Source organism: Mesorhizobium sp. M6A.T.Cr.TU.017.01.1.1 (assembly GCF_004023115.1).
Lineage (GTDB): Bacteria > Pseudomonadota > Alphaproteobacteria > Rhizobiales > Rhizobiaceae > Mesorhizobium > Mesorhizobium mediterraneum.
The window spans coordinates 1-46,324 of record NZ_RZTA01000043.1; the positions used below are offsets into that span (position 1 = coordinate 1).

Genomic DNA, 46,324 nt, shown 5'->3' on the forward strand with positions numbered 1-46,324 from the left:
CGGTTGGGCGGGGGCGGTGTCCTGCGCCATCAGTGGCGACAGCGACAGGGCCGATAGCCCGAAAGCCAGGCCGAGGCTGGCGAGCGACGCGCGGCGGAACAATAAGGACATACGATTAACTCCAATGGGGGATAGCTAGAGCGGGATGGCTTCAAGACCAGCCAGATTGTGGCGGAATTTGGCGCGGTCGACAGGGCGAGCGCGGCGTTGACATCGATTGAGCCCCCTCTTATCTGTCCAACGACTTTGCGTCCAGAACCGTTTTCCGGGCGCTACTTGCGTGTGTCCGCGTTTCACGTGGATTTGATGGGGCCGGCCGGTACCCGTCGCAACGACTTGGAATGCTATCGAAAGGGCCATTGAATGGTCAGTTTTGGCGGTCTCGCCCGTAAGGTTTTCGGCTCCTCCAACGATCGTCGGGTCAAATCGACCCGGCCGCGCGTCGAGGCGATCAACGCCATGGAAAACGAGATGCGGGCGCTCTCCGACGCCGAGCTGACGGCCCGCACGGAAAAATTCCGCCAGGACGTCGCCAACGGCGCCTCCCTCGATGATCTGCTGGTGCCGGCCTTCGCCACCGTGCGCGAGGCAGCGCGCCGCGTGCTCGGCATGCGCCCGTTCGACGTGCAGCTGATCGGCGGCATGGTGCTGCACAATGGCGGCATCGCCGAGATGCGCACCGGCGAGGGCAAGACGCTGGTCGCCACGCTGCCCGTCTATCTCAACGCGCTCGCTGGCAAAGGCGTCCATGTCGTCACCGTCAACGACTATCTTGCCACGCGCGACTCCGAATGGATGGGCCGTGTCTACAAATTCCTCGGCCTTACCGTCGGCGTCATCGTCCATGGCTTGTCCGACGAGGAACGCAGCGCCGCCTACGCCGCCGACGTCACCTACGCCACCAACAACGAGCTCGGCTTCGACTATCTGCGCGACAACATGAAATTCGAGCGCGCTCAGATGGTGCAGCGCGGCCACAGCTACGCGATCGTCGACGAGGTCGATTCGATCCTGGTCGACGAGGCGCGCACGCCGCTGATCATTTCCGGTCCGCTCGAGGACCGCTCGGAAATGTACAACACAATCGATGCCTTCATGCTGAAGCTCGAGCCGGCCGACTACGAGATCGACGAGAAGCAGAAGACCTCGATCTTCACCGAGGAGGGCACCGAAAAGCTCGAAAACCTTTTGCGCGACGCCGGCCTGCTCAAGGGCGAGTCGCTCTACGATGTCGAGAACGTCGCCATCGTCCATCACGTCAACAACGCGCTGAAGGCGCACCAGCTGTTCCAGAGGGACAAGGACTATATCGTGCGCAACGGCGAGATCGTCATCATCGACGAATTCACCGGCCGCATGATGCCGGGCCGCCGCTATTCGGAAGGCCTGCACCAGGCGCTCGAAGCCAAGGAGCACGTGGCGATCCAGCCAGAGAATCAGACGCTCGCCTCCGTCACCTTCCAGAACTATTTCCGCCTCTACAAGAAGCTCGCCGGCATGACCGGCACGGCGCTGACCGAGGCCGAGGAGTTCGGCAACATCTACGGCCTCGAAGTCACCGAGATCCCGACCAACCTGCCGGTCGTCCGCATTGACGAGGACGACGAGGTCTACCGGACGGTCGAGGAGAAGTACAAGGCGATCGTCAAGGAGATCAGGGAGGCGAGCGCCAAGGGCCAGCCAACGCTGGTCGGCACGACCTCCATCGAAAAATCCGAGCAACTGGCCGAGCGCCTGCGCAAGGAAGGCTTCAAAGATTTCGAGGTGCTGAACGCCCGCCACCACGAGCGCGAAGCGGCGATCGTCGCCCAGGCCGGCAAACCCGGCGTCATCACCATTGCCACCAACATGGCCGGCCGCGGCACCGACATCCAGCTCGGCGGCAATGCCGACATGCGCATCGCCGAGGAGCTTGGCGACATGCCAGCCGGTCCCGAGCGCGAAGCCAAGGAAAAGGAAATCCGCGACGACGTGCAGCGGCTGAAGGAAAAGGCGCTGGCCGCCGGCGGCCTCTACGTGCTCGCCACCGAACGCCATGAATCGCGCCGCATCGACAACCAGTTGCGCGGCCGCTCCGGCCGCCAGGGCGATCCCGGCCGGTCGAAGTTCTTCCTGTCGCTGCAGGACGATCTGATGCGCATCTTCGGCTCCGAGCGCATGGACGGCATGCTGCAGAAGCTCGGCCTCAAGGAAGACGAGGCGATCATCCACCCCTGGATCAACAAGGCGCTGGAAAAGGCGCAGAAGAAGGTCGAGGCGCGCAACTTCGACATCCGCAAGAACCTGCTGAAGTACGATGACGTCTCCAACGACCAGCGCAAGGTGGTGTTCGAGCAGCGCCTCGAGCTGATGGACGGTGAAGGCCTGTCCGAGACCATCGCCGAGATGCGCGAGGGCGTCATCGACGAGATCGTCGCCAAGGCTATTCCCGAAAACGCCTATGCCGAGCAGTGGAACGTCGCCGGCCTCAAGGCCGAGGTCGCCGAATTCCTCAATCTCGACCTGCCGATCGAGGACTGGGTCAAGGAAGAGGGCATTGCCGAGGACGACATCCGCGAACGCATCGCCCAGGCCGCCGAGAATGCCGCCAAGGAGCGCGCCGAGCGCTTCGGCCCCGATGTGATGACCTATGTCGAGCGCTCCGTCGTGCTGCAGACGCTCGATCATCTGTGGCGCGAGCACATCGTCAACCTCGACCATCTGCGCTCGGTCGTCGGCTTCCGCGGCTATGCCCAGCGCGACCCGCTGCAGGAATACAAGGGCGAGGCGTTCGAGCTGTTCCAGGCGATGCTGGGCAATCTGCGCCAGGCCGTCACCGCGCAATTGATGCGCGTCGAGCTGGTTCGCCAGGCCGCCGAAGCGCCACCGCCCGAGGCGCCCGACATGTTCGGCAGCCATATCGACGGCACCACCGGCGAGGACGATTTTAACGGCGGCGAGACCGGGCTTCTGGTTCGCCAGGAGACCCACGCCATCGTCGCCCCCGAAAACCGCGACCCGAACAACCCCGCCACCTGGGGCAAGGCCGGCCGCAACGAGGCCTGCCCGTGTGGGTCGGGGAAGAAGTACAAGCATTGCCACGGGGCGTTTGCGTAAGCCGCAGCTTTCCTTCTCCCCGTTCACGGGGAGAAGGTGCCCGAAGGGCGGATGAGGGGCGGCGCGGACGCCCGCGCTTAGCCAATCTCCCCAGCTGAGGGGGCGCTGTCTCGCCGGCACCGGAAGTACCTATTACGAATTTGTCGACCGTCAGATTCCATCAGCTGGCCTGTCGTTTCGTCGCGCTCTGCCGCGAACGGCGAATATGAAGCAGCGCTCTGGCGCCGCCCCTCATCCGCCTGCCGGCTCCTTCTCCCCGTGAACGGGGAGAAGGAGCGCCCCGCCTCCTCACCCAACCGTTTCTTAATGTGTTTTCGCTAGACGCATACGCTGAAAAGAGGCGGAAAACGGAGAGTAGTGGGTGCGCTTTTCCGCGGCGACGACAGCCGGGCGGTTCCTGCCGCAGCGCCTTGCGCTGCGTGTAAAGCCGCTGCTTGGCCGCATCGACGCCGTGCTGTTCACCGCCGACGAGCGCGGCGAGGCCGGCCGCATGTCGCTCATCGCCTTCTCTATCCGCATCGTCAGCGCCGTCATCGCCTTCGTCAGCCAGGTGCTGATGGCGCGCTGGATGGGCTCGTTCGAATACGGCATCTTCGTCCTCGTCTGGGTAACGATGGTCATCCTCGGCAATGTCGCCTGCCTCGGTTTCCATACCTCGGTCATCCGCTTCATTCCCGAATACCGCGAGCGCAACATGCTGGCCGAACTGCGCGGCATCGTGCTGACCAGCCGACTGTTCGTGCTGGTTGCCTCGACGGCGATCGCCGGCCTTGGCGCGCTCGGCGTCTGGCTGCTCTCGCCCTTCATCGAGAACTACTATGTCGTGCCGTTCATCCTCGGCCTCATCTGCATGCCGATGATCGCCATGTCCGATCTGTTGCAGGGGCTGGCGCGGGCCAACTCATGGGCGCTGTTTGCGCTGGCGCCGACCTATCTGGTGCGGCCGGTGCTGATCCTGGCGCTCATGGCGCTGATGCTTCTGGCGGGCTTTGCGCCCGACGCCAGGACCGCGATCTTCGCCTCGATCGCCGCCGCCTACGCCACCACGCTCGGTCAACTCATCGGCGTCACGGCGCGGATGGACAGGACTATCCCGGCCGGGCCGAGGAAGGTGCATTTCGCGCAGTGGTTCCTCGTGTCGCTGCCGATCTTCCTGGTCGAAGGCTTCTTCTTCCTGCTCACCAATGCCGACGTGCTGATGGTCGGCGCCTATATGAGCCCCAACGACGTCGCCGTCTATTTCGCCACGGTCAAAACGCTGGCGCTGGTGCATTTCGTCTATTTCGCGGTCAAGGCGGGCGTCGCCCAGCGCTACGCGCAAGTCTCCCATGGCGAGCCCGAAAAGCTCGCCGCCTTCGCCCGCGAAACGGTGTCGTGGACGTTCTGGCCGTCGCTGTTGATGGCGCTGATGGTGCTGGTGCTTGGCGAGCCGATGCTGAGCTTGTTCGGGCCTGAATTCAGCGCCGGCTATCCGCTGCTGTTCCTGCTGGTCTTCGGCGTCGTCGCCCGCGCTGCCGTCGGCCCCTGCGAAAGCCTGCTCACCATGAGCGGCAACCAGAACATCTGCGCCGCCGTCTACGCCATGACGCTGGCCTTCAACATCGGCCTCAATTTGGTGCTGATCCCGCTTTTCGGCCTGTGGGGCGCGGCAATGGCCACCGCCTTCGCGATGATCTTCGAGGCCGGCGCGCTGTCCTTCACGGTCTGGCGCAAGCTCGGCATCGTCATGGCCATTTTCGTAGCCGCCGAAGGAGCCGCGTGATGGCCGCTGTCCCGTTGCTTGAGGAAACCAGCGGCGGCCCGGCTGGCGCCATGGTGATCGGCCTCGCAGGGCTCGCCCGCGAAGCCGATCCCGCCCATATCGAACTCTTGGCCAACGACCGGCCCGAGCGCAAACTGGCCATTTACCCCGCCTCCGCCGGCTTCGATCTGGTCGAGGAGCTCGACTATCTCTGCACCCGCACGATCGAGCCCAACGTCTTCTTCAACCCGCGCTTCCTGGCGCCCGCCATGCCGAGGCTGGAAGACCGCGAGGTGCGGCTGGCGGTCATCCGTGACGGCGACGAATACCGCAGCCGGCTGCGCTTGCTGGTGCCGTTCTCGGTGGAGCGGCCGGCGGTGCCGCTCGGCGTGCGGGTCATGCGCACATGGTCGAGCCCGTTCGGCCCGATCGGCACGCCGCTGGTCGACCGTGACGATCCCGTCGGCGTCGTCGAGGATTTCTTCTCGATGCTGTCGCGACCGCACCTCAAGCTGCCGAAAGTCTTTGTCCTGCCCGACATCCGACTCGACGGCCCGGTGGCCAGCCTGCTGGCCACGGTCGCCGAGACGCGTGGCCTTACGCTGGTCACCACCGGCAAGGCCGAACGCCCGATGCTCGAAAGCGAGCTCGACGGCGATGATTATCTGAAGGCCTCGCTGCGCTCGCACCACTATCGCGAGTTCCGCCGCCTGAAGCGCCGCCTTGCCGATCTGGGCCAGCTGGAGCATCTCGTGGCGCGCGGACCCGACGAGATCCGCCATGCCATCGAACGTTTTTTGACGCTCGAGGCTGCCGGCTGGAAGGGCCGCGAGCGCACCGCCATGGCCATCGACCGCTACCGTGCCGCCTTTGCCCGCGAAGCCGTGCACCGGCTGGCCGAACAGGATCTGTGCCGCATCCATTCGCTGACGCTCGACGGCCGCACCATCGCTTGCCTGGTCGTCTTCGTCGAGGCCGGCGTCGCCTACACCTGGAAGACGGCCTATGACGAGACGCTCGCCGCCTATTCGCCGGGCACGCTCCTGATGATCGAGGTGACCAGGCAGCATCTCGACGATCCCAACATCATGATGACCGATTCCTGCGCCGTGCCCGACCATCCGGTGATGAGCCGGCTATGGATGGAGCGCCGGCCGATCGGCACTCTGGTCATCGGCCTGACGCCGGACGCCGACCGCCTCACCCGCCAGGCGGCGTCGCAGCTTCACCTCTACCGCGAAACCCGCAACATGGCGCGCATCCTGCGCAACCGGATGAAGAGCTTGCTGGGGCGGCGGTAGGCCTGCAGCCGCCAATCTCCAGACTTGCGATTAGCTATGAGCCACCATGCCTTCGTCATCCTAGGGCGGAGCAGGAGCGAAGCGACGTTGCGCAGACCCTGGGATGACGAAGAGGGGGTGTTTCGGCCAACCTCAAAGGTTTGCGATCTGCCCCTGAAATTCGCCGCAGAGCGGGACTGTGGACGTTCGCGGCCGATCGGCCCGAGCTGCCAAATCACTGTGCCGAGGGCCTAGCTCATGAGGGTTAATTCTCCCAACCAGCGGAAAGGATTAGCATCGGCGATAATCTGGGCCGCGCAACCAGCATCATCATGCCGCCTCGGTCTGCCGGCCAACAAAAAACTGGGAGGAATGCATGACGAAAACAACTCACTTCAGGCGTCGCAGTGTTCTCGCTTTGATCGGCCTTGTTGGCGGCTGTCTGACCGCGGCCGCAGCTCAGGCCGCCGAGCCTGACAAGGCCGAGATCGATGCCCTGAAAGAATCGCTAACCAAGTACGAAGACTACAGGGCCGCCATCCGCGACCTCTATCTGTCGACGGTCGGATGCGTTTATTACAGCGGCGAAAAAGTGGCTGGAGCTATGGATTACCCGAAGGGCGCGATGGGCATTCATTTCGTCAACGTCGGGAGCGTCAGCCCGACACCAGATCCGACGCGCCCCAATGTGCTTATCTATGAGCCGGTCGACGGCGGCTTGCGCCTGGTGGCCGTGGAATGGCTTGTACCGTTGACGCCTGACACCAAGGAGCCGCCGAAACTCTTTGGACAGACGTTCCAGGGGCCGATGGAAGGGCACTATCCGCTCATTCCGGCGGAGTTCCATCATTACGATCTTCACGCCTGGCTGTTCAAGGACAACCCGCTCGGAATGTTCAGTCCGACGAATCCCGACGTGAAATGCGAAAATTACGCGTTTCCGATGCCGGAGCAGCCGACCAAGATGGTGCCGGGGCCGATGTAAAAGCGACCTGAGCTACGGGGGTCCGACGGTGTCGGGAAAGGCCTGGGTCGGTCCGGACCAGGCGGCATCCACTCAACGGTCTAGACCATGCATCACAGGTACTTTCTCAAGGGAAAACCCGTACACTCATGCGACAGAGCAAGTGACCGGCTACGGCGAGCCAGCTTAGTGACCCGAGAAAAGGCCGCACAGTGGCTTGCGGCATTTGGCCAGTGTGGAAGCCGGCAGATACCGTTGCGCTTGGTGGTGGCTGTTTCTGAGGCTAGGAGGGGGCGGTCCCGATTTGCGGCATGGGAGGGCCACCCCTTCAGAGTTCCCTAGCCGATAAAGCGCAGCAGAGTTTTCTCCTTTCCTGCATGGACAGCAAATGGCGCTATCAGCCAGGACCTTATTGGCGGCGCCGCGTTTGGCGGTCCGTGCAGGCCGACAGGTCTAGAGCCTTCCAGGTTGAAAGCCGGAATGAGGGACTTTACATCGGCCACATCTTAGAGGATGCTGAAATACGCCATTAGCATCTGTGGGACCCTTCGACTTCTGCGCATCGTAGATCGCCTGAAAGCAACTTGTTTTCACGCGAAAGGGATAATTATGGGCGCCACTCTACTTTTGAGCGTCTGAACAAGCCGGTAACCGGACACCGCCGGCAGCTTGGCCACAACTATCGCCGTGAGGCATGGCACGCCGTCCGCCATATCCGTCGTCATCGCCGCGCTGGTCGCAGTCGCCGTGAGCACGCTCACCCAGAAGAGAACGGGAAACTCAGGACTAAACCAGGAGAGGAAAATGGGACGCACCGCAACAGAGACGTGGACACTATAAGGGAGGGAAAGGCCATGAAACGTGCAACAGGGCTAGTCGTCGCCCTAACAATGTCGACGATTCATCACTCCTACGCCCAAGACGCCTTCAACGACGGTCGGTACTGCCAACAGAACCCGGGGGCATGTCGCGCTCCTCCCCCATCATCAGGCGGCGCCAATGTTTATATCCCCTCCGTACCGAGCGGCGGGGGTGGTGGCGGCGGGCTGGACGCCGGTGAGGCAGCCCTCATCGGTGTAGGAATTGGCCTATTGGGTCAAGTAATCCAACAGGCAACTAAGAACCCACAACCGCGCCAGCCATCGCAGTCCACGCAGGGCAAATGGCGCCCGACCATGCCTCACACGCGGCCGACGACTTACGCGCCAATCCAGCCGTCAGCCGAGGAACTCAGACTCCGGCAGCTCGACGCTTTCCGCCGACATCAAGTCAAACAACAGATTGAAACCGAGAACGCCGCGAAGCTGGCGGCCGACAGCACGACATGGGGTAAGTTCAAGCAGAACGTCGGTTGGACGGATGATGACACGCGGGAAGTGCAGAAGGGCGTCGCCAAAGGGATGGCCAACAACGCCGCCAAGCGCACTTTAGGTGCTTGGATCAACGACACGTTCGGAAGCGGCACCGCCGAGACGCAGGAATTATCAGATAAGGCGGCCGACGTCATGCTGAACCTCAAGCAAGGTATCTGGGGCGCCCGTGAGCGTGTGGGCAACGTGGGAGACGCTGTCAAGAAAGATTTCCAGAAGTGGCTGGACGACGGGGTCATCAACCCGATGAAGGACATCTAGGTGAAGTAAAGTAACCCAGAAGAGGGGCGCGTTGTCACACGCGACCATAGAAGGGAGTGCATAAATGAAAAAGACTCTTTCTGCACTTGTAGGACTGGTTGCGCTTGCTGGTTGTTCAACTACCAGCGGCGGCACGGACGCCGCCTCCATCACCAGCACAATCAAGGGCTACCGCAGTTGTACCGTGAAGACCATGGCGCAGAACCTAAGCAGCCCCGAACGCGTTGACGTCGGGGCAACCGTTGACGACGCTTGCGGCGATTACATGGACAAGTTCGGCGCGGAACTCAAGAAGGCCGGCGTCAAGCCCGCACAGGTGACTTTGTACCAAGGCCAGCTACGTACAACGATCATGAAATACTCGACCGCCGCTATCACGGCAATCATGTACGAAGAATATCAGAAACAACAGAACGCAAACAAGAAACCGTCATAGGAGAGGCGACGCTACCACGCGCCGAAGCCAGCTGATGGCGTTGTCGTGACCGACAAATGACCGGACAGTGCCCCTTCACGCCTGACGGGTGCGCCTATACCGGCGAGCGTGCCAACTATGCGACAGCCTTGTGTCCATGTGCATCAGACTAACGGGCCAGGTGCGGTGGGTCGTTGGTAGCTGGGCGGAGCACCTTCATGTGTACGGTCTCAACGCCCGGCGGCGCCGGCTCACATAGAGTCTAGACCGTATATCTCAGGAAGCATCGCAAGGGTTCCTTGATTTTCCTGAGCGAAACGCGTTGGGAGGGGCCAGTCCGAATTTGCAGCAAGATCCGTCTACCAATCTTATCGCGATCATAGGGCAGCAATTCTCACCGCTACCCCTCCTCATCTTGAGCCCGTGTCCTCCTGACTGGGAAGGGAACTATGTTGCTTTCTGCCAAAATCCAGAGCGGCAACGATTGCCCGCCGCACATCTTCATGACCGTCAAATTGTTGAGGGGTGCACTCCTTGACAGCCTCCTCCAGCCGCAACGTCAGACGGGATGCTTCTTCGTGCAATGCATCCAGAGTGACGTATTGGAGAAGAGTGTCACCATCATTTCCAGGTAGCGATTTCAACTTCCCTGTCCCTGCTTCATAGTGAAGGAAATCGATACCGCCGGCCAACTTCTCACCGTTGAAGTAGCAATGTGCAATTACGTTGCGTAGCTGCTGATGACGCCGCACCCGGTTAAAGATGTCATTGTAGTCTAGTCCCTGGTACCCTACGCCAGTTTCAGTGAGATTGATCTTCTGACCAATGTGTAGGGCTTTCTGAAGCAGCAAGGCACCCCAATCATTGAGGCCAAAGACAGCTCTAAAGAGTTCGTCGATTTGAACTTCAAGTCTGGCGAAGTCCTGGAGAAATCTCCCCACATATCTCCAAGCCTTTTCCTCATCATCATCGTTGACCATCGCACACCCCTGCTGCAGCCGGAAATGAGCTTATCGCCCCAAAACGGGGTAGAGTCTATTTAGCTGTCAAACTGGAGAAGCACATTGTACGGCCTTCCAATTAGCGCACATACCTGGTCGCGGCTCACCGAATGCAACGAAAAGCTCGCAAATGCGGGATTATCGCCACGTGGCGTTTTCGCGCCTGCTAGTGGCCCCGGTTATGAGCGCGGCGGAAGACGAGCGCTACTTTATGTCGGCAAGAGTGCCGGTCCACTTGGCACGAAGGTCGGTTCAGGCTCGGATCAAACATCCAATATCGCAGCTTCAACGAGGTGGATGATTGAGCGCCATAACAAGTCTGCCTTTTGGCAGTTTGCTGAGCTGTTCGATCGCTCACGTCATTCTCTTGCATGGACAAACGTTTGCAAAATGGACCAGGGCGATGGCTCCCGCCCCCCTTCACTCACATTTTGGGGCACGGTGGCCGCCGCGCACGTTCAGGCGCTCAAGGAAGAAATCATTGTCTTCAAGCCACGCGTAACTCTCTTTGTCACGTCTGAGTTCGCCAGGGGCTCCATCCAGGCGCTGCTCGAGGGACTTGGTTATCGTTTGCTACCGAGCGGTGCCGGCGGCGAATGGACCAAACTTTGGAGTGACGGCGGGCATGGCTATGCAGTGGTCACCCGCCATCCCCAAGGTTGGTCGACGGCTGATCGCGCTGGCACGGTGAAGCTCGTAAAGGAACTTCTCGGCGGCGAATTTTAAGGCAGCACCGACCGTTTCATGATTTGCCACAGCAAACGGACAGGGAGGGGCCGGTCCCCATTTGCGGCACGGGAGGGGTATTCGTCGTCCGTCCAACGCATTGGCATGGCCACCCCCTTCCCTGTGACTGATGCGCTCCCCAATCCTATTCCGCGATTTTACCGAAGGCGAATCTATCCAGGGCGATCGCGCTTGAGACTAAGCGCGACCAATCGGACAATTTTGATGCCGCCTGCAAGTCTGAGGGCTGATCATGCCTTCGCCCAGGCGGGCGATGGCACAGGCTGGGACGCGGCCCCCGCAGGGCGGCAACGAAGCATTCTAAGGTGGATTTTCGGGTGGATGGACATCCATAAAGTTCTTGTATCATACTGGAATTAAACCGTTTTCAGCATGAAATTGGTGCCCCTAGCCGGGATCGAACCAGCACTCCTTGCGGAACTCGATTTTGAGTCGAGCGCGTCTACCAATTCCGCCATAGGGGCTCAGGCCGGGCGGCCTGGATGGGCGCGGACTATACGGTCGGAGGCCTGTTCGTCAACTGGCCAATTCCCGGCATGCGGCCTTCGCTCGACCACAGCCTTTCGATTTCGTGAAGCTGCGGCCATTGTGCGGCGCGAAAAATCTTTCTAGACAGGCGGCGCATTAAAGCGCGTCGCGTCTGGAGAGATTCATGTGGCGCGCTTTTGGTCTTTGTTTTTATGCATTGTTACCCCAAAACCGCTGAGCATTTTGGGCGACGTGCATTAGGAGTGCCAATGCTTCGCGGACTTTACGACTGGACCTTGTCGCTGGCGGCAAAGAAATCCGCCGAATGGTGGCTGGCCTTCATTGCTTTCGTCGAAAGCTCGGTGTTCCTGGTGCCGGCCGACGTGCTGTACCTGCCAATGGCGCTGTCGCGGCCCGATCGCGCCTATCGCTACGCGCTGATCGCCACCCTGGCATCCGTTCTGGGCGGCATCGCCGGCTGGTACATCGGCCACTATGCCTACGACACGGTGGCGCGGCCGATCCTCGAATTCTACGGCAAGTATGACGACTTCGAGGCGCTGCGCGTCTCGTCGGGCATCGGCTTCATCATCCTGATGCTGATCACCTCCGGCCTCGCCCATCTGCCGCCGATCAAGGTGGTGACGATCCTGTCCGGCGTGATCGGCGTCAATCTCCTGCTGTTCATCGTGCTGGCGATCGTGGCGCGCGGCGCCCGCTTCCTTTTTCTCGCCTGGCTGCTGCGCCGCTATGGCGAACCGATCCGCGAATTCATCGAAAAGCGCCTTGGCCTGATCGCGGGCGCTGCCGCCGCTGCCCTGATTTCGCTCTATATCGTCGTCAAATACGCCTTCTAGAGCAAGGATGTTCAAATTGAACCATCCTTTGCTCTGAGCGAGAATGGACGGTAGATCGATGACAGCGACCGTGAATGCCGACACTGGACGCCAGCGCACGCGGACGGCCTTGTTTCTCGCCGTCGCCATGGCCGCCACCGTCGGCTCGGCGCTGGCCTTCCAGCATCTCGGCGGCTACATCCCCTGCAAGCTCTGCCTGGAGCAACGCACCCCTTACTACATCGGCGTGCCGCTGATGCTGCTTGCAGTGCTGTCGTCGGCGCTGCGCTGGCCTACCTGGCTGACACGCGGCCTGCTGGCCGTCGGCGGCCTGCTGATGGTCTACGGCGTCTATCTCGGCGTCTATCATTCCGGCGTCGAATGGGCGTGGTGGCCGGGACCGACCGATTGTGCGGCGGCTGCCGGACCGGTGGACACCGGCGGCAAGGGCGTGCTCGACGCGCTCGACAAATTCGTGCCGCCCTCCTGCGACAAGGCGGCACTGCGCATTCTTGGCCTGTCACTGGCCGGCTGGAACGCCATCGCCAGCTTTGTCCTGGCGATCATCGCTTTCCGTAGTGCCTTCGCCCGCGACTGAGCTACTGAGCCGACGCGAGATCGTTCAAGAATTCGGCAGGCTGAGTCGTATGAAGTGATTTTCGAGAACCGGAGCGGAGCGGACATTTAAGTCCGTGAGCACCGGAAGCGCAGACAATCGCTTCAGACGGCCAGCCTCCCGAATTATCGGATGATCTCAAGGTTCCAGTTCGACATCCCAGTAGAGATAATCCATCCAGCTTTCATGCAAATGGTTGGGCGGGAACAGACGGCCATTGTTGTGCAGATCATGCACCGTCGGCTGAAACGGCTTCTGCAGCGGCCACATCTTGGCGTGCGCCGGCATCATGCCGCCCTTCCTCAGATTGCAGGGCGAGCAGGCGGCGACAACGTTCTCCCACGTCGTCGCGCCGCCACGATGGCGGGGAATGACATGGTCGAAGGTCAGATCCTCCGGCGTGCCGCAATACTGGCACTGGAATCGGTCGCGCAGGAACACGTTGAAGCGGGTGAAGGCCGGATGCCGCGATGGCTTCACATAGGCCTTCAGGCTGACGACGCTCGGCAGCTTCATCGAGAAGGTCGGCGACGACACGGCGTGCTCGTATTCGGCGACGATGTTCACCCGCTCGAGGAACACCGCCTTGATCGCATCCTGCCACGACCAGAGCGACAGAGGGTAATAGCTGAGCGGACGGTAATCCGCGTTCAGCACCAGCGCTGGAAGCCCATCCGGAGACACGGCAACCGTCACGTCATTGACCTCCTTGGCTCTACAACCGGTCGGCGCGGATACTGTAAGCCCGACATGACAGGGATGTGAAGCGGCTTGTCGATCAAACGAAGCGCCAAAACTGGATGATTTTCATGCTTTTTTGCGGATTTAGGCAGGGGGTGCAGCGTCCCTGCCCTTCAATTCGCGATAATAGGCCCAAAAAAGCCGCGATGCGACACCTCGCCACGGGCTCCATGATTCGGCGAGCTGGAGCAGCGTTTTCTCGGGCGGACGCGGGTCGATGCCGAGCGCGTGGCCGACCGCGCTCTGCAGGGCAACGTCGCGTGCCGGGAAGACGTCGGGGTGGCCGGCGGCGAACAAAAGATAGACTTCTGCCGTCCACGGGCCGATGCCCGACACTTTGGTCATGGCTGTGATCGCATCTGTGGCATCGAGCAGGCAGAGATGATCGAGGTCGAGGCCGTCGGCCACCGCCTGGGCCACGGCGATCAGGCCGCGCTGCTTTGGCCGCGACAGTCCGGCCTCGCGAAAGATGGCTTCGTCGGCGGCAAGGATGGCTTGCGGCGTCAATGGATCGACGAGTTTTGTCAGCCGCCCGAATATGGCGTCGGCGCTGGCGCGGGAAACCTGCTGCGAGACGATGATCGAGGCAAGGCTTCTGAACCCCGGCTCGGAGAGCCGAAGCGGCACCTCACCGGCCATGCCGCGCACCTTTGTGAGGCGCGGGTCGAGCAGACAAAGCGCGTCGAGCCCTTGCGAGATGTCGTCGAGCGTGGCGATGCGTTGCATGTCTGCTTGTTCCCAGCGCAAAATGGCAGATGTAATCAGGCTCAAAGTAGCAACTGGCGAAAGCGCCGCACAACCCGATTGCCGCCAAAGGATGACACTCCTGACATTCCGCTTCGCGCCGAGCCCGAATGGCGAACTGCATCTCGGCCACGCCTATTCGGCGCTGCTCAATCAGAAATTGGCGAGGGCAGCGGCCGGGCGCCTGTTGCTGCGCATCGAGGATATCGACACGACGCGCTGCACGCCGGAATTCGAGGCCGGCATTTTTCGCGATCTGAAATGGCTCGGGCTCGGCTGGGAAGAACCGGTGCGCCGTCAGTCCGAGCATTTCGCGGACTATCGGGCGGCGCTCGATCGGCTGATTCGCGAAGAGCTCGTCTACCCGGCCTTCATGAGCCGTGGCGAGATCCGCGCCTTCATTGCCGATAGCGAAAAGCGCGGCCGCGACTGGCCACGGGACCCGGACGGCGTGCCGCTCTATCCCGCCATCGACAAGGCATTGCCGACTAGGGAACGCAAGCGACGGATGGCCGAGAATGCGCCGTTCGCCTGGCGGCTGGACATCGGCGCTGCGATGGCACGCGTCGGCACGGAGCTGTCATGGCTGGAATTTTCCGATGAGAGGCTTTCCGCAACGCGCGCGGTAGACGCCCGGCCGCAGGACTGGGGCGACGTGATCGTGGCGCGCCGTGAAATCCCGACCAGCTATCATCTCGCCGTCGTCGTCGACGACGCGCTGCAAGGCATCAGCCATGTGGTGCGCGGGCAAGACCTCTATTCCGCCACCGGCGTGCAGCGCCTGCTCCAAGAGGTTCTCGGCCTGCCCCAACCAAGCTACTTCCATCATCGTCTCGTCCTCGGCCCGGACGGACGAAAGCTCTCGAAGAGTCTTGGGGATACCGGATTGGCAGCACTGCGCAGGACGGGCGCCTCGCCAGATGACATCAGGCAAATGGTTGGTTTCTCGCCGCCGGAACCTGTAACCCCGGACTGGACGCTCGGCTAGGCTGTCGCGTCGACTCTGCGGCTTGGCCGGGCCGGGATGCGCCGGCGAATACCACGCTTGCGGCCGCCATCTAGCAACAACCGAGCTCTTTTAGAGTCGGTCAGGATCATTTCATTGCTCCATAGATATGTTTTTTTGAGCTATAGACATTGTTTATTGACCAAATGATTGCATCAGGATAGAAAAATAGAACCATAGTACGAAAAATCGTATCTCAGGGTCAGAAGGAGCAAGGAATGGCGTTCGTGACTGAGGAGAAGCTGGAAGAGGTGGCAAGGGTGTTGCGGGAGGAGGTCTACGAGGCAGAATTTCGCGGAAAAGACCGGGGGCGTTTTGCGATTACGCGTGCACAGCTCAAGCAAGCCCTTGGAGTCGAAAAGCTCCATGCTGCCACGCTTGAAAAGTTGCAGGATCGGGCATTAGAGAAGGGGCTCGTCGTCATCGATCTCGACGACATATTCCCGTGCATTGAGACCCGCGTCGCTAGGACGTATAGGAAGCCCCCCCGGCAAGCGTTTGATCAGTTCTTCCCCCCGGAGGAGGAGGAGCAAATGAGCGCGGAGGACGACGATTAAGCCAAATAGGGCGGCGGGAAACTCTGTCTTCCCGCCGTATGTCCGTGTGCAAGGGTGTTGTTTTGGTGAGCATACGGCGCCCACATTTTATGCTCGGATGGTAATTTCAACGGCCTCAACCGGGACGCCGAACATCGCAGATAGCCCCTCTTTGGCCTCAGCTATCGTGAGTTTCAAAGGCTGGCCGCCTTCCTCGGAAGCAGCTCCGCTTTGGGCTGTTCCAACCTCACTCCCAGGGGTTGGTTCAGGCATTGGCTGGAATACCAGACCGTTGACATCAATTCCGAGGTCTTCGAGCGTGGTGTAGCGAACAGGATTTCTCCAGCCTTTACCCCACGTATTTGGGATGGCGACTTCCGCGTACTCGGAGAACTGGAGCAACCAGCGATCCGGATTTTCGGGTGAGGTCACGACGTCGGAGATTCGGCCAATTAGGAAGGCGGCGCCGTGCGACTCAGGCCCTTCGGCCGACCGCGTGTTGGCGTTTCGAGTACATACTGCAAAGTCATACTTTCGAGCGTGGGCTCGGTTAAGCGCCCACGAACACGTGCCTCCCACACTAAGAATATGCTCGCGACTCTTAAAAGTAAGAACGGCGATAGCTCGATTTATCTGGTGCATTGGGCGCCCCTTTGGGTTGCGTCGGCTTAGCAAGGGCTGTTTATGCCACAATGTATCGATAAACGCAACCATATTCCTTATAAAAAGTATCGATAATTTCGGGCACCTACTCCGAGAAGGGGTAAATTGCACTCCGCTTCAATTCGGATGAGCCAATGGATCAACCGTTTCGTTTTGCCTGCCGGGTTGAACCGCATTAGAGCAGTCCCGTAGTAAGCGCTTCACCGAACACGCGGCAGCCTCCCGAAAATGCACAGCATCAAGCGGTTCATCCCCGCCTCTTTCGTCGTCCTGTGGGCGACCGGCTTCATTGGCGCGCGTTACGCCATGCCATGGGCGGAACCCTTCACCTTCCTCGCCGCGCGCTTCGTTCTGGCGGCGATCCTGCTGGCCGTTCTGATGGTCGTGCTCGGCTCGAAGAGAGCGACCCGCGCCGAGGCGCTGCACGCCACCGGCGCCGGCATCCTGATGCATGGCGTCTATCTCGGCGGCGTCTTCTGGGCCATCCACAAGGGCATGCCGGCCGGGCTTTCGGCCCTGATCGTCGGGCTGCAGCCGCTGATCACGGCGGTACTCGCCGGCAGATTCCTCGGCGAAGCCATCTTGCCGCGCCATTGGGCCGGTCTCGGCATCGGCCTGATCGGTGTGGTCATCGTGCTCTGGCCGAAGCTCGGCGCACTCGGCGGCGGCGTGACGACTGAGACGCTTGCTGCCGCGCTTGTCTCGGTGCTTGGAATGAGCGCCGGCACGATCTGGCAGAAGCGCTTCGCCTCCGGCGGCGATCTCGTGGCGGCCACCAAATGGCAATATGTCGGCGGTGCATCGGTCATGGCCTTGGCTTCGCTCGCCTTCGAGACACGCACCGTCGTCATCAATGGCGAGCTGATCTTTGCCATGGCATGGCTGGTGCTGGTTCTGTCGATCGGCGCCATCTTCCTCTTGATGGTGATGATCCGCGACGGCGAGATGTCGAAAGTCGCTTCGCTGTTCTATCTGGTCCCGGCCGTCACCGCGGTCATCGCCTGGATATTGTTCGACGAGCAGTTGAGCCTGGTTCAGATCGTCGGCATGGCGATCGCGACGCTCGGCGTCGGGCTGGCAACCGCTCAGCCAACTAAGAATCAGCCAACGCGGGCGCGTGCCTCCAGATAGCGGCTGATCGCGGCATTGAGCTCACCGCCGAGGATGAAGATCGCCGAGACGATGTAGAGGAAGACGACCGCGATCATGATCGAGGCAAGGCCGGCATAGGTTGTCACATAGGACGAGAAACGGTCGAGGTAGGCGGCGAAGATGGTCGACCCGATGAGCCAGGCAATCAGCGTGAAGATGATGCCCGGTATGATCGAGACGAAGCGGCGCTTGCCCGCAGGCAGCCAGTAATGCACCGCGAACAGGCCACCGACGATGACGACGGAGGCGATGATGTAACGCCACAGCGTGATCGTGCCCATATAGGGTTTTATCCATTCGAAATTGGTCTCTGCCAGCCGCGCCAGCAAGGGCGCGAAGACCACGAGCACGCTGATCACCAGAAAACCCGCCGTGGCGATCAGCACGAAGACGATGCTCTGCACCCGGCGATAGATGATGCCGCGCGTTTCGGAGACGCGGTAGGCGCGGTTGAGCGAGGTGCGCAGCGCCTCTATGCCGTTCGAGGCGAAGAAGGCGGCGAGCAGCACGCCATATGTCAGCAGGTCGGTGCGCCGCACGGTAAGCACATTGAGCACTTCGCGCGCGATCGGCTTGGCGATCTGCTCGGGCCAGGTGTCGAAGACGAGATGCACGGCCGTGTCGGCAAAAGCCTGTGCGCCGAAAAAGCTGGCCAGTGTCGTGGCGAAAATCAGAAAAGGGAAAAGCGCCATCAGCGCCGTGATCGCCAGATGACTGGCCATCGCCCAGCCATCGTCCGCGTTGAAATGGCCGAGCGCGTCATAGAGCACGCGTTTGAGGGCTACGATCTTCCGCAACAAGAACCGCGTTCCCTTCGATTGTCTCGACGCCGCGAATATGGGAAGGGATTGCGGCAAATGGCAAGCCTAGGTCAAACCACGCTTCCTCCTGGAGAAGCGTTGCGCACCATCATCGTCACCGGTGCTTCTTCCGGGATAGGCGCCTATTGCGCCCGGGCGCTGAAGGCGGAAGGCTGGCGGGTCTTCGCGACGGCACGTCAGCCAGAGGATATCGCTGCCCTCGAAGCCGATGGCATCGAGGCCTTCTATCTGGACTACCGCGAACCCGTATCGATCGAGACGCTGGTGGCGTCGGTGCTGGAGCGGACGGGCGGACGGCTCGATGCCCTGTTCAACAACGGCGCCTACGCACAGCCCGGCGCAGTCGAGGACCTGCCGGTCGCAGCACTCAGGGAGCAATTCGAGGCGAATGTCTTCGGCTGGCATGACCTCACCCGTCGTGTCGTGCCGGTGATGCGCCGCCAGGGACATGGCCGTCTCGTCCATTGCTCCTCGATCCTCGGCTTGGCGCCGCTGCGCTTTCGCGGCGCCTATTCGGCATCCAAGCACGCGATCGAAGGGCTGATGCTGTGCATGCGTCAGGAACTCCAGGGCAGCGGCATCCATGTCTCGCTGATCGAGCCGGGGCCGGTGACATCGAAGATCGCCAGCAACGGGCTTGTATGGTTTCTCAGGAATATCGATCATGAGAATTCCGTGCACCGCCTCGCCTACGAGGCGCAGTTGCAGCGCCTGCGGGCTGGCGGCAGCACATCACGGCTGAAGCCCGGGCCGGAGGTGGTTCATGCGGCCTTGCGCCATGCGCTTCTGTCGCGGCGCCCGCGACCGCATTATGTGGTAACGGTGCCGGCCAGGATCGGCGTGATCCTCAAACGCATTCTGCCGGCAGCGATGCTCTATCGCCTGCTTGCCAAACGCGCCTGAACGCAATCGACTGGAAACTCACTATGGCAACCGTCTTCAACATCCTCGCTGTCCTCGTCATGGTCGCCGTGGTGATCGTGCTGATCCGCGGCCTCATCAACATGATGCGCGGCGGCTCCGCCATGACCTCCAACAAGCTGATGCAGACGCGCGTCTTGCTGCAGTTCGTGGCATTGGTGCTGATCATGCTGGCCGTCTGGTTCACCCGCAAATAAGGCGACCCGCGATTTCAGGAGGCTGAGCGTGGTCAAGCTCAACAAGATCTACACCCGCACCGGCGACGACGGCACCACCGGCCTTGGCACCGGCGAACGGCGGCTGAAATCCGATCTGCGCATCGACGCCTACGGCACGATCGACGAAGCCAATGCCTGCATCGGCATTGCTCGCATCCACACCGCGGCAACATATCCGGCGATCGACGCGATGCTCGGCCGCATCCAGAACGACCTTTTCGACCTCGGCGCCGATCTGGCCGTGCCGGACGACGGCAAGCCGCTCGGCTATGAGCCGCTGCGCATCACCGCAGTGCAGACCGACCGTGTCGAAAAGGACATCGACTTGCTCAACAAGGATCTGCAGCCGCTCAAATCCTTCGTGCTCAACGGCGGCACGCCGGCGGCGGCTGCCCTTCACCTCGCCCGCACGGTGGCCCGGCGGGCCGAGCGCATCATGGTGGCGTTGACGCAGGGCCCAGGCGAGCATGTCAACCGCGAGGCGATAAGATACATCAACCGCGTGTCGGACTTTCTGTTCGTCGCCGCGCGCGCGGTCAATGACAATGGAAACGCCGACGTGCTATGGGTTCCCGGCAAGAACCGCTGAATCTGCCGAGGCGGGAGGGGGTCCGATGTTCATCCCGCTTTACGACACCAACAGGCTGCGCCACATCAAGCTGCAATATGTGACGATCAGCCTGATCGCGCTCAACACGCTCATCTACTTCGCCACCGCGCTTGGCGGCGAGCAGTTTTCCAACGCTGCTGTGCTGGGCCTCGGCTTCATCCCGTCGGTCGTCCACGACAGCGTCGAGCTCGCCCCACAGTTTGTCGTGATCCCCGAGAGCCTGAGCTACGTCACCTATTCCTTCCTGCACGCCGATATTTTCCATCTCGGCGGCAACATGCTGTTCCTCTGGGTGTTCGGCGACAATGTCGAAGACGCGCTCGGCCATGTCCGCTTTCTCGTCTTCTACCTGCTTTGCGCCATCGCCGGGGCCTTCTTCCAGGGTCTGATCGCCTGGGATTCGCAGGTTCCGCTGATTGGCGCCTCTGGCGCCATCGCCGGCGTGGTCGCCGCCTATCTGATCCTCTACCCCAGGGTGAAGGTATGGGTGCTGGCCTTCGCCCGCATCCCGCTGCGCATCCCGGCCTTCATACCGCTCATCCTGTGGATCTTGTTCCAGATCGTGATGTTCGCGGCCGGCGGCGAGGATCAGGTTTCCTGGGCCTGCCATGTCGGCGGCATCATCGCCGGGGCCGTGCTGGTGCTCATCTTGCGCAACCGCGCCGTACCACTGCTTGCCGGCGCGGACGAAGAGGCAGTGGTGGTCGCCGGCCAGGTGCCTGTTGCCGCAGAGCCGACGCCAAGCGACCCGCTGCCGGCGCAGCCGGCGCCGCGCTGGGGACGGGGAAGCGCCTCCAGTCCGGACTGAACCGATTTGAGTGCGTCGCGGATGATTTGCGCGCGCCCCAGATATTGACGTGCGGGGTCGCCGCAACTACGGAAGCTTTCCCACACTAGGCGGTCGGAGACTAGAATTCCGCCCGGAATGTCGGCTTTCGACAACTCTGAAGGGGCGTACGCTGCTATAGCGCGCTCAATTTATCTTGGAAGAGGTTGCTATCGTGAAAGAGGTGACAGGCAAATGAAGATCCTTGTGCCCGTGAAGCGGGTTGTGGATGCGAATGTGAAGGTTCGTGTGAAAGCTGACGGTTCGGCGGTGGAACTCGCCAACGTCAAGATGGCGATGAACCCGTTCGACGAGATCGCGGTCGAAGAGGCGATCCGGCTGAAGGAGGCCGGCAAGGCCGAAGAGATCATCGTTGTCTCGATCGGGCCGCAGCAGGCGCAGGAGACCTTGCGCACCGCACTCGCCATGGGCGCCGACCGTGCCATTCTGGTCAAGACCGACGAGCAGACCGAGCCGCTGGGTGTCGCCAAGGTGCTGAAGGGCGTGGTCGAGGCGGAACAGCCGGGTCTCGTCATTCTCGGCAAGCAGGCGATCGACGACGATTCCAACCAGACCGGCCAGATGCTGGCCGCACTTCTCGGCTGGGCGCAAGGCACCTTCGCTTCCAAGATCGTTATCGATGGCGACAAGGCCAAGGTGACGCGCGAGGTCGATGGCGGCCTGCAGACGGTGGAGCTGAAGATGCCGGCGATCGTCACCGCCGACCTTCGCCTCAACCAGCCGCGCTACGCCTCGCTGCCCAACATCATGAAGGCCAAGAAGAAGCCGCTCGACGAGAAATCGCCCGCCGATTATGGCGCCGACGTCAAGCCGCGGCTGAAGGTGATCAAGACCGAGGAGCCGAGCGGCCGCAAGGCGGGCGTCAAGGTCAAGAGCGTCGCCGAGCTGGTCGATAAGCTGAAGAACGAAGCCGGCGTGTTGTAGGAATTCATGTGATGCCGGCCTGCAAACGGCAGGGTTCTCCGCTTCCGGTGCTCACGTACTGAAGTACGCTCCGCTCCGGTTCTCGAACCCAACCGTTTTCGACTCGGCCTGACATGAATTTGAGACGTCCCCACTGAAGTGGATCAAGGAATAGAGAGATGACAATTCTTCTGATTGCCGAACACGACAATGCGACACTTTCCGACCAGACCGCCAAGGCGCTTTCGGCAGCACTGCAGGTCGGCTCGGACGTGCATGTGCTGGTCGCCGGCAAGGGTGCCAAGCCGGCAGCGGACGCCGCCGCCAAGCTCAAGGGCGTGGGCAAGGTGCTGCTCGCCGAAGCCGACGAGCTCACCGAGCGCCTCGCCGAACCGCTGGCGGCGCTCGTCGTCAGCATAGCCGGTGCCTATGACACGATCATCGCGCCGGCGACCTCGTCGGGCAAGAATGTCGCGCCGCGCGTGGCGGCTCTGCTCGATGTCGCGCAGGTGTCCGAGATCATCGAAGTGGTGTCGTCAGACACCTTCAAGCGGCCGATCTATGCCGGCAACGCCATCCAGACGGTGCAGTCGAGCGACGCCAAGAAGGTCATCACCGTGCGCACTGCCTCCTTCCAGGCCACACCCGAGGGCGGTTCCGCCCCGGTGGAGACGGTCCAGGCGGCGGCCAATCCCGGCCTGTCGATCTTCGTCGAGAACAGGCTTTCCGAGACCGATCGTCCGGAGCTGACTTCGGCCAAGATCATCATCTCGGGCGGCCGCGCGCTGGGCTCTTCGGAGAAATTCCAGGAGGTCATCCTGCCGGTCGCCGACAAGCTCGGCGCCGCCGTCGGCGCCTCTCGTGCCGCTGTCGACGCCGGCTACGCGCCGAACGATTGGCAGGTCGGCCAGACCGGCAAGGTGGTGGCCCCCGATCTCTACATCGCCGTCGGCATCTCCGGCGCCATCCAGCACCTCGCCGGCATGAAGGATTCCAAGGTCATCGTCGCCATCAACAAGGACGAGGAAGCGCCGATCTTCCAGGTCGCCGACTACGGTCTCGTCGGCGACCTTTTCGTCATTATGCCGGAACTGCAAAAGGCGCTTTGACGCTATCTGGCAAAGCGTATTAAATAGTGAGGGGTGGGGTAGACGAAGTCACCCCGCCCTTTTAGTTTGCACCGCACAAAAAGCAGGCCGCAAAGGCCTTTTGACGGGATCGGTGTAATGAGCAAGATCGAGACGATCGGCATCATCGGCGCGGGCCAGATGGGTGGCGGCATCGCCCATGTGTCCGCGCTTGCGGGCTACAAAGTGCTGGTCTACGACATCTCACCCGACCGCATCGAAAAGGGCATCGCCACGATCAGCGGCAACATGGCCCGCCAGGTCGGCTCCGGCAAACTTGAGGAAAAGCTGCGCAATGACGCGATGGCGCGCATTTCGGCAGCGCCCACCATGGCCGACCTTGCGGGTGCCGATCTGGTGATCGAAGCGGCGACCGAGGACGAGACGGTCAAGCGCAAGATCTACGCCCAACTCTGTCCGCAGCTCAATCCCGAAGCCATCCTGGCGACGAACACCTCGTCGATCTCGATCACACGTCTCGCCGCGCAGACCGACAGGCCGGAGCGTTTCATCGGCATCCATTTCATGAATCCGGTTCCGCTGATGAAGCTGGTCGAACTGGTGCGCGGCATCGCCACCGAGGACCAGACCTTCGAAGCGGCAAAGGCCTATGTGAACCATCTCGACAAGACGATCACCGTCTCGGAGGATTTTCCGGCCTTCATCGTCAACCGCATCCTGCTGCCGATGATCAACGAGGCGATCTACACGCTCTATGAGGGGGTCGGCTCGGTCGACGCGATCGACACCGCCATGCGGCTCGGCGCCAACCATCCGATGGGACCGCTGCAGCTCGCCGATTTCATCGGCCTCGACACCTGCCTGTCGATCATGCAGGTGCTGCATGACGGCCTGTCGGATTCGAAATACCGCCCCTGCCCGCTGCTGGTGAAATATGTCGAGGCCGGCTGGCTCGGCCGCAAGACCGGGCGCGGCTTCTACGACTATCGCGGCGAGCATCCCGTTCCGACGCGCTGACCGGCGATACGAGCCAACGGACATCGCGCGCGGTCGCGCTGAGTGAAGACCGCGTCGGGCTGATCCTTGCCCGAAGCCCGATGGATTTGGCTCAAACCAGCCCGGCAGAGCGTTTCACGTCGAGCATTTTGCGGCCAACAGGAACCACTTGGCGTCGCACAAACGCAACTAAAACAAAGATAGAGCGGAATGCCGGATCAATCCAAACGCATTCCGCTTTAGAGTCAAAACTCAATCAGCGGGATGCCGCCAATAGCCGAGATGGATGGTTTCTGCCCTCCGCCTCGCCAATCGGAACGAGTAGGCAGCGCCATCTTTGGGCATTCACGATACGAACGCGAAACGCCGCATTCGTCACCCACTCCGCGCGTATCCTACGGCCGGGGCAAGAGGCGCGGTGTTCCGCAACCTCAACGGACGGACTATCGTTTGCGACCGCGAAGCCATCCGCATGCGTTCCGGTGAACTCGCCGCGTGGTGTAAATTTTCAATGTCCCATTGGCGGCCTACTTACTCCGGCAATCCGGCGTTGCGCAGGCCATCGAGCAGAGGTTTGAGCGCATCTCGGTGAGCATAAGGATTCACAGCGATCAGTTCCCGCGATGAGATGCTGGGTCTAAGTTCGCGAGCCTTCGCCAGCGCATTCGCAGCGAGAGCGGCATGGCCGAGATGGTCATGGGCGGCCGCCAGTGTGAGCCAAGCGGGGTGATCCTTTTTTGGCATGTTGTCCAAGGCCGCTACGACTTCGCCATATCTCCTCAGTTCCAACAAAATTTTGGCGCGAATTACCCAGAACCAGTGTGGTGAAAACGGGGTTCTCTTCAGCGCGTCGTCGATTGAAGCCAGAGCCTCCTCCGGCCGGCCGGCGTATCGCAACCAATTCGCTCGGTCCGCGCGAATTTGCGCATCGGCCGGATTGAGAGCGACGGCGCGGTCGAAATGGACGCCGGCCCGTTCGTATTCGCGGAGCCACACCATGACCATGCCGTTGGCGTGGTGGACCGTCGGATCGTTGCTGTCCAACTCCATGGCTCTTTGTGCGGCAAGTGACGCTTCGTGCAGCGTTCGTGGATCGGTGTCGAACCAGTAGCGGCCGAGGAGAGCGATCGCCAGCCAGGCGTGAGCGTGCGCAAAATCGGGATCGATCGCCGTCGCGCGGGAAAAAAGCGGAACGGCCTCCTTCTCCATGTTGGCGTCGGCCAGCTCCCGGCCCTGCAGGAAAAAGTCATAGGCCGTCCAGTTCGACGTTGGCCGCTTGCGCACCTGAAGAGCAGCAGCGGCCACCATTCGCCCCTCGAGCGTCGTCACGATTGCTGCCACGACTTCGTCCTGCACAGCAAAAATGTCGTGGCATTCGCGATCATACCGCTCCGCCCAGACGTGGTTGCCTGTCCTTGCGTCGATCAACTGTGCAGTAATGCGAATCCGCTCGCCCGCCTTCCGCACACTACCTTCGATGACGTAGTTCGCGCCCAGATCGCGGGCGGCCTGCATTGGGTTGATGCCCATCCTGGCAAGATGGAACGAAGCGTGACGCGCCGCGACGGTAAGATTTCTGAACCGCGACAATTCGGTGGTGATGTCCTCCGTGATGCCGTCCGAAAGGTATTGTTGACTGGGATCGCCGCTCAGATTGTCGAATGGCAAAACGGCAATGGAGGGCTTGGCAGCAGACGTCGTTGCGGCCCGCCCGCCCACTTGACCAGTACTCGTTTCCACACGGTAAACCCGCACCGGTCTGACGATATTCTTGAGCTCCACCTCGCCCATGTCCTCGAAGGCAGCGTTGCCTTTGCCTCGCAATTCCTCATGAACCTTGGCCGAGACGCAGACCCCGCCTGGCTCTGCCAAGGCTTCGAGGCGAGCCGCAACGTTCACACCGTCGCCATAGATGTCCGAGCCCTCACCGATCACGTCGCCCAGATTGATGCCGATACGCAGCAATATGCGGCGGTGCTCGGTGACGGATTGGTTGGCCTCCGCCATTTTGGCCTGTAGTTCGACTGCAGCCTCGACCGCGTTCACCGCGCTGGTGAACTCCATCAGCACGCCGTCGCCCATAAGCTTGACGATCCGCCCGCCGCGATCGCGAACGATCGGCTCCAGGATTGCCTTGCGCCGCTCCTTCAGTGCCGCCAGCGTACCCGCCTCATCCGCCTCCATCATTCGGCTGTAGCCGACCACGTCGGCCACAGCGATGGCGGCAAGACGGCGCTTGACGCGTTCATCAGCCATTAAGTGATCGCCTCACTGGTTGGATCGATGGTATTTGCGCCGCACGGAAGAGTCCATCGTGGCCAGCAACGAGAACGGCTACCTGGGGTGGAATGATGGTCTCCTACCCCTTTCGGGACATTGAGCCTTCAACAGTCAATGACTGCTTCGGGTCAGGGCTTGCCGTAGAAGTTCTCCGAGCGAAAGGGCCGCAACGGGGTCGAACGAGGTCGTTCAGAAATGAAATGAGTTTTGACGTTAGAGCATCACGGTCTCCGCTCGCGGGCCGTCGCTACCAGCGTACGAAAAGCCGCCCGCCGAGCGCGCCGAGCGCGGCGAGGACGGCAATCGCCATCGTGTACCAGGTGGCGACGAAGAGCGGCGAGTCGTCGAAGCAGTGTGCGGCATAGAAAGTTGCCGCCAGCCCACCGGCGAGCAGGCCCGCCACCGTTCCCGCAATCACCGGCCGCGTCGGCGCGCCATAGCGCAGCACCGCTATGAAGACGGCAAGCGGACCGATGCCGATCAGCGGAATGGACGTCAGGCAGATAACCATATTGCTGCCGACCAACCGCGCGCCCCAGTCGGCCGCAGGCACGGAAAGAAGCTCCAGAACCACCGCAATGATCACCAGCAGCGGTGCGGCAACCATCCAGGCTGCCGCCCTGCTTGTCGATGCACTGGGTGTCGACAGGGCCCGGATCAAGGCGAAGGCGCTGACGGCCAGAGCGGTCGTGAAGACAAACTTGGCGAGGAAGCGCATCGTGTGCATGGCGGTCGCGATGTCGGCACGCGGACCGATCGTCAGCCAGAAAACTATAGCCGCAATCACCGCCGCCGCGCCGGCGGCCAGCCACCAGGCCGAGCCAAGCGGCATCGCCGTGCTGCGGGCATCGGCGTCGAGCGCCTTGATGAGATCGTCGGTCCTCATGTCATTCCCGCTTGAACTGTTTGGCCCGCTCGAATTGTTTGGCCCCGAAACGTTTGGCAATGGCGGCAAGCCCGCGATGCAGCGACACGCGCACCGCCGTCTCGCTGATGCCGAACTTCGCCGCCGTCTCGCCAACGGAACGGCCTTCGACCGATATGGCCGATACCACGGAACGTTGCGCCGGCGGCAGTCCGTCCAGGGCCCGATTGATGTCGCGCTCGCTGACCGTCTCGGCCTCCGGCTCGGCGAAGGTCTCGGCGATCTCGTCGATCTCGATCTCGACACGCCGCCCGCGCCGCCGGAAGGCGTCGATCAGCTTGAAGCGCGCAATGGCGTAGACCCAGGGCAGCACAGCCAAATCCTGGCGCCAGGTATGCCGTTTCACATGAATGGCCAGCAAGGTTTCCTGCACGACGTCCTCGGGATCGACCCCGCCGTGGACGATCTTGCGCCTGACAAAGCCGCGAACGAGAGCAGCCGTCCGGTGCAGAAAGTCGGCGTAAGCCCTTTCATCTCCCGCGATCGCGGCCCGCATCAGCCGGGAAAGCTCGGCCTCGTCCTTGCCGGTCACAAGAGTTCACTCCCCGATATTCGCGCCTCGGCGCTGATCTGTTACGTGGCCGGCGAAATAATGTCCAAGCCAAACTATGGGAGTATCACGAAGATTTGCAGACGGCTCAGTGCCTCGAGCCGAGCACCGCGTCCCGGACAAACCTCAAACCTTTTCGGACGACCAACTTCCTGCGCCTTTTCCGGTACTCGCGCCGCAGCACCGCAAGAACTTCGAAATGCGTTCTATCGAGTTCCGCAGTCGATGACGGGTCGCGCGCATGCGGCAGCGCCAAAAGAGCATCGGCATGCATGTTGGCGTAGGGCATTGAATCATATTTGTCGAAAGGTGTTGGCGGATAACTCAGGACGGTGGGGTTGGTGTTGATCTCGAAGACCTGAATGCGGCCATCGACGATCGTGTAGTCGACCCGACCATATGTAATCGAGGCCTTTTCGAAAATCGCCATCAGATCCGGCGCATGGGGATTGTCCCTTACATAGTCCAGGTGCTGTTTTCTTGTAGCTTGCAGAATGCCCCTTCCAGGGTCCTTGATGAACCATTCTTCGTTGGCAAAACAATGCTGTGCGTAGGTCCGATCGCCGACGCGATAGGCCGCGTATTTTCGGTACAGGCCATCGGGGCCGGCCTTCGATCCGAATTCGACCACCATTGGTCGGACGAACTTCATGTCAGGCAGGGCGGCGAGAGCATTGTCCAGCTCGCGACGCGCTTGCAATAGCCGTGGCGCCTTGTAAGCGGCGCCTGTCTCGTCGCGTAGAAAAACGGGATAGCGTATATCGTCGGGCAGAGCATCTGGCCGGTGGACCTGGAAAGTGTTGATGCGATCCGCAAATAGTTTGCGCAGCAGGTCGAAACGCTGAAAACTCTCGCGCGGATGATTGAGCTGAACGACGTGAGGTTGTTGCAGCTCCATCTTGCGGCCGAGCTCCGAGGCCGCATCGATTTCAACCTCGCTCAGTCGGTCCATGTCGGACCAGATTACCGTTCCCGCAGAAAGCGACCCTAGAAGAGTTGCCTGTTCGTAGGGAACCAGGCGAAAAAAGTTCTGCATATCTTTTCGATAATAGAGAAGAAAGCTCGCCTGGGTGTAGGTATGCAGGCGATGGCAAACATAAAAAATCATCGGAAAATCCGCCGTTGCGGGGTCGCGCATGCACGACTAGCAAATAGAGATTATGCATTCTATACGACATTGGCGGGCTGCTCTTCATGACAACGAAAAACATCCGATTTCATCCCCTCGACAAAGAAGACGTGCCGCGGATGGCCGAGATGGAGAATGCCGCATGGGGACCGCTTGGTGCCGGAGCGGACACTATCCGTCGTCGACTTTCCCTAGGGCATACGATGATCGCGGCGTCCGTTGATAATCTCGTCGCGGGCGCAATCTGCTTCGTAGAGACCAATCAGGATCCACACGACACTGCAAAGTTTCCAAAGACCTTCTCCGCCTATTCTTCGATGGCCCGAAGTGAGCCTGCGCTTTCGCTCTACGTCTATAACCTCGGTGTGCGTCCGGAATTCAGAGGAACGGATATCGCGCGTCGTCTGCTTTCCGAATTGATCGAGCACGGACGCCGGGTCGGTGCACGCTGGTTGGTGGGAGACGGACGCTGTCCGTCCTACGCAGGCGCGCAGCACGACACTCCCGACAAGGTGCTTCCGGATGAGAGGTTTCGCGCGACCATCGACGACTGGCACCGTACCGGCGTGACGCCTCCGGTGAAATCCATAATCCGGGATCCGCTGCTGCGATTCTACCGACGGGTACTGAACTGCGAATTTCTGCATCTGGCGCCTGGATTTCTGCCGGAGGATGCAAGCTCCGGGGGCTATCGCGTTATCTTTGCGGTGGATGTCACCCAATGATATCAGCCAAGCTTTTCAACCCTTTCGCTCTCGGCAACGATCGGTTTCCAGAATTCGCGCGGCGCCGGGCGACCGGGGGAGCAGCTTGGGGCGAAGCACCTTACCCCGAAGTGGGCCAAGCGTATTACGTGTTCAGCCATGCCCTGGTTTCGAAGGCGCTGAAACACCCGTCGCTTTTGCAAGCGCCGCCCGGCGCTTACCAGGCGACCCGGCAAAAGATCACCGCTAATTACGCGCTCGATCTGCTGACGAAATCCATGATGTTGTCGGATCCTCCGCAACATCTACAACTTCGCCGCCCGCTCGCGGGAGCGCTGACGCCATCCCTGAGTGCGCGTCTCTTCGACAGCCTCTTGTCCACAGCATTACATTTGACGCAAAAGGCCACGGAAAAACCAGACTTCGACGCAGTGCGCGATCTGGCCGTCCCTTTGTCGTTCTCAACTTTGGAGAACATCCTCGGCATTGATATCGATAACCCGTGGTCGATGGGAGAGGATGCACAATGCATGGCCAAAGCACTGGAGATGAGACCTGAAGGCGTGGACCCCGACGCCAATGATGCCTGCCGCCGGCTGGAACTCTGGGTGTCGTCCGCGATCGACAAGGGTGCGATACGGCCAAACGGCATGGCCGCGCAGATGCTAGCAGAGGTCGAAGCCGGCCGCTGGCACCGCGACGACGCCGTTGCCAACATCGTGTTTCTCCTTTTTGCCGGACAGGCGACGGTTGTCGACACGTTCGGCAACGCGCTTGTTGCGCTTGAATGCTTCCCCGACCAGCGGAAACTTCTTGAAGACGGACGCGTAAGCTGGCTGTCCGCAGCGGAAGAACTGCTTCGCTATTGCGCTCCGGTTCACTATGCCGGAGCACGGATCGCTGCGAACGACTTCGATTTTGACGGTGTCGCCATCCGTGCCGGACAGGCTGTCGTCCCAGTGCTTGCCAGCGCCAATCGCGATGCGGCGGTTTTTCCGGCAGGCGACCAGCTGGACCTGAACGCCGCCGTCTCCGCTACCCTCACCTTCGGCACTGGCTTGCATGTCTGTCTCGGGCAGCATGTCGCCCGGCTGGAGCTAGCCGCCCTGCTGGAGGCACTGTTCACAAAGGCTGGAGGCTGGCGCCTGGACCTTCCCAGGGTTGTCAGACGACCCTCGGTGCTGCTTTACGGCCTGCAAACCGCTCCCCTGGTTTTGCCTTTCGCGTAGAAAACGCCACGGAACACGACCAGCTCCCGGCGACGCTTTGCTGCGGCCAGAGGAGACACACGTGCCTGCTCACACAAAATTGTCCGTCCGGCGCGGCTTTCGCGTTTCGATACTTGATTAACGCAGTGGCCAATGTTGACTACACCGGTCAGGAATTGATAGGTGCAGCCTTGCTAAATCAAGACCATCGAGATCGAGAGGGATGACGTCCATGAAATATGCTCTTTCCGCCCTTGCCGGTGCCACAGCACTTGCAATCAGCCTGATCACCGGCCCGGCGATGGCCCAGGACGGCGGCATCGTCGTCTACAATGCCCAGCATGAGAGCCTGACTAATGCCTGGGTGGAAGGTTTCACCAAGGAAACCGGCATCAAGGTCACCGTTCGCCACGGCGGCGACAGCGATTTCTCCAACCAGATCGTCGCCGAAGGCGCCGCCTCGCCGGCGGACGTGTTCCTGACCGAGAATTCGCCGGCTATGGCCTTGGTCGAGGCATCAGGCCTGTTCGCGCCGGTCGATGCCGACACGCTGGCGCAGATTCCGCAGGAGTATCAGCCGGCCAGCGGCAACTGGGTGGGCGTCGCCGCGCGCAGCACCGTCTTTGTTTACGACAAGACCAAGCTGAGCGCCGAGCAGTTGCCCAAGTCGCTGCTTGATCTCGCCGATCCAAGCTGGAAGGGACGCTGGGCCGCTTCGCCCTCCGGTGCCGATTTCCAGGCGATCGTCAGCGCGCTTTTGCAGCTCAAGGGTGAGGCCGCAACGGCCGACTGGCTGAAGGCGATGAAGGAAAACTTCACCGCCTACAAGGGCAACAGCACGGTGATGAAGGCGGTCAATGCCGGCGAGGTCGAAGGCGGCGTGATCTATCACTATTACTACTACGGCGACCAGGCCAAGACCGGTGAAAACAGCAAGAACATCGGGCTCCACTATTTCAAGAACCAGGATCCGGGCGCGTTCGTCTCGGTTTCCGGCGGTGGCGTGCTGGCCTCCAGCAAGCACCCGAAGGAAGCCCAGGCATTCCTGAAATGGGTGACCGGCAAGGGTGGTCAGGAGGTGCTGAAGACCGGCAATTCCTTCGAATACGCGGTCGGCAAGGGTGCGGAGTCCAATCCGGCGCTGGTGCCGCTAGCCGATCTGCAGGCGCCGAAGGTCGACGCGACGACACTGAACTCCAAGAAGGTGACCGATCTGATGACGGCAGCCGGCTTGCTTTAGTCGGCGTTCGTCCTAAAAGGGCAACCGACTGCGCTCCTGCGGGACTTCGCTTTCCGCAGGAGCGCTCTGTTTTTCGAGATGGCATTCGTCCATGACGACAGACTGCGTTTTTGGCCGCGTTTGCGACCCTTCGATCGTTTCCGCCACCGGGCGGCAGCGGCGCGGCGTCTGAGCTGATGCAGTCTGCGGCCGATCTTGCACGTTCAGGCTCGCCGACCGGCATGGTGGCTGGGCAATGGACGCGCCGGCGGCCCGTATCCTGGATTTCGCTCGCCGCCATCCTGGTCTCACTTTTCTCCCTGCTGCCGCTCGCCTTTATCATCTGGATTGCCGTGCAGACCGGCTGGGAAACCGTATCGGCATTGGTCTTCCGGCCACGCGTCGGCGAGCTCCTGGTCAACACCCTTCTTTTGGTGGTGCTGGCCGTGCCGATCTGCATCGTGCTCTCGGTGGCGCTGGCCTGGCTGACCGAACGCAGCGATCTTCCCGGGGCCCGCCTGTGGGCCTGGCTGTCGGTGGCGCCGCTCGCCATCCCCGCCTTCGTCCACTCCTATGCCTGGATCACCCTGGTCCCGGGACTGCACGGCCTGTGGGCCGGCGTCCTGGTTTCCGTCGTCGCCTATTTCCCGTTCCTCTATCTGCCGGTGGCGGCAGCTTTGCGCCGGCTCGATCCTGCCCTCGAAGATGCTGCGGCAGCCGTCGGCCTCGGGCCGTGGCGCGTGTTCCGGCGGGTGGTCTTGCCGCAGCTCAGGCTCGCCATCTGCGGCGGCTCGCTGCTGGTCGGCCTGCATCTCCTGGCCGAATACGGCCTCTACGTGTTCATCCGCTTCGACACCTTCACCACGGCAATCGTCGACCAGTTCCAGTCGACCTTCAATGGACCGGCCGCCAACATGCTGGCGGCGGTGCTGGTGACATGCTGTTTCGTGCTGCTCGGGATCGAAGTGCTCGTGCGCGGCGAGGAGCGCTATGCCCGCGTCGGCTCGGGCGCAGCGCGTCCCCTGCAACGCACAAGGCTCGGCCGCGCCACGATCCCGTGCCTGCTGCTGCCGGTCGTCACCGCACTGCTGGCGCTGGGCGTACCGTTCGTCACCATCGGCCGCTGGCTTGTGGCCGGCGGTGCCGATGTCTGGCGCCTCGACGAGATCGGCCTGGCGCTCGGCCAGACCCTGTTCCTGGCGCTCGCCGGCGCCCTGCTCGCTACCGTCGCCGCCATGCCAATGGCCTGGATCTCGATCCGCGCGCCCGGACCGCTGCAGCGTCTTCTGGAAGGCTGCAACTACATCGTTGGATCGCTGCCCGGCGTCGTCGTGGCGCTGGCGCTGGTCACCATCACGGTGCGCATCGCTTTGCCGCTCTACCAGACCCTGTTCACGATCCTCGTTGCCTATGCGCTGATGTTCCTGCCGCGCGCCCTGATCAGCCTGCGGGCATCGATCGCGCAGGCGCCGGTCGAGCTCGAACGCGCCGCCGCAAGTCTCGGCCGATCACCGCTCAAGGCGCTATGGTCGACGACGATCCGCCTGTCGGCGCCGGGTGCCGCGGCGGGCATGGCGCTGGTGGCGCTCGGCATCATGAACGAATTGACCGCCACGCAGATGCTGGCGCCCAACGGCACCCGCACGCTGGCGATGGCGTTCTGGGCCCACAGCGGCGAGATCGACTATGCATCCGCCGCACCCTACGCTCTCATCATGGTGGCGATGTCGCTGCCCCTGACCTGGCTGCTCTATGTCCAGTCGAAGCGGATGGCCGGACGATGAGCTTCCTCGAACTCACCAATGTGCACAAGCACTACGGCCCGGTGGCCGCACTGGCCGGCGTCGATCTCAGCGTGGCCAGTGGCAGCCGCACGGCGATCGTCGGGCCGTCCGGCTGCGGCAAGACGACCTTGCTGCGGCTGATCGCCGGCTTCGAGCCGCCGGACCAGGGCCGCATCGTGCTCGACGGCGAGGTACTGGCCAATGGCGGCGCCGCCGTGCCCGCATATCGGCGAAGCATTGGCGTGGTGGCGCAGGACGGCGCCCTGTTCCCGCATCTGACCATCGCCGCCAATATCGGTTTCGGCATGGGACGCCACGAGGACAAGCGCACCGAGCGCATCGTCGAGCTCGCCTATATCGTCGGGCTCGACAAGGCGATCCTGAAGCGTCGGCCGCACGAGCTCTCCGGCGGCCAGCAGCAGCGTGTGGCGCTAGCCCGCGCCATGGCCATGAAGCCTCGGCTGATGCTGCTCGACGAGCCGTTCTCGGCGCTCGACACGGGTCTGCGCGCCTCGATGCGCAAGGCTGTGGCCGAGCTTCTGGAGGCCGCCGGCATCACCACGATCCTGGTCACGCACGACCAGGCCGAGGCGCTGTCCTTTGCCAGCCAGGTCGCGGTGATGCGCGACGGCAAGTTCTCGCAAATCGGCACGCCGCGCGAGCTCTATCTCAAGCCGAAAGACAGGATGGTTGCCGAATTCCTCGGCGATGCCATCATCCTGCCGGCCAAGATATCAGATGGCTTCGCCAGCTCGCCGCTCGGCCGCATCGCCGTCGACAGCACCGAGCGGCGCGATATCGTCCGCATCATGCTGCGGCCGGAACAGGTGCTGCTGAAACGGACGTCGCGTGAAGGCATGTCGGGCACGCCGGATATGCTGTTCGGCGAGGTGACCGAGTCCGAATTCGCCGGCTCGATGTGCACCATCGCGGTGCGGCTCTTGAACAGCCCCGATCCGCCGGACGCCGCCGCAATCGGCAACACGCCGTTGATCCTGCGCAAGCCCGGCATGGACACGCCTGCCGTTGGCGAGATCGTCCTGCTGACTGTTTCCGGCAAGGCGCATGTGTTCGCCTGAATGGGCGCCCGGCCCGCGCCCTAGCGCTATCCGGCAGCAAACTCCGACGGTTCTGGCCGAAACAGCGGCGGCATCGTCCCCCTCCCTTTGCTTGCCCGCCATTCGGAGCGGGCGGCAACGAGCTTGCGGGCGATTGCGAATCAGTGTGCGGGACCGGCACGGACGCCTTGAAGACATCGAGGCGGCTTCCGGTTTGCGACGAGAAAAAGTGCATCTCTTCAGGCGAAAACATGAGCCCGACCGCCGTGCCGGGTGCCAGATGGACGGCCTCCGATGTCATCGCGCAAAAGGATGCCCCGTCGAGGGGCGCCTAGTCCGACTTGGCGAGTGCCGTCTCGACCAGCCGCCTCGCATCCGGCCCTGACCATTCGGCCGGGCCGTTCATATGGGCGATCAGGCAGCCGTCGCCGTCAATCAGCATGGTCACCGGCAGGCCGAGAGCCAGGCCGCGCGTCTTGAGATCGTTGAACAGCGCCATTGTCGAATCGCGGTAGTAGCCGAGCGCCTCGACGCCGGTTTCCTCGAGGAACTTTTTCGGCTTGGCGTCGTCGCCGGCATCGACGTTGACCGCGATGACTTCGAAGGCGTCGCTGCCCATTTCTTGCTGCAGCGCGTCGAGCGCCGGCATTTCGGCTCGGCAGGGCGCGCACCATGTCGCCCATAGATTGAGCAGCACCGTCTTGCCGGCATGGTCGGCGAGCGTCATCGGCTTGCCGCCGGGGTCGTTGAAGGCGAGGTTTTTCAGCGATTGCGGCGGATCGGCCGGCAAAAGTGCGGCAACCTGGCCGGTAGCAGCCGCCGCGACCGTCTTGGCACGATCGGCCTTGGCAGTGCAGGCGACATCGTCCTTGCTGTCGCCAACGGCAACTTGAGCGGGCGCGTTGTTGCCAGAACCGCTCTCGCTGACATATACCGCGACCGCGCCGGCCAGCACGCCCGCCACCAAAGCGGCGAGGATGAGGCGCGGGGCCGGGAAAAATTTATTGCCGTCTGCCATTTTCTAAAAACTGCTCCGGAGCACGGGTTATAGCGATGAGCGACAAGAAGGCCAGCAACCAGATGTGGGGCGGACGTTTTGCCTCGGGTCCGGCCGCGATCATGGAAGCGATCAATGCGTCGATCTCGTTCGACCGCAAACTCTACGCGCAGGACATCAGAGGCTCGATCGCCCATAGCGAGATGCTGGCGCAAACGGGCATTATTTCGGCGGCCGATCAAGAAAAAATCGCCCACGGGCTGAACACGATCCTGGCAGAGATCGAGGCGGGAAAGTTCGAGTTCTCGACCAGGCTGGAAGACATCCACATGAATGTCGAGGCTCGCCTTGCCGAGCTGATCGGCGCGGCTGCCGGCCGCCTGCACACCGCTCGCTCTCGCAACGACCAGGTGGCGGTCGATCTCAGGCTATGGGTCAAGGACGAGTGCTTTCGCGTCGCCGAGGCGCTGAAGGGCCTGATCACGGCGTTCCTGGAACGGGCCGAGGAGCATGCGGCAACGGTGATGCCGGGTTTTACCCATATGCAGGCGGCGCAGCCGGTGACCTTCGGCCACCATTGCATGGCCTATGTCGAGATGTTTTCGCGCGACCTGTCGCGTGTTCGTGACGCCATCGAGCGGATGGACGAAAGCCCGCTCGGTGCTGCCGCCCTTGCCGGCACCAGCTTTCCGATCGACCGGCACCAAACGGCCAAGGCGCTCGGCTTCCGCGAGCCGATGCGCAATTCCCTGGACAGCGTTTCGGACCGCGATTTCGCGCTGGAATTCTTAGGGCTGGCGGCAATCTGCGCGACGCATCTGTCGCGGCTGGCCGAAGAGATCATCATCTGGTCGACGCCGCAATTCGGCTTCGTCAGGCTGTCGGACTCATTCTCCACCGGCTCCTCGATCATGCCGCAGAAGAAGAACCCCGACGCCGCCGAGTTGGTGCGCGGCAAGACCGGCCGCGTCACCGGCCATCTGGTCGGCCTGCTGACTGTCATGAAGGGCATGCCGCTGACCTACGGCAAGGACATGCAGGAGGACAAGGAATCCGTGTTCGACGCCGCCGAGACGCTCGACCTGATGCTGGCGGCAATGACCGGCATGGTGCGCGACATGACGGTGAACGCTGCCACCATGAAAAAGGCGGCGGGTGCCGGCTATTCGACCGCGACCGACCTTGCCGACTGGCTGGTGCGCACGCTCGGCCTGCCGTTCCGCGAGGCGCACCATGTCACCGGCCGCGCGGTGGCGCTGGCCGAAGAGAAGAAGATCGGGCTCGACAGGCTGCCGCTGGAAGACTTGCAGTCCATTCACCCAGGCATCACCGCGGACGTGTTTTCGGTGCTTGCCGTGCAGAATTCGGTGAAGAGCCGCACGAGCTTCGGCGGCACCGCGCCGTCGGAAGTGAGGAAGCAGATTCGGTACTGGAAAAAGCGCATCGCCAAGGCGTGATGCTCGTGCGGCGAATCCGAAATTCGCATCACGTGGGAGCAACGCGGCGAGCGAATTTCGGATTCAAAAGCCGCACGAGTTAATTAACGAATTCTAGTGTGGTTTTGGATTTGAAGTTCCTTAACGCGAATGCCATCAATGACAGGAACTTCAAATCCACCACACTAGGTGCAATGCCAGCAAAACTCAGCTAAAAGCGGCGGGCAAAAGTTTCGGACGGATGGCACGGATGACCGCAAGCAGGATTTTGGTGACGCTGACGCTGCTGGCGGCGATGGCAGCTGCTACGGCCTGCGGCCGAAAGTCCGGGCTCGACACGCCCTATGAGGCGGCCGTGCAGGCTCGCAAGGACGCCGAAAAGGCCAAGCAGCCCGTGCCGCCCGAGCCGGAAAAACCGGTCGAGGACAAGAAGTTCATCCTCGACCCGCTGCTCTAGCGTGATCCCGAAAAGTTGCAGACTTTTCGGACAAGATCACGCGAAAAAACAAGATCTAGAGCCGATGAGATCGGCCGATCTCATTGTGCTCCAACTTCCGGAACCACTCTTGTGAACCATTTCGACTACCGCGACGGCGTGCTGCATGCCGAGGACGTGGCGATACCAGATATCGCTGCAAGCGTCGGCACGCCGTTCTATTGCTATTCGACGGCGACGCTGACCAGGCATTTCCGCGTGTTTGCGCAGGCCTTTGCCGGGCTCGACGCGCTGGTCTGCTATGCCATGAAGGCGAATTCCAACCAGGCGGTGCTAAAGATCCTGGCAAAACTCGGCGCCGGCGCCGACGTGGTCTCGGAAGGCGAACTGCGCCGCGCGCTAGCCGCCGGCATTCCGGCCAACAAGATCCTGTTTTCGGGCGTCGGCAAGACCGCGCGCGAAATGGATTTTGCGCTCTCGGCCGGCATTCTGTGTTTCAATGTCGAATCCGAGCCGGAGCTTGAATTGCTGTCGGCCCGCGCCACGGCACTGGGGAAGGTGGCGTCGGTCTCGCTGCGCATCAACCCGGATGTGGATGCCAAGACCCACAAGAAGATCTCCACGGGCAAGGCCGAGAACAAGTTTGGCATTCCTTGGCAGAAGGCGCGCCAGGTCTATGCCCGCGCAGCCGAACTGCCTGGCATCAAGGTCACCGGCATCGACACCCATATCGGCAGCCAGATCACCGAGTTGCAGCCCTTCGACGATGCCTTCGCGCTGCTGGTGGAGCTGGTCGGCGTGCTGCGCGCCGACGGGCACGCCATCGAGCATATCGATCTCGGCGGCGGCCTCGGCATTCCCTACCGCGTCGACAACAGCCCGCCTCCCTTGCCGGACGCTTACGCCCAGATCGTCAAGAAGCACGTCACGAAGCTGGGATTGAAGGTGATGTTCGAGCCGGGCCGGCTGATATCAGGCAATGCCGGCATCCTTGTCTCGCAAGTGATCTTCCTGAAGGAGGGCGACGCCAAGAATTTCCTGGTTGTCGACGCCGCGATGAACGATCTGATCCGGCCAACGCTTTACGACGCCTTCCATGACATCAAGCCGGTGGTGCAGCAGCCGCCTGCGGCACCGCGCATGACGGTCGACGTCGTCGGCCCGGTCTGCGAGACCGGCGATTATCTCGGCCTCGACCGCGACCTGCCCCGGTTGAAGGCCGGCGACCTGATCGCCATCGCCACCGCCGGCGCCTATGGCGCGGTGCAGGCCGGCACCTACAACACCAGGCCGCTGGTGCCCGAAGTCCTGGTCGACGGCGACCGTTTCCATGTCGTGCGCCCGCGCCAGACCTATGACGAGCTGATCGGGCTGGATTCGCTGCCAGATTGGCTGGAATAGAGGCTGTAGCGACGCTACAGCCGGTGCTGAACCAACGCCCTGGTCTCGGCGATCCTGCCCTCGTCGCGGCGATAGAATGTCCACTGCTTGATGCGTTTGCTGCTGAGAAGGCCGGCCTGGATGAGCACCCGCATATGCTCGCTGAGCGTCGCCTGGGTGATCCCCAGCTTTTCGGCGATCAGCAGCGCGCAGACGCCGTCCTCGACCAGATCGCCATCCGCTTGGCGTGGAAAATGCGCGCGCGGGTCCTTCAGCCAATCGAGGATTTGCAGCCTGCGCTCGTTGGCGATCGCCTTGAAGACATCGACCTCTTGCATTTAGCCATTTTGCTAAGTTACTGAGTGATGTCAACCCTTGGGAGCAGGCCATGCTAAACGCCAATATGATCACGCGCGAACGCATCGCCGCAATGGAACCGCGCATCCGGCCATTCGTGCGCCATACGCCGGTGCTGCGCGTCGACATGGCCGATTTCGGCCGTCCACCTCTTAGCCTCGACCTGAAGCTCGAATGCCTGCAGCATTCCGGCTCGTTCAAGGCTCGCGGCGCGTTCACCAATCTTCTCGAGCGGCCGATTCCCAAGGCTGGCGTCGTCGCCGCATCGGGCGGCAATCATGGTGCCGCGGTCGCCTATGCCGCCATGCGGCTCGGCCACAAGGCGACCATCTTCGTTCCCGAAGTGAGCCCTTCAGCCAAGCTGGAACGCATCCGCGACTACGGCGCCGAGCTGGTCGTCGGCGGCGCGCGCTATGCCGAGGCGCTGGCCGCCAGTGAAGACTTTGCCGAAAGGTCCGGCGCGCTGCAGATCCACGCCTTCAACCAGGAGGAAACGCTGGTCGGTCAAGGCACGCTTGGCCTCGAGATCGAGGCCGACCTGCCCGAGCTCGACACGCTGCTGGTCGCCGTCGGTGGTGGCGGCCTGATCGGCGGCATTGCCGCCTGGTTTGCCGGCCGCATCAGGATCATCGCGGTCGAGCCCGAAGGTGCGCCGACGCTTTATCGCGCCTTCGAGGCCGGCCGGCCCGTCGACGCGCCGGCGGAAGGCATCGCTGCCGACTCGCTGGCGCCCAAGCGCGTCGGCGAAATGATGTTTCCAATCGCCGAGGCTTTCGTCGAGCGTTCCATACTGGTCAGCGACGACGAGATCATCGCCGCGCAGGCGGCGCTTTGGGACCGGGTGCGAATCATCTCCGAGCCGGGCGGCGCTGCGGCTTTCGCGGCGGTCCTGTCCGGCCGCTACGCGCCGGCTGCAGGCGAGCGTGTCGCCGTGCTGGTCTGCGGTGCAAACGCCAATCCGGCTAAATTCTGACGATAACAGGGGCAGTCCTGTTCACGTTTTAGGGAACTGCCTCGCCTTCGCCGTGTTTCTTGGTATGTTTGGAGCGACGAGCATCTAAGACTTTGAGTCCTTCGCATCCGATTTTCGGGCCGGTGCGATAGATTTGTGAGGTTCGGGTTATCCCGCCCGAATCAGGAAGGGCCGATGACGCAACGACCCACCTTCACTGGCGATCGCAGCCTGGCCGGGCGCCTTGCTCTGAGCCGGCTGGCGACGCGGGTCTCGATGACGGTCGAGCGTGGCTGGCCGTTGCTGCTTCCGCTGGTCATCGTCGCAAGCCTGTTCCTCAGCATCTCGTGGCTCGGCCTCTTCCATCTGCTGCCCGATATGGCGCGCATCGGTCTCGTGGCGGCGTTCGGCATCGCAGCCCTTGCCGCGCTCTATCCCTTGCGTTTCTTCCGGGTGCCGACCAGCGCCGAGATCGATCGGCGCATCGAGGCGGCCAACCAGTTGCTGCACAGCCCGGTGCTGGTGCAGACCGACCGGCCGAGCGGCAGGGAAAGCATTTTTTCGCAAGCGCTGTGGCGCGAGCACCAGAAACGCATGGCCGAAAAACTCGGCGACCTCGGTGGCGACCTGCCACGCACCCGGGTTCCGGAGCGCGACCCGTGGGGGCTGCGCGCCGTGGCGGCGCTTTTGTTGGTCACCGCCTTTGCCTTCTCCTTCGGACCGTCGGGCGGTCGCATAGCAGACGGGTTCAGTGCCCACGCGGCGCGCGACACTGTCCCGCCGCGCATCGACGCCTGGGTGACGCCGCCGGCCTACACCGGCAGGCCGCCGGTCTTCCTCACCTCCCCAGCCCTCGCCAACCCTGCCCTCGCCGACAATGGCAATCAGGCGCCGCCCGCCTTCACCGTTCCGGAAGGCAGCGATGTTTCGCTGCGCGTCACTGGCGGGTCGGGCGAGGAAACGCTGAGCTATGCCGACGCCGACGGCAACGCCCGCACCATCGAGCCGACCGGACAACAGGTCGACAAGGCCAAGCCGGCGGCGGCAACGCCCTCCACGGTGCGCCAGTTCACCGGAAAGCTGACGGCCAACGGCACGTTGACGCTAAACTCGGGCAATGACGAACTCGGCAACTGGGCCTTCGCGGTGATCCCGGACAAGCCGCCGCAGATCCGCTTCGTCGGCGAGCCCAAACGCGCCGTCAATGGCTCCTTCGAGCTCAACTACCAGATCGACGACGACTATGGCGCGGCCTCCGCCAAGGCGGATTTCGTATTGGCCGACCCGCCGGCGCCGAATGCGCATCCGCTCTATGGCCCGCCCGAAATGCCGCTGTCGCTGCCGCGCCGCGGCGCCAAGGGGAATGCCGCCAAGACCACGAAGGACCTGACCGAGCATGTCTGGGCCGGCGGCAACATCAACCTCACGCTTGTCGCCACCGACGATGCCGGACATACGGCAACCAGCGAACCCAAGACGCTGGTGATGCCGGAGCGGCCTTTCTCCAATCCGCTTGCGAGGGCCGTGATCGAGCAGCGCCGCGTGCTGGCGCTTGACGCCAACGCCAAGGGCCGCGTGCTCGACCTGATGGACGCGATCACGCTCAGGCCCGAAGACACGTTCGACAACATGGCGCACTACCTCGCCATCATGAGCGCGCGCACGCGGTTGAAGATCGCAGACAGCGACGACCAGTTGCGCGATGAGGTCGCATATCTCTGGGAGATCGCGCTCGGCATCGAGGAAGGCAATCTTTCGGAGGCCGAGAGGCGGCTGCGCCAGGCGCAGCAGGCGCTGCAGGACGCGATCAAGAACGGCGCCAGCGACGAGGAAATCGACAAGGCGATGAAGGAACTGCGCGAGGCGATGAACCAGTTCCTGCAGGAATTCGCCCAGCGTGCGCAGCAGAATCCGAACGCGCCGCAGATGCAGCAGAACGGCCAGGAACTGCGCCAGAGCGACATCGAACGCATGATGGACCAGATCGAAAACCTGGCGAAGTCAGGCGATCGCGACAGCGCGCAGCAATTGCTTTCGCAACTGCAGGACATGATGAACAATCTGCAGGCCGGACGTCAGCAGCAAGGCGGCCAGCAGAACAGCGAGATGCGCCAGCAGATGGACAAGCTCGGCGAGATCATGCGGCGCCAGCAGGAGATGATGAACGAGACCTTCCGCATGGACCAGATGCAGCGCGGCCAGCAACAGCGCGGGCAGAACCGCGACGAACAGCTCGGCGAGAACGGCGAGCAGGGCCAAATGGGCGAACAGGGCGAGCCCGGCCCAGGTGAAGACCGCGATCCGCTCGGCCGGCCGAAGCCGATGACGCCGGAGGAATTCGCCGACGCGCTGAAGCAGTTGCAGGAAGGTCAGGGCAAGCTGCAGGGCGACCTCGACCAGCTGAGGAAAGGTCTTGAGGGTATGGGGCTCGAGCCCAATGAAGGATTTGGCGACGCCGGCAAATCCATGGGCAGTGCCGAACAGGCGCTTGGCGACAGCGATGGCGACCAGGCCGTCGGCCACCAGGGCCGCGCGCTGGAAGCGCTGCGCAAGGGCGCCAAGGACATGATGAAGCAACTGCAGGCCATGCAGGGCGACGAGGGCGAAGGCGAGCGGGGCGGCCGCCAGCAGAACGCCGACCGCGATCCGCTCGGCCGGCCACGCTCCACCGAGGGGCCTGATGATGGAAGTTCGGTGAGAGTGCCGGACGAGATCGACGTGCAGCGCGCGCGCCAGATCCTCGAAGCGATCCGCAAGCGGCTCGGCAACGCGCTCAGCCCCGACATCGAGCGCAGCTACCTGGAGCGGCTGCTGGAGCTGAAGTAAACCTCTTCTATCGCCTCAAGCATCGAACCATTGAGACTACCATGGTGAAACTCGGCGCCGTCACTCCGATCCTGCGCATCTTCGACATCGCCAAGGCGCATGAATTCTATGTCGGCTTCCTCGGTTTCGAAGTGCAGTTCGAGCACCGCTTCGACGACAACGCTCCCCTCTATATGGGAATTTCGCGCGATGGTTGCGTGCTGCATCTGAGCGAACATCACGGCGACGGCGCGCCGGGCGCTCATATCCGCGTCGAAGCGGGCGACATCGCGGCGCTGCACCGCGAACTGATAGCGAAGAAGTACCGTTTTGCCTGGCCGGGAGTGGAAGAGACACCTTGGCAGACAAGGGAGGTCACCGTCGGCGATCCGTTCGGCAATCGGCTGACCTTCTACGAAAACGTCGCATAGCGGCTGCCAGGCTTTAGCGATTGGTGAACGCCTCGCGGATCGCCTCTTGCATGCCGTCGATCGCCTCGCCGGAAGCATTCGGATTGCGCCGCAAAACCACGTTCGAGGAATCGATGTCGCCGAACCCGTCGGCGGCCGTAAGTTCGCGGCAGCCGGCAGGGATGTTGCTGCGCGAGATCGGCGCAATCGCCAGCCCGGACGTGACGGCGAGCCGTAGTCCGCCATTGGTATCGCTGGTATAGGCGACACGATAGGCTAGACCGCGCTGTTCCAGCGACTTTATCGCGAAATCCTTGCACCAGCCGGCACGGTTGTAGAGCGCGATCGGCACCGGCCGCTCCTCATGCATGTGGTGAAGCTCCGACGTCACCCATACGGTCGGATCATGCATCAGCACCTCGCCGCCGAAGAGATCCTGCCACTCGAACACCACCGCCAGATCGAGCTCGCCGGCCGCGAGCGCCGCGATCTGCGCGCCGGAATGCGCGTAGCGGACGGTGACTTCGACCTGAGGATGGCGCTTGGCAAAGGCGCCGAGCGCGCGCGACAGGATGGCGTGGCCATATTCCTCCGGGATGCCGATGCGCACCGGCCCACCAAGCGGCGCCGCGACCATCGATGCCGCCGTCTCGTCGAGCAGCGATATGATCCGGCGGGCGTTGACGATGAGTTCGCCGCCGCGGCGGGTCAGCGCCACACCACGCGAGCCGCGCTCGAACAGGCTGTCGCCGACCACACCTTCGAGCCTCTTCATCTGCATCGAAACCGCCGACTGGGTACGGCCGGCCTGCTCCGCTGCCTTGGTGAAATTGCCGGTATCGGCAACCGCGACGAAGGTGCGCAGCAGATCGCTGTCGAGCGTGGACTTCATTTGTTCGCCATAAGAAAATCTGATTGCTGGCATCATTCCAATTCGTTTGCAACATGTCAAACGTCGGATGATAGTTGCTTCACCCATTGGATATGCGGCTGCGAAATCGGCCGCGGACCAATACAGAGTCCTCACTCGTACCCGCTGCCCGAAACGGTGGCGGGTTCTTTTTGCCCAAACCGCAGGCCCGGCTTTCGGGCCGCACATGCAAGGAGCCCGTTGAACGACATGCAGAACCGGATCGTTCTCGGCATGGCAAGTCTTTGCCTCGGCGTTCTGGTGTTCTCGCTCCAGGATCCGCTGATCAAGGCCGTATCGGGCACATACCCGGTGACCGAAGTGATGGCGATCCGCTCGATCGTCGCCCTGCCCATTCTTCTCGTGCTCGTTCATGTCGATGTCGGGCTCAGCGCGATCTTTTCGAAGCGTTTTCGCATGCTGACGATGCGCGCCTTGATCCTGTTCACCTCCTACACGGTCTACTACCTGGCAATCGCCGCCCTGCCGCTTGCCGACGCGGTGGCGCTCTATTTCATGGCACCGCTGTTCATCATGGCGCTTGCCGGCCCTTATCTCGGCGAACGGGTGGCATGGCAGACGCTGGTCACCGTCATGGTCGGGATGCTGGGCGTGCTGGTGATGCTGCGGCCCGGCGCCGGGCTGTTCGACTGGGCGGCGCTGCTGTCGCTGGCCTCAGCGGTGCTGTACGGCTTTTCGCAGCTGATGGCCCGCAAGATCGGCGACACCGAATCGTCCACGGTCATGGCGTTCTATCAGAATGGCGTCTACCTCTTGGGCGCTGCACTGGTCGCCGGGCTGTTCTGGCTGGCAGGAATAGCTCACGCCACGCATCCAAGCCTCGAATTCCTGGTCAGGCCATGGATCTGGCCGACGCCAATCGATTTCCTCAAGATGGCAACCTGCGGCTTCGTCGCCTCGGCCGGGATGATCCTGTTGTCGCAAGCCTACAGGCTGGCGCCCGCCAACAGCGTCGCCACCTTCGAGTATACCGGCATCATCTGGTCGCCGCTGTGGGGTTTCCTGTTCTTTGCCGAAGTGCCGCGATCGACCACCGTCGTCGGCGCTGCGCTCATCATCGGCGCCGGTCTGTTCGCGCTCGATGCCAGCCGGCGCCGAAGCAGCGCGCCGGCAATCGCGGCGACCTGCGATCCGGCCTGACCGCGGTCAGGCCTTAGGCTCTAGGCAAAGCAGGCGAGCGCCTGTTCGACACGCGCGCGGATTTCGGCCAGCGTGAACGGTTTCTGCACAACGTCCACAATGACGCCATTCAATTCCTCGGCGCGCTCGCGCTGATCGGCATAGCCGGTCATCAGCAAGATCTTCATCGCCGGGAAAAGCGACGCCGCCGCCTTGGCCATCGCGATGCCGTCCATCTCCGGCATGCGGATATCGGAGACGACAAGATCGTAGCCGCCACGTGCCGCGCGGATCAGGGCAAGCCCTTGCGCGCCGTCGGCGGCGATGTCGATCATATGCCCGGCGCGTTCGAGCGCACGAGCGGCGAGAGTGCGGACGGATTCATCGTCCTCGACGATCAGGAGCTTTGCCATGGCGGAATGTTTGGCGGGGAAAAGTTGACTTTTCCTGAACCGCAAACAGCATCGAAGAAAAATCTAGGCGTCGCCCTTGACGATGCCGACGAAGGGCAGCTCGCGAAAGGCGTGGGCGACATCCATGCCGTAGCCGACGACGAAATAGTCGGGGCAGTCGAAACCGACATAGTCGGCGTTGAGCGCGGTC

Annotated in this window: 44 protein-coding genes, 1 tRNA gene and 1 pseudogene; 31 read left to right on the top strand and 15 right to left on the bottom strand. The window is 62.3% G+C overall.

Annotated elements, in window-relative coordinates; translation table 11 throughout:
- Window positions 1–363: 363 nt before the first annotated feature.
- The 6 genes from secA to EOB36_RS15900 all read left to right on the top strand — a co-directional run bounded on the left by secA (window position 364) and on the right by EOB36_RS15900 (window position 9,148).
- Complete coding sequence (gene secA / locus EOB36_RS15875) at window positions 364–3,096, top strand: preprotein translocase subunit SecA (RefSeq protein ID WP_128285201.1); 2,733 nt, start codon at window positions 364–366, stop codon at window positions 3,094–3,096.
- 361 nt (window positions 3,097–3,457) lie between these two features.
- Window positions 3,458–4,858: a lipopolysaccharide biosynthesis protein gene (locus EOB36_RS15880; RefSeq protein ID WP_128285202.1), complete on the top strand. Its 1,401-nt coding sequence runs from the start codon at window positions 3,458–3,460 to the stop codon at window positions 4,856–4,858.
- Complete coding sequence (locus tag EOB36_RS15885) at window positions 4,858–6,138, top strand: GNAT family N-acetyltransferase (protein WP_128285203.1); 1,281 nt, start codon at window positions 4,858–4,860, stop codon at window positions 6,136–6,138. The genes EOB36_RS15880 and EOB36_RS15885 overlap by 1 nt, the downstream gene beginning before the upstream one ends.
- Before the next feature lie 355 nt (window positions 6,139–6,493).
- Window positions 6,494–7,102, top strand: a complete 609-nt coding sequence (locus tag EOB36_RS15890; RefSeq protein WP_128285204.1) for a hypothetical protein — start codon at window positions 6,494–6,496, stop codon at window positions 7,100–7,102.
- Window positions 7,103–7,935: 833 nt separating this feature from the next.
- Window positions 7,936–8,712 carry a hypothetical protein gene (locus EOB36_RS15895; RefSeq protein ID WP_128285205.1) on the top strand — a complete coding sequence of 259 codons (777 nt, stop codon included), beginning with the start codon at window positions 7,936–7,938 and terminating at the stop codon, window positions 8,710–8,712.
- A 64-nt stretch (window positions 8,713–8,776) separates the two neighbouring features.
- Window positions 8,777–9,148, top strand: coding sequence for a lipoprotein (locus tag EOB36_RS15900; protein ID WP_127288570.1), 372 nt, complete (start codon window positions 8,777–8,779; stop codon window positions 9,146–9,148).
- Between the two features lie 389 nt (window positions 9,149–9,537).
- On the opposite strand, the gene EOB36_RS15905 is transcribed toward EOB36_RS15900, so the two are convergent.
- Complete coding sequence (locus tag EOB36_RS15905; RefSeq protein WP_128285206.1) at window positions 9,538–10,107, bottom strand: hypothetical protein; 570 nt, start codon at window positions 10,105–10,107, stop codon at window positions 9,538–9,540.
- An 84-nt stretch (window positions 10,108–10,191) separates the two neighbouring features.
- On the opposite strand from EOB36_RS15905, the gene EOB36_RS15910 reads away from it, so the two are divergent.
- On the top strand, window positions 10,192–10,854 hold the full coding sequence (locus EOB36_RS15910; protein ID WP_127288568.1) for a hypothetical protein: 663 nt from the start codon (window positions 10,192–10,194) through the stop codon (window positions 10,852–10,854).
- 400 nt (window positions 10,855–11,254) lie between these two features.
- Here EOB36_RS15910 and EOB36_RS15915 read toward each other — a convergent pair.
- A tRNA-Leu gene (locus EOB36_RS15915) sits at window positions 11,255–11,339 on the bottom strand.
- A 273-nt stretch (window positions 11,340–11,612) separates the two neighbouring features.
- On the opposite strand from EOB36_RS15915, the gene EOB36_RS15920 reads away from it, so the two are divergent.
- Together EOB36_RS15920 and EOB36_RS15925 are read left to right on the top strand one after the other, a co-directional pair.
- The gene (locus tag EOB36_RS15920) at window positions 11,613–12,200 is read left to right on the top strand and encodes a YqaA family protein (protein WP_095485998.1); all 588 of its coding nucleotides are present in this window, start codon (window positions 11,613–11,615) and stop codon (window positions 12,198–12,200) included.
- A 58-nt stretch (window positions 12,201–12,258) separates the two neighbouring features.
- Window positions 12,259–12,777 (top strand): disulfide bond formation protein B, encoded by a 519-nt coding sequence (locus EOB36_RS15925; RefSeq protein ID WP_128285207.1) that lies wholly within the window; start codon window positions 12,259–12,261, stop codon window positions 12,775–12,777.
- Between the two features lie 156 nt (window positions 12,778–12,933).
- On the opposite strand, the gene EOB36_RS15930 is transcribed toward EOB36_RS15925, so the two are convergent.
- Both EOB36_RS15930 and EOB36_RS15935 read right to left on the bottom strand, forming a co-directional pair.
- Window positions 12,934–13,491, bottom strand: coding sequence for an HNH endonuclease (locus EOB36_RS15930; protein ID WP_095485996.1), 558 nt, complete (start codon window positions 13,489–13,491; stop codon window positions 12,934–12,936).
- Between the two features lie 129 nt (window positions 13,492–13,620).
- Window positions 13,621–14,262: a DNA-3-methyladenine glycosylase gene (locus EOB36_RS15935; protein WP_128285208.1), complete on the bottom strand. Its 642-nt coding sequence runs from the start codon at window positions 14,260–14,262 to the stop codon at window positions 13,621–13,623.
- A gap of 91 nt (window positions 14,263–14,353) precedes the next feature.
- Here EOB36_RS15935 and gluQRS point away from each other — a divergent pair, with 91 nt between their 5' ends.
- Both gluQRS and EOB36_RS15945 read left to right on the top strand, forming a co-directional pair.
- Window positions 14,354–15,268: a tRNA glutamyl-Q(34) synthetase GluQRS gene (gene gluQRS, locus EOB36_RS15940; RefSeq protein WP_128285209.1), complete on the top strand. Its 915-nt coding sequence runs from the start codon at window positions 14,354–14,356 to the stop codon at window positions 15,266–15,268.
- A 236-nt stretch (window positions 15,269–15,504) separates the two neighbouring features.
- A complete protein-coding gene (locus EOB36_RS15945; protein WP_128285210.1) occupies window positions 15,505–15,843 on the top strand; it encodes a hypothetical protein in 339 nt (112 codons plus the stop codon).
- 87 nt (window positions 15,844–15,930) lie between these two features.
- On the opposite strand, the gene EOB36_RS34680 is transcribed toward EOB36_RS15945, so the two are convergent.
- The gene (locus EOB36_RS34680; RefSeq protein WP_206637171.1) at window positions 15,931–16,224 is read right to left on the bottom strand and encodes a hypothetical protein; all 294 of its coding nucleotides are present in this window, start codon (window positions 16,222–16,224) and stop codon (window positions 15,931–15,933) included.
- Between the two features lie 489 nt (window positions 16,225–16,713).
- Here EOB36_RS34680 and EOB36_RS15955 point away from each other — a divergent pair, with 489 nt between their 5' ends.
- A complete protein-coding gene (locus EOB36_RS15955; RefSeq protein WP_128285212.1) occupies window positions 16,714–17,616 on the top strand; it encodes a DMT family transporter in 903 nt (300 codons plus the stop codon).
- Here EOB36_RS15955 and EOB36_RS15960 read toward each other — a convergent pair.
- Complete coding sequence (locus EOB36_RS15960; RefSeq protein ID WP_095485993.1) at window positions 17,586–18,437, bottom strand: YihY/virulence factor BrkB family protein; 852 nt, start codon at window positions 18,435–18,437, stop codon at window positions 17,586–17,588. The genes EOB36_RS15955 and EOB36_RS15960 overlap by 31 nt on opposite strands.
- A gap of 57 nt (window positions 18,438–18,494) precedes the next feature.
- Between EOB36_RS15960 and EOB36_RS15965 the strand changes: the two genes are divergently transcribed.
- From EOB36_RS15965 to EOB36_RS15995, 7 genes are all read left to right on the top strand, one after another.
- Window positions 18,495–19,361, top strand: a complete 867-nt coding sequence (locus tag EOB36_RS15965; RefSeq protein WP_128285213.1) for an SDR family oxidoreductase — start codon at window positions 18,495–18,497, stop codon at window positions 19,359–19,361.
- Between the two features lie 23 nt (window positions 19,362–19,384).
- Window positions 19,385–19,576 (top strand): twin transmembrane helix small protein, encoded by a 192-nt coding sequence (locus EOB36_RS15970; protein WP_095485991.1) that lies wholly within the window; start codon window positions 19,385–19,387, stop codon window positions 19,574–19,576.
- 28 nt (window positions 19,577–19,604) lie between these two features.
- Window positions 19,605–20,186: a cob(I)yrinic acid a,c-diamide adenosyltransferase gene (locus EOB36_RS15975; protein WP_128243841.1), complete on the top strand. Its 582-nt coding sequence runs from the start codon at window positions 19,605–19,607 to the stop codon at window positions 20,184–20,186.
- Window positions 20,187–20,211: 25 nt separating this feature from the next.
- Entirely contained in the window at window positions 20,212–21,015 is an 804-nt protein-coding gene (locus EOB36_RS15980) for a rhomboid family intramembrane serine protease (protein WP_128243840.1), read from the top strand.
- A 213-nt stretch (window positions 21,016–21,228) separates the two neighbouring features.
- Window positions 21,229–21,978: an electron transfer flavoprotein subunit beta/FixA family protein gene (locus EOB36_RS15985; protein ID WP_095485988.1), complete on the top strand. Its 750-nt coding sequence runs from the start codon at window positions 21,229–21,231 to the stop codon at window positions 21,976–21,978.
- Window positions 21,979–22,136: 158 nt separating this feature from the next.
- Window positions 22,137–23,066: an electron transfer flavoprotein subunit alpha/FixB family protein gene (locus tag EOB36_RS15990; protein ID WP_095485987.1), complete on the top strand. Its 930-nt coding sequence runs from the start codon at window positions 22,137–22,139 to the stop codon at window positions 23,064–23,066.
- Between the two features lie 117 nt (window positions 23,067–23,183).
- Window positions 23,184–24,062, top strand: coding sequence for a 3-hydroxybutyryl-CoA dehydrogenase (locus tag EOB36_RS15995; protein ID WP_095485986.1), 879 nt, complete (start codon window positions 23,184–23,186; stop codon window positions 24,060–24,062).
- A gap of 510 nt (window positions 24,063–24,572) precedes the next feature.
- Here the strand turns inward: EOB36_RS15995 and EOB36_RS16000 are convergent.
- The 4 genes from EOB36_RS16000 to EOB36_RS16015 all read right to left on the bottom strand — a co-directional run bounded on the left by EOB36_RS16000 (window position 24,573) and on the right by EOB36_RS16015 (window position 28,934).
- Window positions 24,573–26,297 (bottom strand): adenylate/guanylate cyclase domain-containing protein, encoded by a 1,725-nt coding sequence (locus tag EOB36_RS16000; protein ID WP_128285214.1) that lies wholly within the window; start codon window positions 26,295–26,297, stop codon window positions 24,573–24,575.
- Between the two features lie 271 nt (window positions 26,298–26,568).
- Window positions 26,569–27,207 (bottom strand): NrsF family protein, encoded by a 639-nt coding sequence (locus tag EOB36_RS16005; RefSeq protein ID WP_128285215.1) that lies wholly within the window; start codon window positions 27,205–27,207, stop codon window positions 26,569–26,571.
- 1 nt (window position 27,208) lies between these two features.
- Window positions 27,209–27,778, bottom strand: coding sequence for a sigma-70 family RNA polymerase sigma factor (locus EOB36_RS16010; RefSeq protein ID WP_128285216.1), 570 nt, complete (start codon window positions 27,776–27,778; stop codon window positions 27,209–27,211).
- A 106-nt stretch (window positions 27,779–27,884) separates the two neighbouring features.
- Window positions 27,885–28,934, bottom strand: a complete 1,050-nt coding sequence (locus EOB36_RS16015) for a hypothetical protein (RefSeq protein ID WP_164897533.1) — start codon at window positions 28,932–28,934, stop codon at window positions 27,885–27,887.
- Between the two features lie 56 nt (window positions 28,935–28,990).
- Between EOB36_RS16015 and EOB36_RS16020 the strand changes: the two genes are divergently transcribed.
- The 5 genes from EOB36_RS16020 to EOB36_RS16040 all read left to right on the top strand — a co-directional run bounded on the left by EOB36_RS16020 (window position 28,991) and on the right by EOB36_RS16040 (window position 34,919).
- Entirely contained in the window at window positions 28,991–29,650 is a 660-nt protein-coding gene (locus EOB36_RS16020) for a GNAT family N-acetyltransferase (RefSeq protein ID WP_128285217.1), read from the top strand.
- Entirely contained in the window at window positions 29,647–30,858 is a 1,212-nt protein-coding gene (locus EOB36_RS16025; RefSeq protein WP_128285218.1) for a cytochrome P450, read from the top strand. Before EOB36_RS16020 ends, EOB36_RS16025 begins: the two co-directional genes overlap by 4 nt.
- 211 nt (window positions 30,859–31,069) lie before the next feature.
- A complete protein-coding gene (locus EOB36_RS16030; protein ID WP_128243835.1) occupies window positions 31,070–32,077 on the top strand; it encodes an iron ABC transporter substrate-binding protein in 1,008 nt (335 codons plus the stop codon).
- Between the two features lie 176 nt (window positions 32,078–32,253).
- Complete coding sequence (locus EOB36_RS16035) at window positions 32,254–33,840, top strand: iron ABC transporter permease (RefSeq protein WP_164897534.1); 1,587 nt, start codon at window positions 32,254–32,256, stop codon at window positions 33,838–33,840.
- Window positions 33,837–34,919, top strand: coding sequence for an ABC transporter ATP-binding protein (locus EOB36_RS16040; protein ID WP_127288553.1), 1,083 nt, complete (start codon window positions 33,837–33,839; stop codon window positions 34,917–34,919). Before EOB36_RS16035 ends, EOB36_RS16040 begins: the two co-directional genes overlap by 4 nt.
- A 310-nt stretch (window positions 34,920–35,229) precedes the next feature.
- Here EOB36_RS16040 and EOB36_RS16050 read toward each other — a convergent pair whose 3' ends face one another.
- The gene (locus EOB36_RS16050; RefSeq protein ID WP_128285220.1) at window positions 35,230–35,916 is read right to left on the bottom strand and encodes a TlpA disulfide reductase family protein; all 687 of its coding nucleotides are present in this window, start codon (window positions 35,914–35,916) and stop codon (window positions 35,230–35,232) included.
- Between the two features lie 35 nt (window positions 35,917–35,951).
- On the opposite strand from EOB36_RS16050, the gene argH reads away from it, so the two are divergent.
- From argH to lysA, 3 genes are all read left to right on the top strand, one after another.
- Window positions 35,952–37,352, top strand: coding sequence for an argininosuccinate lyase (gene argH / locus EOB36_RS16055; protein ID WP_127288551.1), 1,401 nt, complete (start codon window positions 35,952–35,954; stop codon window positions 37,350–37,352).
- 229 nt (window positions 37,353–37,581) lie between these two features.
- Window positions 37,582–37,788 (top strand): hypothetical protein, encoded by a 207-nt coding sequence (locus tag EOB36_RS16060; protein ID WP_126104750.1) that lies wholly within the window; start codon window positions 37,582–37,584, stop codon window positions 37,786–37,788.
- 111 nt (window positions 37,789–37,899) lie between these two features.
- Window positions 37,900–39,168: a diaminopimelate decarboxylase gene (lysA, locus tag EOB36_RS16065; protein WP_128285221.1), complete on the top strand. Its 1,269-nt coding sequence runs from the start codon at window positions 37,900–37,902 to the stop codon at window positions 39,166–39,168.
- Between the two features lie 14 nt (window positions 39,169–39,182).
- On the opposite strand, the gene EOB36_RS16070 is transcribed toward lysA, so the two are convergent.
- Complete coding sequence (locus EOB36_RS16070) at window positions 39,183–39,485, bottom strand: metalloregulator ArsR/SmtB family transcription factor (RefSeq protein ID WP_128285222.1); 303 nt, start codon at window positions 39,483–39,485, stop codon at window positions 39,183–39,185.
- A gap of 50 nt (window positions 39,486–39,535) precedes the next feature.
- On the opposite strand from EOB36_RS16070, the gene EOB36_RS16075 reads away from it, so the two are divergent.
- The 3 genes from EOB36_RS16075 (at window position 39,536) to EOB36_RS16085 (ending at window position 43,692) form a co-directional block, all read left to right on the top strand.
- On the top strand, window positions 39,536–40,477 hold the full coding sequence (locus EOB36_RS16075) for a threonine/serine dehydratase (protein ID WP_128285223.1): 942 nt from the start codon (window positions 39,536–39,538) through the stop codon (window positions 40,475–40,477).
- Window positions 40,478–40,651: 174 nt separating this feature from the next.
- The gene (locus tag EOB36_RS16080; RefSeq protein ID WP_128285224.1) at window positions 40,652–43,282 is read left to right on the top strand and encodes a TIGR02302 family protein; all 2,631 of its coding nucleotides are present in this window, start codon (window positions 40,652–40,654) and stop codon (window positions 43,280–43,282) included.
- 41 nt (window positions 43,283–43,323) lie between these two features.
- Window positions 43,324–43,692, top strand: a complete 369-nt coding sequence (locus tag EOB36_RS16085; RefSeq protein WP_128285225.1) for a glyoxalase superfamily protein — start codon at window positions 43,324–43,326, stop codon at window positions 43,690–43,692.
- A 13-nt stretch (window positions 43,693–43,705) separates the two neighbouring features.
- On the opposite strand, the gene EOB36_RS16090 is transcribed toward EOB36_RS16085, so the two are convergent.
- Entirely contained in the window at window positions 43,706–44,563 is an 858-nt protein-coding gene (locus EOB36_RS16090; RefSeq protein ID WP_095485968.1) for a LysR substrate-binding domain-containing protein, read from the bottom strand.
- Between the two features lie 228 nt (window positions 44,564–44,791).
- On the opposite strand from EOB36_RS16090, the gene EOB36_RS16095 reads away from it, so the two are divergent.
- Window positions 44,792–45,742 (top strand): DMT family transporter, encoded by a 951-nt coding sequence (locus tag EOB36_RS16095; RefSeq protein ID WP_095485967.1) that lies wholly within the window; start codon window positions 44,792–44,794, stop codon window positions 45,740–45,742.
- Between the two features lie 20 nt (window positions 45,743–45,762).
- Here EOB36_RS16095 and EOB36_RS16100 read toward each other — a convergent pair whose 3' ends face one another.
- Window positions 45,763–46,134, bottom strand: a complete 372-nt coding sequence (locus EOB36_RS16100; RefSeq protein ID WP_095485966.1) for a response regulator — start codon at window positions 46,132–46,134, stop codon at window positions 45,763–45,765.
- 63 nt (window positions 46,135–46,197) lie between these two features.
- Window positions 46,198–46,324: pseudogene (locus tag EOB36_RS35175) on the bottom strand (hypoxanthine phosphoribosyltransferase); the annotation flags it as partial.

What these genes read in the sequence shown, in the direction of transcription:
- secA (WP_128285201.1), top strand. Translation starts at nt 364, where the DNA reads ATGGTCAGTTTTGGCGGTCTCGCCCGTAAGGTTTTCGGCTCCTCCAAC.
- EOB36_RS15885 (WP_128285203.1), top strand. Translation starts at nt 4,858, where the DNA reads ATGGCCGCTGTCCCGTTGCTTGAGGAAACCAGCGGCGGCCCGGCTGGC.
- EOB36_RS15890 (WP_128285204.1), top strand. Translation starts at nt 6,494, where the DNA reads ATGACGAAAACAACTCACTTCAGGCGTCGCAGTGTTCTCGCTTTGATC.
- EOB36_RS15895 (WP_128285205.1), top strand. Translation starts at nt 7,936, where the DNA reads ATGAAACGTGCAACAGGGCTAGTCGTCGCCCTAACAATGTCGACGATT.
- EOB36_RS15900 (WP_127288570.1), top strand. Translation starts at nt 8,777, where the DNA reads ATGAAAAAGACTCTTTCTGCACTTGTAGGACTGGTTGCGCTTGCTGGT.
- EOB36_RS15905 (WP_128285206.1), bottom strand. Translation starts at nt 10,107, where the DNA reads ATGGTCAACGATGATGATGAGGAAAAGGCTTGGAGATATGTGGGGAGA.
- EOB36_RS15920 (WP_095485998.1), top strand. Translation starts at nt 11,613, where the DNA reads ATGCTTCGCGGACTTTACGACTGGACCTTGTCGCTGGCGGCAAAGAAA.
- EOB36_RS15925 (WP_128285207.1), top strand. Translation starts at nt 12,259, where the DNA reads ATGACAGCGACCGTGAATGCCGACACTGGACGCCAGCGCACGCGGACG.
- EOB36_RS15935 (WP_128285208.1), bottom strand. Translation starts at nt 14,262, where the DNA reads ATGCAACGCATCGCCACGCTCGACGACATCTCGCAAGGGCTCGACGCG.
- gluQRS (WP_128285209.1), top strand. Translation starts at nt 14,354, where the DNA reads ATGACACTCCTGACATTCCGCTTCGCGCCGAGCCCGAATGGCGAACTG.
- EOB36_RS15945 (WP_128285210.1), top strand. Translation starts at nt 15,505, where the DNA reads ATGGCGTTCGTGACTGAGGAGAAGCTGGAAGAGGTGGCAAGGGTGTTG.
- EOB36_RS15955 (WP_128285212.1), top strand. Translation starts at nt 16,714, where the DNA reads ATGCACAGCATCAAGCGGTTCATCCCCGCCTCTTTCGTCGTCCTGTGG.
- EOB36_RS15965 (WP_128285213.1), top strand. Translation starts at nt 18,495, where the DNA reads ATGGCAAGCCTAGGTCAAACCACGCTTCCTCCTGGAGAAGCGTTGCGC.
- EOB36_RS15970 (WP_095485991.1), top strand. Translation starts at nt 19,385, where the DNA reads ATGGCAACCGTCTTCAACATCCTCGCTGTCCTCGTCATGGTCGCCGTG.
- EOB36_RS15980 (WP_128243840.1), top strand. Translation starts at nt 20,212, where the DNA reads ATGTTCATCCCGCTTTACGACACCAACAGGCTGCGCCACATCAAGCTG.
- EOB36_RS15985 (WP_095485988.1), top strand. Translation starts at nt 21,229, where the DNA reads ATGAAGATCCTTGTGCCCGTGAAGCGGGTTGTGGATGCGAATGTGAAG.
- EOB36_RS15990 (WP_095485987.1), top strand. Translation starts at nt 22,137, where the DNA reads ATGACAATTCTTCTGATTGCCGAACACGACAATGCGACACTTTCCGAC.
- EOB36_RS15995 (WP_095485986.1), top strand. Translation starts at nt 23,184, where the DNA reads ATGAGCAAGATCGAGACGATCGGCATCATCGGCGCGGGCCAGATGGGT.
- EOB36_RS16000 (WP_128285214.1), bottom strand. Translation starts at nt 26,297, where the DNA reads ATGGCTGATGAACGCGTCAAGCGCCGTCTTGCCGCCATCGCTGTGGCC.
- EOB36_RS16005 (WP_128285215.1), bottom strand. Translation starts at nt 27,207, where the DNA reads ATGAGGACCGACGATCTCATCAAGGCGCTCGACGCCGATGCCCGCAGC.
- EOB36_RS16015 (WP_164897533.1), bottom strand. Translation starts at nt 28,934, where the DNA reads ATGCGCGACCCCGCAACGGCGGATTTTCCGATGATTTTTTATGTTTGC.
- EOB36_RS16020 (WP_128285217.1), top strand. Translation starts at nt 28,991, where the DNA reads ATGACAACGAAAAACATCCGATTTCATCCCCTCGACAAAGAAGACGTG.
- EOB36_RS16025 (WP_128285218.1), top strand. Translation starts at nt 29,647, where the DNA reads ATGATATCAGCCAAGCTTTTCAACCCTTTCGCTCTCGGCAACGATCGG.
- EOB36_RS16030 (WP_128243835.1), top strand. Translation starts at nt 31,070, where the DNA reads ATGAAATATGCTCTTTCCGCCCTTGCCGGTGCCACAGCACTTGCAATC.
- EOB36_RS16035 (WP_164897534.1), top strand. Translation starts at nt 32,254, where the DNA reads ATGCAGTCTGCGGCCGATCTTGCACGTTCAGGCTCGCCGACCGGCATG.
- EOB36_RS16040 (WP_127288553.1), top strand. Translation starts at nt 33,837, where the DNA reads ATGAGCTTCCTCGAACTCACCAATGTGCACAAGCACTACGGCCCGGTG.
- EOB36_RS16050 (WP_128285220.1), bottom strand. Translation starts at nt 35,916, where the DNA reads ATGGCAGACGGCAATAAATTTTTCCCGGCCCCGCGCCTCATCCTCGCC.
- argH (WP_127288551.1), top strand. Translation starts at nt 35,952, where the DNA reads ATGAGCGACAAGAAGGCCAGCAACCAGATGTGGGGCGGACGTTTTGCC.
- EOB36_RS16060 (WP_126104750.1), top strand. Translation starts at nt 37,582, where the DNA reads ATGACCGCAAGCAGGATTTTGGTGACGCTGACGCTGCTGGCGGCGATG.
- EOB36_RS16070 (WP_128285222.1), bottom strand. Translation starts at nt 39,485, where the DNA reads ATGCAAGAGGTCGATGTCTTCAAGGCGATCGCCAACGAGCGCAGGCTG.
- EOB36_RS16075 (WP_128285223.1), top strand. Translation starts at nt 39,536, where the DNA reads ATGCTAAACGCCAATATGATCACGCGCGAACGCATCGCCGCAATGGAA.
- EOB36_RS16080 (WP_128285224.1), top strand. Translation starts at nt 40,652, where the DNA reads ATGACGCAACGACCCACCTTCACTGGCGATCGCAGCCTGGCCGGGCGC.
- EOB36_RS16085 (WP_128285225.1), top strand. Translation starts at nt 43,324, where the DNA reads ATGGTGAAACTCGGCGCCGTCACTCCGATCCTGCGCATCTTCGACATC.
- EOB36_RS16090 (WP_095485968.1), bottom strand. Translation starts at nt 44,563, where the DNA reads ATGAAGTCCACGCTCGACAGCGATCTGCTGCGCACCTTCGTCGCGGTT.
- EOB36_RS16095 (WP_095485967.1), top strand. Translation starts at nt 44,792, where the DNA reads ATGCAGAACCGGATCGTTCTCGGCATGGCAAGTCTTTGCCTCGGCGTT.
- EOB36_RS16100 (WP_095485966.1), bottom strand. Translation starts at nt 46,134, where the DNA reads ATGGCAAAGCTCCTGATCGTCGAGGACGATGAATCCGTCCGCACTCTC.